51 protein-coding genes (2 of these 51 cut by a window edge) are annotated in these 57,671 nt (G+C 61.9%); 33 read left to right on the top strand and 18 right to left on the bottom strand.

Going from position 1 to position 57,671, the window contains the following annotated elements:
• Positions 1-1,485, bottom strand: the 5' portion of a protein-coding gene (locus GA0061105_RS15540; protein WP_092751278.1) for a bifunctional rhamnulose-1-phosphate aldolase/short-chain dehydrogenase. It extends 612 nt beyond the left edge of the window; only the first 1,485 of its 2,097 coding nucleotides appear in the window; the start codon lies at positions 1,483-1,485; its stop codon lies off the left edge, out of view.
• Between the two features lie 200 nt (positions 1,486-1,685).
• On the opposite strand from GA0061105_RS15540, the gene GA0061105_RS15535 reads away from it, so the two are divergent.
• The 13 genes from GA0061105_RS15535 to fhuB all read left to right on the top strand — a co-directional run bounded on the left by GA0061105_RS15535 (position 1,686) and on the right by fhuB (position 16,772).
• Positions 1,686-2,498 carry a DeoR/GlpR family DNA-binding transcription regulator gene (locus GA0061105_RS15535; protein WP_064697276.1) on the top strand — a complete coding sequence of 271 codons (813 nt, stop codon included), beginning with the start codon at positions 1,686-1,688 and terminating at the stop codon, positions 2,496-2,498.
• Between the two features lie 47 nt (positions 2,499-2,545).
• Positions 2,546-3,541, top strand: coding sequence for a rhamnose ABC transporter substrate-binding protein (gene rhaS, locus GA0061105_RS15530; protein WP_064697277.1), 996 nt, complete (start codon positions 2,546-2,548; stop codon positions 3,539-3,541).
• Between the two features lie 72 nt (positions 3,542-3,613).
• Positions 3,614-5,149: a sugar ABC transporter ATP-binding protein gene (locus GA0061105_RS15525; protein WP_092751276.1), complete on the top strand. Its 1,536-nt coding sequence runs from the start codon at positions 3,614-3,616 to the stop codon at positions 5,147-5,149.
• Positions 5,150-5,159: 10 nt separating this feature from the next.
• The gene (locus tag GA0061105_RS15520; RefSeq protein WP_092751448.1) at positions 5,160-6,161 is read left to right on the top strand and encodes an ABC transporter permease; all 1,002 of its coding nucleotides are present in this window, start codon (positions 5,160-5,162) and stop codon (positions 6,159-6,161) included.
• Positions 6,158-7,165 carry an ABC transporter permease gene (locus GA0061105_RS15515; RefSeq protein WP_092751274.1) on the top strand — a complete coding sequence of 336 codons (1,008 nt, stop codon included), beginning with the start codon at positions 6,158-6,160 and terminating at the stop codon, positions 7,163-7,165. The genes GA0061105_RS15520 and GA0061105_RS15515 overlap by 4 nt, the downstream gene beginning before the upstream one ends.
• On the top strand, positions 7,162-7,482 hold the full coding sequence (rhaM, locus tag GA0061105_RS15510) for an L-rhamnose mutarotase (protein WP_064697280.1): 321 nt from the start codon (positions 7,162-7,164) through the stop codon (positions 7,480-7,482). The genes GA0061105_RS15515 and rhaM overlap by 4 nt, the downstream gene beginning before the upstream one ends.
• On the top strand, positions 7,479-8,852 hold the full coding sequence (locus GA0061105_RS15505) for an FGGY-family carbohydrate kinase (RefSeq protein ID WP_092751272.1): 1,374 nt from the start codon (positions 7,479-7,481) through the stop codon (positions 8,850-8,852). The genes rhaM and GA0061105_RS15505 overlap by 4 nt, the downstream gene beginning before the upstream one ends.
• Positions 8,853-8,928: 76 nt before the next feature.
• A complete protein-coding gene (locus GA0061105_RS15500) occupies positions 8,929-9,687 on the top strand; it encodes a fumarylacetoacetate hydrolase family protein (protein WP_092751270.1) in 759 nt (252 codons plus the stop codon).
• Between the two features lie 117 nt (positions 9,688-9,804).
• Positions 9,805-10,689 carry a helix-turn-helix domain-containing protein gene (locus tag GA0061105_RS15495; protein WP_092751269.1) on the top strand — a complete coding sequence of 295 codons (885 nt, stop codon included), beginning with the start codon at positions 9,805-9,807 and terminating at the stop codon, positions 10,687-10,689.
• Between the two features lie 167 nt (positions 10,690-10,856).
• Positions 10,857-13,028, top strand: coding sequence for a TonB-dependent siderophore receptor (locus GA0061105_RS15490; protein ID WP_092751267.1), 2,172 nt, complete (start codon positions 10,857-10,859; stop codon positions 13,026-13,028).
• Between the two features lie 92 nt (positions 13,029-13,120).
• Complete coding sequence (locus GA0061105_RS15485) at positions 13,121-13,900, top strand: ABC transporter ATP-binding protein (RefSeq protein WP_092751265.1); 780 nt, start codon at positions 13,121-13,123, stop codon at positions 13,898-13,900.
• Between the two features lie 3 nt (positions 13,901-13,903).
• Positions 13,904-14,788, top strand: coding sequence for an ABC transporter substrate-binding protein (locus GA0061105_RS15480; protein WP_092751264.1), 885 nt, complete (start codon positions 13,904-13,906; stop codon positions 14,786-14,788).
• On the top strand, positions 14,781-16,772 hold the full coding sequence (fhuB, locus tag GA0061105_RS15475) for a Fe(3+)-hydroxamate ABC transporter permease FhuB (protein WP_064697286.1): 1,992 nt from the start codon (positions 14,781-14,783) through the stop codon (positions 16,770-16,772). The genes GA0061105_RS15480 and fhuB overlap by 8 nt, the downstream gene beginning before the upstream one ends.
• 6 nt (positions 16,773-16,778) lie before the next feature.
• On the opposite strand, the gene mmsB is transcribed toward fhuB, so the two are convergent.
• The 8 genes from mmsB to GA0061105_RS15435 form a co-directional block, all read right to left on the bottom strand.
• Positions 16,779-17,660, bottom strand: coding sequence for a 3-hydroxyisobutyrate dehydrogenase (gene mmsB / locus GA0061105_RS15470; protein WP_092751262.1), 882 nt, complete (start codon positions 17,658-17,660; stop codon positions 16,779-16,781).
• Positions 17,661-17,669: 9 nt separating this feature from the next.
• Entirely contained in the window at positions 17,670-19,265 is a 1,596-nt protein-coding gene (locus tag GA0061105_RS15465) for a GMC family oxidoreductase (protein WP_064697288.1), read from the bottom strand.
• Positions 19,266-19,367: 102 nt separating this feature from the next.
• Positions 19,368-20,357, bottom strand: a complete 990-nt coding sequence (locus tag GA0061105_RS15460; RefSeq protein WP_092751260.1) for a branched-chain amino acid ABC transporter permease — start codon at positions 20,355-20,357, stop codon at positions 19,368-19,370.
• Between the two features lies 1 nt (position 20,358).
• Positions 20,359-21,246, bottom strand: coding sequence for a branched-chain amino acid ABC transporter permease (locus GA0061105_RS15455; RefSeq protein WP_064707167.1), 888 nt, complete (start codon positions 21,244-21,246; stop codon positions 20,359-20,361).
• 4 nt (positions 21,247-21,250) lie between these two features.
• Complete coding sequence (locus GA0061105_RS15450) at positions 21,251-21,952, bottom strand: ABC transporter ATP-binding protein (protein ID WP_064697291.1); 702 nt, start codon at positions 21,950-21,952, stop codon at positions 21,251-21,253.
• Entirely contained in the window at positions 21,952-22,737 is a 786-nt protein-coding gene (locus GA0061105_RS15445; RefSeq protein WP_064697292.1) for an ABC transporter ATP-binding protein, read from the bottom strand. The genes GA0061105_RS15450 and GA0061105_RS15445 overlap by 1 nt, the downstream gene beginning before the upstream one ends.
• Before the next feature lie 5 nt (positions 22,738-22,742).
• Entirely contained in the window at positions 22,743-23,948 is a 1,206-nt protein-coding gene (locus GA0061105_RS15440) for an ABC transporter substrate-binding protein (RefSeq protein WP_092751258.1), read from the bottom strand.
• Positions 23,949-24,369: 421 nt separating this feature from the next.
• On the bottom strand, positions 24,370-24,609 hold the full coding sequence (locus tag GA0061105_RS15435; RefSeq protein WP_064697294.1) for a hypothetical protein: 240 nt from the start codon (positions 24,607-24,609) through the stop codon (positions 24,370-24,372).
• A gap of 242 nt (positions 24,610-24,851) precedes the next feature.
• Between GA0061105_RS15435 and GA0061105_RS15430 the strand changes: the two genes are divergently transcribed.
• Positions 24,852-25,802, top strand: coding sequence for a LysR family transcriptional regulator (locus GA0061105_RS15430; RefSeq protein ID WP_064697295.1), 951 nt, complete (start codon positions 24,852-24,854; stop codon positions 25,800-25,802).
• Between the two features lie 11 nt (positions 25,803-25,813).
• On the opposite strand, the gene GA0061105_RS15425 is transcribed toward GA0061105_RS15430, so the two are convergent.
• On the bottom strand, positions 25,814-26,152 hold the full coding sequence (locus GA0061105_RS15425) for a cupin domain-containing protein (RefSeq protein WP_003594586.1): 339 nt from the start codon (positions 26,150-26,152) through the stop codon (positions 25,814-25,816).
• A gap of 173 nt (positions 26,153-26,325) precedes the next feature.
• Here GA0061105_RS15425 and GA0061105_RS15420 point away from each other — a divergent pair, with 173 nt between their 5' ends.
• From GA0061105_RS15420 to GA0061105_RS15405, 4 genes are all read left to right on the top strand, one after another.
• Positions 26,326-27,513, top strand: coding sequence for an acyl-CoA dehydrogenase (locus tag GA0061105_RS15420; RefSeq protein ID WP_064697296.1), 1,188 nt, complete (start codon positions 26,326-26,328; stop codon positions 27,511-27,513).
• A gap of 90 nt (positions 27,514-27,603) precedes the next feature.
• Positions 27,604-28,065, top strand: a complete 462-nt coding sequence (locus GA0061105_RS15415; protein ID WP_092751256.1) for a DUF4126 family protein — start codon at positions 27,604-27,606, stop codon at positions 28,063-28,065.
• Positions 28,062-29,423: an FAD-containing oxidoreductase gene (locus GA0061105_RS15410; RefSeq protein WP_092751254.1), complete on the top strand. Its 1,362-nt coding sequence runs from the start codon at positions 28,062-28,064 to the stop codon at positions 29,421-29,423. Before GA0061105_RS15415 ends, GA0061105_RS15410 begins: the two co-directional genes overlap by 4 nt.
• Before the next feature lie 22 nt (positions 29,424-29,445).
• Positions 29,446-30,009, top strand: a complete 564-nt coding sequence (locus GA0061105_RS15405) for a DedA family protein (RefSeq protein WP_064697299.1) — start codon at positions 29,446-29,448, stop codon at positions 30,007-30,009.
• Between the two features lie 15 nt (positions 30,010-30,024).
• On the opposite strand, the gene GA0061105_RS15400 is transcribed toward GA0061105_RS15405, so the two are convergent.
• Complete coding sequence (locus GA0061105_RS15400; RefSeq protein ID WP_064697300.1) at positions 30,025-31,068, bottom strand: NAD(P)-dependent alcohol dehydrogenase; 1,044 nt, start codon at positions 31,066-31,068, stop codon at positions 30,025-30,027.
• Between the two features lie 495 nt (positions 31,069-31,563).
• Here GA0061105_RS15400 and GA0061105_RS15390 point away from each other — a divergent pair, with 495 nt between their 5' ends.
• From GA0061105_RS15390 to GA0061105_RS15350, 8 genes are all read left to right on the top strand, one after another.
• Positions 31,564-31,926: a copper resistance CopC family protein gene (locus tag GA0061105_RS15390; protein WP_092751250.1), complete on the top strand. Its 363-nt coding sequence runs from the start codon at positions 31,564-31,566 to the stop codon at positions 31,924-31,926.
• Positions 31,927-32,278: 352 nt separating this feature from the next.
• Entirely contained in the window at positions 32,279-32,368 is a 90-nt protein-coding gene (locus GA0061105_RS15380; protein ID WP_064697302.1) for a K(+)-transporting ATPase subunit F, read from the top strand.
• A 50-nt stretch (positions 32,369-32,418) separates the two neighbouring features.
• Positions 32,419-34,122, top strand: coding sequence for a potassium-transporting ATPase subunit KdpA (gene kdpA, locus GA0061105_RS15375; RefSeq protein WP_092751248.1), 1,704 nt, complete (start codon positions 32,419-32,421; stop codon positions 34,120-34,122).
• Between the two features lie 63 nt (positions 34,123-34,185).
• Positions 34,186-36,243, top strand: a complete 2,058-nt coding sequence (gene kdpB, locus GA0061105_RS15370; protein WP_092751246.1) for a potassium-transporting ATPase subunit KdpB — start codon at positions 34,186-34,188, stop codon at positions 36,241-36,243.
• 21 nt (positions 36,244-36,264) lie between these two features.
• A complete protein-coding gene (kdpC, locus tag GA0061105_RS15365; protein ID WP_092751244.1) occupies positions 36,265-36,834 on the top strand; it encodes a potassium-transporting ATPase subunit KdpC in 570 nt (189 codons plus the stop codon).
• Positions 36,835-37,021: 187 nt separating this feature from the next.
• A complete protein-coding gene (locus tag GA0061105_RS15360; RefSeq protein ID WP_092751242.1) occupies positions 37,022-39,730 on the top strand; it encodes a sensor histidine kinase in 2,709 nt (902 codons plus the stop codon).
• Positions 39,727-40,419 (top strand): response regulator transcription factor, encoded by a 693-nt coding sequence (locus GA0061105_RS15355; protein WP_064697307.1) that lies wholly within the window; start codon positions 39,727-39,729, stop codon positions 40,417-40,419. Before GA0061105_RS15360 ends, GA0061105_RS15355 begins: the two co-directional genes overlap by 4 nt.
• 46 nt (positions 40,420-40,465) lie before the next feature.
• On the top strand, positions 40,466-40,921 hold the full coding sequence (locus GA0061105_RS15350) for a PTS sugar transporter subunit IIA (RefSeq protein WP_092751240.1): 456 nt from the start codon (positions 40,466-40,468) through the stop codon (positions 40,919-40,921).
• Between the two features lie 49 nt (positions 40,922-40,970).
• Here GA0061105_RS15350 and GA0061105_RS15345 read toward each other — a convergent pair whose 3' ends face one another.
• Positions 40,971-41,987 (bottom strand): porin, encoded by a 1,017-nt coding sequence (locus tag GA0061105_RS15345; protein ID WP_092751238.1) that lies wholly within the window; start codon positions 41,985-41,987, stop codon positions 40,971-40,973.
• A 358-nt stretch (positions 41,988-42,345) separates the two neighbouring features.
• Here GA0061105_RS15345 and GA0061105_RS15340 point away from each other — a divergent pair, with 358 nt between their 5' ends.
• From GA0061105_RS15340 to GA0061105_RS15320, 5 genes are all read left to right on the top strand, one after another.
• On the top strand, positions 42,346-43,371 hold the full coding sequence (locus tag GA0061105_RS15340; protein ID WP_092751236.1) for a sulfate ABC transporter substrate-binding protein: 1,026 nt from the start codon (positions 42,346-42,348) through the stop codon (positions 43,369-43,371).
• 8 nt (positions 43,372-43,379) lie between these two features.
• The gene (cysT, locus tag GA0061105_RS15335) at positions 43,380-44,237 is read left to right on the top strand and encodes a sulfate ABC transporter permease subunit CysT (protein ID WP_064697311.1); all 858 of its coding nucleotides are present in this window, start codon (positions 43,380-43,382) and stop codon (positions 44,235-44,237) included.
• Positions 44,227-45,099 (top strand): sulfate ABC transporter permease subunit CysW, encoded by an 873-nt coding sequence (gene cysW, locus GA0061105_RS15330; protein ID WP_064697312.1) that lies wholly within the window; start codon positions 44,227-44,229, stop codon positions 45,097-45,099. Before cysT ends, cysW begins: the two co-directional genes overlap by 11 nt.
• A gap of 10 nt (positions 45,100-45,109) precedes the next feature.
• The gene (locus GA0061105_RS15325) at positions 45,110-46,150 is read left to right on the top strand and encodes a sulfate/molybdate ABC transporter ATP-binding protein (protein WP_064697313.1); all 1,041 of its coding nucleotides are present in this window, start codon (positions 45,110-45,112) and stop codon (positions 46,148-46,150) included.
• Positions 46,151-46,374: 224 nt separating this feature from the next.
• Positions 46,375-47,205, top strand: a complete 831-nt coding sequence (locus GA0061105_RS15320) for a cell wall hydrolase (protein ID WP_092751234.1) — start codon at positions 46,375-46,377, stop codon at positions 47,203-47,205.
• 213 nt (positions 47,206-47,418) lie between these two features.
• On the opposite strand, the gene pepT is transcribed toward GA0061105_RS15320, so the two are convergent.
• Complete coding sequence (pepT, locus tag GA0061105_RS15315; protein WP_092751232.1) at positions 47,419-48,651, bottom strand: peptidase T; 1,233 nt, start codon at positions 48,649-48,651, stop codon at positions 47,419-47,421.
• A gap of 310 nt (positions 48,652-48,961) precedes the next feature.
• Here pepT and GA0061105_RS15310 point away from each other — a divergent pair, with 310 nt between their 5' ends.
• Complete coding sequence (locus GA0061105_RS15310) at positions 48,962-49,276, top strand: DUF982 domain-containing protein (protein WP_064685770.1); 315 nt, start codon at positions 48,962-48,964, stop codon at positions 49,274-49,276.
• A gap of 82 nt (positions 49,277-49,358) precedes the next feature.
• On the opposite strand, the gene GA0061105_RS15305 is transcribed toward GA0061105_RS15310, so the two are convergent.
• On the bottom strand, positions 49,359-50,690 hold the full coding sequence (locus tag GA0061105_RS15305) for an epoxide hydrolase family protein (protein WP_092751230.1): 1,332 nt from the start codon (positions 50,688-50,690) through the stop codon (positions 49,359-49,361).
• Between the two features lie 248 nt (positions 50,691-50,938).
• Here GA0061105_RS15305 and ligD (GA0061105_RS15300) point away from each other — a divergent pair, with 248 nt between their 5' ends.
• Positions 50,939-53,581 carry a DNA ligase D gene (gene ligD / locus GA0061105_RS15300; RefSeq protein ID WP_092751228.1) on the top strand — a complete coding sequence of 881 codons (2,643 nt, stop codon included), beginning with the start codon at positions 50,939-50,941 and terminating at the stop codon, positions 53,579-53,581.
• Between the two features lie 23 nt (positions 53,582-53,604).
• On the opposite strand, the gene ligD (GA0061105_RS15295) is transcribed toward ligD (GA0061105_RS15300), so the two are convergent.
• From ligD (GA0061105_RS15295) to GA0061105_RS15280, 4 genes are all read right to left on the bottom strand, one after another.
• Positions 53,605-54,666: a non-homologous end-joining DNA ligase gene (gene ligD, locus GA0061105_RS15295; RefSeq protein WP_092751226.1), complete on the bottom strand. Its 1,062-nt coding sequence runs from the start codon at positions 54,664-54,666 to the stop codon at positions 53,605-53,607.
• 3 nt (positions 54,667-54,669) lie between these two features.
• Complete coding sequence (gene ku, locus GA0061105_RS15290) at positions 54,670-55,488, bottom strand: non-homologous end joining protein Ku (protein ID WP_092751224.1); 819 nt, start codon at positions 55,486-55,488, stop codon at positions 54,670-54,672.
• Positions 55,489-55,500: 12 nt separating this feature from the next.
• Positions 55,501-56,400 carry a non-homologous end joining protein Ku gene (gene ku, locus GA0061105_RS15285; protein ID WP_092751222.1) on the bottom strand — a complete coding sequence of 300 codons (900 nt, stop codon included), beginning with the start codon at positions 56,398-56,400 and terminating at the stop codon, positions 55,501-55,503.
• 216 nt (positions 56,401-56,616) lie between these two features.
• Positions 56,617-57,671, bottom strand: the 3' portion of a protein-coding gene (locus GA0061105_RS15280; RefSeq protein WP_092751220.1) for an ABC transporter ATP-binding protein. 4 nt of this gene lie beyond the right edge of the window; 1,055 of the gene's 1,059 nt are visible here — the last part of the coding sequence; the start codon falls outside the window, past its right edge — the gene reads right to left on this strand; its stop codon occupies positions 56,617-56,619.

Genomic DNA, 57,671 nt, shown 5'->3' with positions numbered 1-57,671 from the left:
GTCGAGCTTCACGCTGCGCACGGCATCCGCGCCGTACTTCTTCACGAAATCGGCTTCGGTCGATTCAAGCGCTGCCTGGTCGATATCGGCAAGCACCACGCAGGTCCCCTCGCCGATGAGGCGGGCAGCCGTCGCCCGGCCGATGCCGCCGGCGCCGCCGGTGACGAAGGCGACCTTGCCGGCAAGACTCTTCGGTTTCGGCATGCGCTGCAGCTTGGCCTCTTCAAGCAGCCAATATTCGATATCGAACGCTTCCTGCTCCGGCAGGCCCTGATATTCCGACACCGTGGAGGCGCCGCGCATGACGTTGATGGCGTTTACGTAGAACTCGCTGGCGATGCGGGCCGTCGCCTTGTCGCGGGCAAAGGACAGCATGCCGACGCCGGGAACGAGGAAGATGACCGGATTGGCGTCGCGCATGGCGGGCGAATTGTCATGCTTGCAGTCGTTGTAATAGCGGGCGTAATCGGCGCGGTAATCTTCCAGCGCCTTGTCGACACCGGCGACGATCGCATCGACATCCGGCCTGACGGGATCGAAATCGACGATCAGCGGGCGGATCTTGGTGCGCAGGAAATGGTCCGGGCAGCTGGTGCCGAGTGCGCCGAGCGGACGCAGGTTCTTCGAATTGACGAATTCGAGAACCGCATCCTGATCGTCGAAATGGCCGAGCTTGCGCTCCTGCTTGCCGATGCGGCCGCGAATCTCGGGCATCAGGCGGGCGGCGATGGCGCGCCGTTCAGCGACGGGCAGGCTTTGCACGAGGGCGCCGCCGAAGATCGTCTTGCCTTCGGTCTGGCCCGCGAACCATTCGATCGCCTTGTTGATGATATCGAGCGTCAGCTCATAGCAGGCCTTGGCGTCATTAGCCCAGGTGAAGAGGCCGTGGCTTTCGAGCACGACGCCCTTGGCATTCGGATTTGCCCTGACGAAAGCTTCGAGATCGAGACCGAGTTGGAAGCCCGGGCGCCGCCACGGAAGCCAGCCGATCTCGTCGCCGAAGATCTGCTTGGTCAGCTCCCTGGAATTCTTCGAAGCAGCGATCGCGATAATCGCGTCGGGATGCATGTGATCGACATGGGTGAAAGGCACGAAACCGTGCAGCGGCGTGTCGATCGAGGCGGCGCGGGCATTCAGGTTGAAGGTGCAATGTGGCAGGAAGCCCACCATGCGGTCTTCATCCTCGACACCTTTGTAGATGCCCTTCAGCGCTTCCAGCTTGTCCTGATAGAGCGTGGCGAAGCCGTCGAGCTTGATGGTGCCGACATCGCCGCCCGAGCCCTTGACCCAGAGCACCCTAACTTTGTCGCCGGTCAGCGGGTCGGTTTCGATCACTTTAGCCGAGGTGTTACCGCCGCCGTAATTGGTGATGCGCTTGTCGGCGCCGAGCAGATTGGAGCGATAGAGAAGCTTGCCGGGCTCATCGAGGCCTGCCGCGTAACCATCATCCCACCGGTTTTCCAGAAGCCGGACGTTCGCCGCCATGTCATCCTCCCATATGAAATCATCATCGGGTCGCGAGGGTCGCGCCCTTTTCGCTGACCGGTATCGCTCATCAAAACCGAGTTTGTCAATCGAAAACGATCAAATTCGATTATTGTGCAGCGCAATATGAAAATTTATGATCGTTTGTGATTGACAGCTTTTAACGGATACGAAATAAATACGACAAGAGGAGGAGCCCAATGCACGAACGCGAACGCCATCGCATCATTTTAAGCGCCGTCCAGGAAAAGTCCGTCGTTACGATCCAGGACATTTCCGAGCTGACGGAAGCCTCTGAAGCGACAATCCGGCGCGATATTGCGGCCCTTCATGTGCAGGGCAAGATCCGCCGCGTGCGTGGTGGTGCGGAAGCAGTGCACCCACCGCAGTTGGGCAACCTCGCTGGTCGACCCTTCCGCGTTTCAGAATCAGTCAACATCGATAAAAAACGCGCAATCGCCCGCGCGGCGGTCGACCTCTGCGAAGCGGGCGATGCCATCATCATCAATGGTGGCACCACCACCTTTCAAATGGTGCATTACATGGCCGGCCACCGCATGCAGGTCATGACCAACTCTTTCGCGATCGCCGAACATCTGGTGAAGCATTCCAAGAATACTGTGACGGTGCCGGGCGGCGCGATCTATCGCGAGCAGAGCCTGATCCTGTCGCCTTTCGACAATGACGCGATCCGCAATTTTTATGCGCGGCGCATGTTCATCGGCGCACAGGGCGTCGGCCCGCTCGGCATCATGGAGGCGGATGCGCTCATTATCCAGAGCGAGCAGAAGCTGATGCACCAAGCCGATGAACTCGTCGTCATGGTCGATTCAAGCAAATTCAATCGACGGTCGAGCCTCATTCTCTGCGCGCTCGACCGCGTGTCTGTGGTCATCACCGATGACGGGATCTCGGAAGAGGCAGCTCGCATGGTCGAGAATGCCGGCGTCCGGCTCGTCGTCGCGAGCCCGGTGGCCCAGCTTGTGAAGGAGGATTCCTCGTCGGTCGCATGAGGCGCCGCCGAGGTGTGGAAGTCTAATCTTAATGGGAGGAAAGTGACATGAAACTAGCAAAGACACTGGCGCTCGGCGTAGCGCTCGCCGTCGCCATGATGGCCGGCACCGCAAGCGCCGCGGACATCAAGATCGGCCTCGTCGTGAAGTCGCTCGGCAACGGCTTCTTCGACGCCGCCAACAAGGGCGCCCAGGAAGCCGCCAAGGAACTCGGCGGCGTGGAAGTGATCTACACCGGTCCGACGTCGACGACGGCCGAAGGTCAGATCGAAGTCATCAACTCGCTGATCGCTCAGGGAGTCGATGCCATCGCCGTTTCGGCCAACGATCCCGACGCGCTCGTTCCGGCGCTGAAGAAGGCGGCACAGCGCGGCATCAAGGTCATCTCCTGGGATTCCGGCGTCGCGCCGGAAGGCCGCATCCTGCAGCTCAACCCGTCGTCCAACGAGCTGATCGGCAAGATGTGCCTGACGCTCGCCAAGGATCATCTGGAAGGCGGCAAGGGGGACTTCGCCATCCTGTCGGCCACGACAACCTCGACCAACCAGAACATCTGGATCGACCAGATGAAGAAGCAGCTCAAGGATTTCCCTGGCCTCAACCTCGTCACCACGGTTTACGGCGACGACCTGTCGGACAAGTCCTATCGTGAAGCCGAGGGCCTGCTGAAGTCGAATCCGAACGTCAAGGTCATTGTCGCTCCGACGACGGTCGGCGTTCTCGCTGCCTCCAAGGTCGTCGAAGACAAGGGCCTCGTCGGCAAGGTCTACGTCACCGGTCTCGGCCTGCCGTCGGAAATGGCCGGCGCGATCAAGTCCGGCGCCACCAAGGAATTCGCCATCTGGAACCCGATCGACCTCGGTTATTCCGCCACCCAGATCGCCTATCGCCTCGTCAAGGGCGAGACCGACGGCAAGCCGGGCAGCGAGATCGAAGCCGGCCGCATGGGCAAGATCAAGGTCGGCGACAACGGCGAAGCCGCCATGGCCGATCCCTTCGTCTACAACGCTTCGAATATCGACCAGTTCTCCAAGGTCTTCTGATCCGGAGCAACCGCATAAAAACCCGGCGGCTATGCGGCCGCCGGGATTCTCATTCGACACTGGTAGAAGCTGATGAACGCCGCCTTTCAACAACCCGCCACGGACAGCCAAACCGGCGAAGCGCCCGCCATCCTCGAAATGCGCGGCATTTCCCAGATCTTCCCTGGCGTGAAGGCGCTCGACAATGTCAGCATCGCCCTTCACCCCGGCACGGTGACGGCACTGATCGGCGAAAACGGCGCCGGCAAATCGACGCTCGTCAAGATCCTCACCGGTATCTACAGGCCGAACGAAGGTGAGATCCTGGTCGACGGTCGGGCAGTGACCTTCGCTAGCGCCCAGGCCGCGATCGATGCCGGCGTCACCGCCATCCATCAGGAAACCGTGCTGTTCGACGAACTGACGGTTGCCGAAAACATTTTCCTCGGCCATGCGCCGCGCACGCGCTTTCGCACCATCGACTGGCAGGTGATGAACAGCCGTTCGAAGACGCTGCTGACCGCGCTAGAAAGCAATATCGATCCGACGATCCGACTGAAGGACCTCTCCATCGCGCAGCGCCATCTGGTGGCAATTGCCCGCGCTTTGTCGATCGAGGCCCGCATTGTCATCATGGACGAGCCGACGGCCGCCCTCTCCCGCAAGGAGATCGATGATCTTTTCCGCATCATCAAGGGCCTGAAGGAACAGGGTAAGGCGATCCTCTTCATCAGCCACAAATTCGACGAGCTTTACGAGATCGCCGACGACTTCGTCGTCTTCCGCGACGGCCGCGCCGTCGGCCAAGGTCGGCTCAAGGAAACGCCACAGGACGAGATCGTCCGCATGATGGTCGGCCGCGACGTCGAAAACGTCTTTCCGAAGATTGAGGTCGCCATCGGCGGACCGGTCCTCGAAGTCGAAAAATACAGCCACCGCACCGAGTTCCGCGATATTTCGCTGACGCTGCGCAAGGGCGAGATCCTCGGCATCTACGGCCTGATCGGCGCCGGCCGCTCGGAACTGGCGCAATCGCTCTTCGGCATCACCAGGCCGCTCTCCGGCAGGCTGACGCTCGAGGGCCGGGAAATTTCGATCAATTCGCCGCATGACGCCATCAGAGCCGGCATCGTCTACGTGCCGGAAGAGCGCGGCCGCCACGGCCTGGCGCTGCCGATGCCGATCTACCAGAACATGACGCTGCCGTCGCTGGCGCGCACCTCGCGCAAGGGGTTCCTGCAGGCGGCGGAAGAATTCGCGCTCGCCCGCAAATATGCCGAGCGGCTGGATCTGCGCGCTGCCGCCCTCTCCGTCCCGGTCGGCACGCTGTCGGGCGGCAACCAGCAGAAGGTCGTCATCGGCAAGTGGCTCGCCACCATGCCCAAGGTCATCATACTCGACGAGCCGACCAAGGGTATCGACATCGGCTCGAAGGCTGCCGTCCACGGCTTCATCAGTGAGCTTGCCGCAGAGGGCCTCTCGATCATCATGATCTCTTCCGAACTGCCCGAAATCATCGGCATGTCGGACCGCGTGCTGGTGATGAAGGAAGGTCTGTCGGTCGGGCTCTTCGAGCGTGATCAGCTTTCGCCGGAAGCGCTGGTGCGCGCGGCGACCGGAAATGCATGAGGTGACGAGCATGATGAGACTGATCAGAAAACGCGAAACGCTGCTCTTCGCCATCATCGTGGTGATGATCGTCGTCTTCTCGACGCGGGCTGCCGATTTCGCCACGCCGGACAATCTCGCCGGCATCTTCAACGACACCGCGATCCTCATCATCCTGGCGCTTGCCCAGATGACGGTCATCCTGACAAAATCGATCGATCTCTCGGTTGCCGCCAACCTTGCCTTTACCGGCATGGCCATCGCGATGATGAATGCCGCCTTTCCCGGCCTGCCGCTGATCGTGCTGATCCTTGCCGCGGTCGTGATCGGCGCAGCCCTCGGCTCGATCAACGGCTTCCTCGTCTGGCGCCTCGAAATCCCGCCGATCGTCGTCACCCTCGGCACGCTCACCATCTATCGCGGCATGGCCTTCGTGCTCTCCGGCGGAGCCTGGGTGAACGCGCACCAGATGACGCCGACCTTCCTCGCCGTCCCCCGCACGCCGATCCTCGGCCTGCCGGTGCTGAGCTGGGTCGCGATCATCATCGTCGCGCTGATGTACATGCTGCTGCGCTACAGCCAGTTCGGCCGCTCGGCTTATGCGACCGGCGGCAATCCGACCGCTGCCGTCTATGCCGGCATCGATACCGGCCGGACGAAATTCCTCGCTTTCGTGCTCTCCGGCGCGCTCGCCGGCCTTGCAAGCTATCTCTGGGTGTCACGTTATGCCGTCGCCTATGTCGATATCGCCAACGGCTTCGAGCTCGACAGCGTTGCCGCCTGCGTCATCGGCGGCATCTCGATTGCCGGCGGCGTCGGCTCGGTCGCCGGCACAGTGCTCGGCGCGCTCTTCCTCGGCGTCATCAAGAACGCCCTGCCGGTCATCGGCATTTCACCCTTCACGCAGATGGCCATCTCCGGAACCGTCATCATTCTCGCCGTTGCCTTCAACGCAAGGCGTGAGCGCAACCGGGGCCGCATCATACTGCGCGACCGCGCCGCAGCCGAAATCAGAACGGAGGCCGCAGCATGAGCACCGTATCCACGCACGAAAAGCGCGTCATCCCCGACCGCCTCGGCACGCCCTTCCGCCGCGTCGTCGCAAGCTGGGAAGTGCTGCTCTTCGGTGTCGCCGTCCTGATCTTCATCTTCAATTCCCTGGCCTCGCCCTATTTCCTCGACGCCTGGAACCTCTCGGACGCCACCTTCAACTTCACCGAAAAGGCGATGATTGCCTTTGCCATGGCGCTGCTCGTCATCTCAGGCGAGATCGACCTCTCGGTCGCCGCGATCATCGCGCTCGCCTCGACGGCGATGGGGGCGGCAGCGCAGCTTGGCATCGGCACGCCGGGCCTGGTGCTGATCGGCATCGGTACCGGCCTTGCCTGCGGCATCTTCAACGGTATGCTGGTTTCGGTGCTGAAACTACCGTCGATCGTCGTCACGATCGGCACGATGAGCCTGTTCCGCGGCATTTCCTATATCGTGCTCGGCGACCAGGCTTACGGCAAATACCCCGCTGATTTCGCCTATTTCGGTCAGGGCTACGTGCTCTGGGTGTTTTCTTTCGAATTCGTGCTCTTCATCGTCGTGGCGATCCTCTTCGCCATCCTGCTGCATGCGACGAATTTCGGCCGGCAGGTCTATGCGATCGGCAATAACGACTTCGCTGCCCGCTTCTCCGGCATCCCGGTCGAGCGCGTCAAATTCATCCTCTTCCTGCTGACCGGCATCATGAGCGGTGTCGCCGCCGTCTGCCTGACCTCGCGCCTCGGCTCGACCCGGCCGTCGATCGCTCAGGGATGGGAGCTCGAAGTCGTGACCATGGTCGTGCTCGGCGGCATCTCGATCCTCGGCGGCTCCGGCCGGATCGGCGGCGTCGTCATCGCCGCCTTCGTCATGGGCCTCGTCACCTTCGGCCTCGGGCTGTTGAACGTGCCCGGCATCGTCATGTCGATCTTCATCGGCCTGCTTCTCATCATCACCATCGCCATTCCGATCATCGCCCGCCGCATCAAGATCATGAGCTCCCGATGACCTTAGAAAAACACGCCTTCAAGATGCAGCTCAATCCCGGCATGGAAGCCGAATATCGAAAGCGGCACGACGAGATCTGGCCGGAACTGGTCGATCTCCTCCATCAATCTGGGGCCAGCGACTATTCGATCCATCTCGACCGCGAGACCAATACGCTTTTCGGCGTCCTGACGCGGCCTCTCGACCACACGATGGCGAGCCTGCCGGATCATCCGGTGATGAAGAAATGGTGGGCATATATGGCCGATATCATGGCGACCAATCCGGATAATTCGCCCGTCCACAGCGACCTCGTCACCGTCTTCCATATGCCATGACCGCCAGCTCCTATCGCCGCATCGCCGTCCTGGACATCGGCAAGACCAATGCCAAGGTCGTCGTCCTCGATAGCGGGACAGGCGCCGAGATCGCCGTCCTGAAGCGGCCGAACATCACGATCAAGACCGGCCCCTACCCGCATTACGATATCGAGGCGCTCTGGTCCTTCGCGCTCGATGCACTGAAACGCCTGGCGCGGGAACCCGGCTTCGACGCCATTTCCATCACCACCCATGGCGCCGCCGCCGCGCTCCTCGGCAAGGACGGGATGCTCGCCATGCCCGTGATCGACTACGAACATGAATATCCGCAGGAGATCCGCGACGCCTACACTGCGCTGCGACCCTCTTTCGACGAAACCTTCTCGCCGCGCCTTGCCATGGGCCTCAATGTCGGCGCCCAACTGCATTATCAGAAGAGCGCTTTTCCGGAAGACTTCGCTGAGGTGGCGACCATCCTCACCTATGCGCAGTATTGGGCGGCGCGGCTGACCGGCGTCGCCGCTAACGAACTGACTTCGCTCGGCTGCCACACCGACCTCTGGAACCCAAAAACATCAAGCTATTCCTCGCTCGTCGACAGGCTCGGCATCCGCGATCGGATGGCGCCCATCCGCTCCGCCTTCGATGCGCTCGGCCCTGTCCTGCCTTACATTGCCGATGAGATCGGCATCTCCGTGCCCGTCTATTGCGGCATCCACGATTCCAACGCCTCGCTGCTGCCGCACCTCGTCCATCGGGACGCCCCCTTCGCCGTCGTCTCGACAGGCACGTGGGTCATCAGTTTCGGCGTCGGCGGCGATCTCGACCATCTCGATCCGAATCGCGATGCGCTCGCCAACGTCGACGCTTTTGGTCGGGCCGTTCCCTCCTCCCGCTTCATGGGCGGGCGGGAATACGAGATCCTCGCGGCCGAAATAGGCCCTGTCGAGGAGAACGCGGCCGAGGCAGCAATCGGTCCTGTCATTGCAAAAAACATGATGTTGCTGCCGAACATTGCCTCTGCTTCCGGCCCCTTTCCCGATAAGGCAAGCCGTTGGATCGGCGCGGAAGAAGCAAGCCGCGACGAACGTCATGCCAGCGCCGGCCTCTATCTGGCGCTGATGACCGAGGCCTGCCTTGGACTGATCGGCGCCAAGGGTCCTGTCATCGTCGAAGGCCCTTTTGCGCTGAACGCGACCTATCTGAAACTGCTTGCCGCGCTTGCCGGTCGCGAAGTCCTCGCCCTTCCCGGCTCGACCGGCACCAGCCAGGGTGCGGCTCTTCTCACCGGCATCCGCCCTGTATCGGGCACCGAGAGACATTTTCCGGCGACCGACATCCCGGGATTGGCCGCCTATCGCGATCGCTGGTACGCGGCGATGGAATAGGAGTCTTTCCAAGATCGGTCTTGTTCGTCCGGGCCTTGCGGTTACTGTGCACCTCGAAATCATTCGAGGAGATATCATGACAGAGACATTCGATCCGCGCGGCCTCGCATCCACGCTTCACCGCCTGCGGCAAGCCGGCAGGCAGGAGGAAACGAGCACCTTTACTTTGCCTGCCGACCTGCATCAGGCGATGGCGGCGCAGAATCTCCTCGCCGCTGCTGACGGAATTTCCAGCAATGCCTGGAAGGTGACGGTCCCGCCGCAGGGCCAAGCCGTTACCGCTCCCCTGCATCCTTATGTCGAAGCCGTCGCGGGCGCTGATATTCCCTGGTATTCGGGCCTGAAATTCGAAACCGAGATCGCCGTTCGCCTCGGCAAGGATCTGCCGATCCGCGCAGGCGTCCCATACAGCCGCGCCGAAGTGGTCGAGGCGATTTCCGCTGCCTATCTCGGCGCCGAACTGCTGGTCAGCGCCATCAGGGAAAGTGGCAGCGTTTCCTTTCTGCTATTCGTCGCCGACCGGCTCGGCAATAGCGGCTATGTGCTCGGCCCGCAGGTCGACAAGAGCGTTGTCGACACTGCCGGCGGCACGCCTCTCAAGGTCACCCATGCGGGCCGCACGATCTATGAAGGCCCGGCACAGCATCCGAAGGGTGACGTTCTCACCTGGCTGCTCGACTATGCCAATGACGGGCTTCGGCCCGAAACATCACTGAAGGCGGGTGCACTCGTCACCACGGGCACGTTGAGCGGCGCGATCGAACTGAACGAACCCGGCGAGATCGACATCCTTCTCGGCGACAGCAGGCTGAGCTTCTCGGTGTCGAGAGCCTGATCCGGCAGTATTTTTTATCGCCGGATTGATGATTGTCATCCGCTTCCGTCTACTGTAATAAACTTGACTATAAATTGAAGGTTTGCTTCCGGCGCATGGCCGGAGGCGGAAATGCAAATGACTTTTCAACCGCGGATGCAGAACAAGATCCAGGGCTTCTCGGTCATAGGCGGCGTGCATCGCCGCCTGTGGAACGGCATAGTCGCCGACGTCTGGGACGTCGAATGCGCCTCTTATGCCGGCGGCTATTATGTCTCGCGGGATCCGCGGCTCTTCATCATGCTCGACAAGCGGGGGGCGGGCAATTCGCGCATCAAGCTCTCACCGAGGGCGCAAGGCACCGTTCAAGATACGGAAAAACGCCCGATCTCCTATGTGCCGGCCGGTATGGAAGTCTGGGCCGATCTGACCGACGTGCATTCGATCCGCCATCTCGATCTGCATTTCGATGCCGATACCATTGGCCGCAGGCTTGCGGAAGACATCGATCCGCGCCGCTTGGAAAGCCCGAAGCTTCTCTTTTCCGATGAGCGGGTGCTGGCGCTGGCGCAGCTGGTCGCTGCCGAGTGCCTCAGTCCGGAGCCGCTGCACGATCTCTATGGCGACGGCCTGGCCTTGGCATTGATCATCGACGTGCTGAAGCTTTCCAAGGCCACGCCGCGCAAGCGCAGCAAGCTCGCCTCCTGGCAGCTTCGCCGCGCCACCGATTTCATTGAGGAAAATTGCCTTCGCAATATCCGTCTCGAGGAGCTCGCCGGTCTGACCGGGCTATCGCAATCGCATTTCAGCCATGCGTTCAAAGCCTCGACCGGCATCGCGCCGCATCAATGGCAGACCAATGCCCGGCTCGACAAGGCCAAGCGCCTGCTTGTCGAGAGCGAATATGCGTTGACCGCGATTGCAGCCGAAACCGGCTTTGCCGATCAGGCGCATTTCACCCGCGTCTTCCGCAAACATGTTGGCGCCACGCCGGCGAGCTGGAAGAAGGCTCAACTTGCCTAACGGCAACGCTGTCTGAGCAATCCTTTACAATGCGGAGAATTGCCCAAAAACGTTCAATTTTCCCCGATCGAGACAAGCCGTTCCGTTAAAACTGAGTTAAGCACTCATCTTATTCAAAGGTTCTTCGCCGCGTGTCAGTGCCGCGGCGCGAGTGGGGTATAGAAGACATGCGTGGGCAGACCAGGGGTCCCATTTTCAAGGCAAATCGATTGGCAGGCGTGGCGATCGCCGGCCTGATGGCGGGCTCCGCCTCGGCGCAGGATGCGACGTCGACCGAGCTTGCGCCGATCGTCATCCAGGGCGGCAGCGATACAGCGACCAGCCCGGTCAAAGGTTATGTCGCCAAGAACTCCTCCACCGGCTCGAAGAGCGACACGCCGCTCAACGAAATCCCGCAGTCCGTCTCCGTCATCGGCACGCAGGAAATGGACGATCGTGGCATCACTAATAAGATCGACGAGGTGCTGCTTTATACGCCTGGGGTCACCGCGCAGCCCTATGGCGGCGACGGCGATACGGATTGGTTCTACATTCGTGGCTTCAACGCGACACAGACCGGCGTCTTCTTCGACAATCTGACGCTCTTCAGCTACGGCTTCGGCGGCTTCCAGCTCGATCCCTTCATGCTGGAGCGCGTCGAGGTGCTGAAGGGTCCGGCCTCCGTACTCTACGGCGGAGCCAACCCCGGCGGCATCGTCAATCTCGTCCGCAAGCGCCCGCTCGATGAGCCGCTCTTCTATACAGAGATCGGCATCAACAACAACGGCAATGCCTTCACCGGCTTCGACGTCTCTGACAAGGTCGGTTCCACCGGAACGATGAGCTATCGCATCACCGGCAAGGTCGCAGGCGGCGACAACTATTCGGACTTTTCCGAGGACTTCCGCGGCTTCATCATGCCGCAGCTCACCATTTCGCCGGATGACAGCACGAGCTTCACCGCCTGGGGTTATCTCGGCGGCCTCGATCAGGTCCATACCGGCAACGGCTTTTTCCCCTATGTCGGCACCGTCGAGGATGCACCCTTCGGCAAGATCGACCGCGACGCCTTCTATGGCGAGCCCGGCATCGATGACGGCAGCTATGTGCAGAAGATGATCGGCTACGAGTTCGAGCATGAATTCGACAATGGCATCAAGTTCTCGCAGAACCTGCGCTACGGCCACCTCGACAAGCATGAGATCGGCCCCTACCTGAACGGCTGGGCCGGCGGCGCTCCGACAGGCCCCGACTACCAGTTGGCGCGCATCGGCTTCGAAGGTCGCTCCGCAGTCGATTCCTTCGGCATCGACAACCGGCTCGAAGGCGAAGCGGAACTCGGCGGCGCCACGCACAACATGCTGGTCGGCCTCGATTACAAATATTATCGGCTCGACCATGTTCAGAAATGGCCGACGTGGCCGACAACGGCGACGCCGATCAGCGCCACCGATCCGATTTACGGCGCCATTCAGCCGACAAATGACGTCGCCATCGATCAGGTCGTCACGCACAAGCAGCTCGGCATCTATGCGCAGGATCAGATCCACTTCGGTGACGGCTGGCTGCTGACGCTCAACGGCCGATACGACTATGTCGACACCGATGCCGACGCAATCGTCGGCACGAGCTATACATCGAACGACAGCGCCGTCAGCGGCCGTATCGGCCTTGCCTACGAGTTCGATAACGGCCTGACGCCCTATGTCAGCGCCGCGACTTTCTTCAATCCGCTGATCGGCACCGGTGTATCGGGCGCGCTGGAGCCGGAGGACGGAGAGCAGTTCGAAGGCGGCATCAAATATGAGCCCACCTTCATCGACGGTTCGGTGACCGCGTCGGTATTCCACATCACCAAGCGCAACAACACGGTCACCAATCCGGCCACCTTCGCCCAGAGCCAGCTCGGCGAGGTCGTATCGCGCGGCGCCGAACTCGAAGGCAAGGTCAATATCAACGAGAACTGGAAGGTCCTCGCCTCGCTTGCCTATACGGACATGGAAGTAACGGAAAACGAGGCCAACCCGGCACTCGTCGGCAACTCGCCTTATCTGATCCCGAAGGTGACCGCCTCTCTCTGGGTGGACTATACGCTGACGACAGGCGCTTTCGAGGGCATGAGCTTCGGGGCCGGCGTGCGCCATCAGGGCTGGTCCTGGGCCGATGAGGCGAATACCGAGAAGGTTCCCGCCGCGACCCTCTTCGACGCCGCAATCCGCTACGACAGGGAAAACTGGGGCGCCGCGCTCAATGTCACCAACCTCTTCGACATGGAATATGTCAAGGGCTGCGGCGGCCTGACCGTCTGCGGTTACGGCGATGCCCGCACCGTCACCTTCAAGCTCAGCAGGAAGTGGTAAGTTGACAATCAGAGTTTAGTTTTGCAGGAACCTGCTGGAAGAGGAGGGCTTGCCCTCCTGCCTCCATTGCAGCGCCGAACCCGGAGCAGACTATGACTTCGCCTTTCCTTGCCCTTTCGGGAATAGACTATGCCATCGGGCCGAAATCCATCCTGTCCGGTATCGACCTGACACTCGAGCACGGCCGAATTTATGGACTGGTTGGCCCGAATGGTTCCGGCAAGAGCACGCTTCTGAAGATCATCGCCCGCCAGATCGCGCCGAAATCCGGCGCCATCACCTTCGGCGGCAAGCCGGCAAGCGACTGGGGCGCCCGGGAGTTTGCCCGCCACGTCGCCTATATGCCGCAATTCACCCCGACGACCGACGGCATGAGCGTTCGGGAACTGATTGCCCTCGGCCGTTTCCCCTGGCACGGCACGCTCGGCCGCTTCACCGCCACCGATCGCCGAATGGTCGAGGAGGCGATCGTCCGCACCGAGCTCGAAGATTTTGCCGATCGCCTCGTCGCCGCAATGTCCGGCGGCGAGCGCCAGCGCGCCTGGATCGCCATGATGCTCGCCCAGGACGCCCGTTGCCTCCTGCTCGACGAGCCGACCTCGGCGCTCGATCTCGCCCATCAGGCGAGCGTTCTTTCGCTGGTGCAGGAACTCAGCCACGAACGCGGGTTGACCGTCATTATCGTGCTGCACGACATCAACCTCGCCGCACGCTACTGCGATGCGATCATTGCGCTCAATCGCGGCCGGATCACTGCCGAGGGCACGCCCGCCGAGATCATGCAGGCCGACAAGCTGCGGTCGATTTTCGGCGTCGGCATGGGCGTCTTCCCGCATCCGGTTCGAAACGAGCCGGTCAGCTATCTGTTGTAGGTCATGGCTTTTTTGGCTTACTTCTCCCGCAGACGGTTTCTCGCCGGTGCGGCGGTCTCGCTCTCCGCCCCAGCGTACATGCGGGCGGCGGAGCGCATACGCGTCGCGGCGCTCGACTGGGCGCTGCTCGAAACCCTGCTGGCAGTCGGCGCCAACGTCGTTGCGGCAACGGAGCTGCGGCAATTCCGGCAGGCGGCCGTAACGCCTGAAGTGCCGGCGACGGTGGCCGATCTCGGCTTGCGCGGCACGCCGAATTTCGAGGTGCTGCGGCTTGCGCGGCCGGATTTGATCTTCAATTCGAACTTCTATGCCTGGGCGGACGAGCGCATGCGCCGGATCGCGCCTGTGGAAAGCCATGCGATTTACAAACCCGGCAAAAGCCCCTTCGCGCTGGCCGAACAGGTCACGCTTGCGATCGGCGAGCGGCTGCAGCTTCGCGCAGCCCGGGAGCTGACCGAAGAGCTTGCAGCCAGGCTCGACCGCTACAGGGCTGTCTTTGCCGCCGGCGACGGGCGGCCGGTCATTCCGATCAATCTCGGTGATGCCAGGCATTTCCGCGTCTTCGGTTCCGACAGCATGTTCGGCGAGGTGCTGAAACGCGTCGGCCTTACCAATGCATGGCAGGGTGCGACCAGCTACTCGGCCGCTGCTCCGGTCGGCATCGAGACATTGGCATCGATGCCCGACGCCTGGATCGTCATGATCCCGCCGCATCCGGCCGATGCGATCGCCACACTTTCCGCCAGCAGTTTCTGGAACGCGTTGCCGGCTGTACGTGAGAAGCGCGTGCTGATGCTCGGCGCCGTCAATCCCTATGGTGCGTTGCCGGCCGCCGGCCGCTTTGCCGACCTTCTGGCGCAAGGGCTTGAGCATGCATGGAATGGTTAGCCGCGCCAGCCCGGCGCGAAGCGGAAGACTGCCCGCTCCCGGCCTGATACTGGCCGGGCTTTGCATCGCTGCCTTCGCGCTCCTCGTCGTGACGCGCCCGCAGCTAGCCCACGACAATGCCGAAGCAACGCTGCTGAACAGCGTGCTGCTCTGGGACGGCATCATGCCCCGCGCCATGCTTGCCGTGATCGCCGGCGCCGCGCTCGGCCTTTCCGGCGCATTGCTGCAGCGTGTGCTGCGCAACCCGATCGCCGATGCTTCCACGCTCGGCATCGCCTCCGGGGCGGAACTGGCGATGACGGCAGCCATGAGCGTCTCGCCCCTGCTGATCGGATTGTCGCGCGAAATGACCGCCTTTGCCGGCGGCGTCGCGGCAGTCGCCGTCGTTCTGGCTTTGAGCTGGCGGCGCGGGCTCGATCCGGTGACCGTGGCGCTTTCAGGCATGATTGTCAGCCTCATCGCCTCTGCCCTCAGCGTCACGCTGATTCTTGCGCGCGGCGAATATGCCATGTCGATCTACATCTGGGGCGCCGGTTCGCTCAGCCAGCTGGATTGGAACAGCGTCTCCTCGCTCGGCCCCCGGCTTATCCTCGGCTTCATGGCCGCGTCGCTGCTGGTGCGGCCGCTCCGCATTCTCGCGCTCGATGACAGCGGCGCCCGAAGCCTCGGTCTTGCCCTGCATTCCACGCGCCTCGCGATCGTCGGTCTTGCCGTCTGGCTCGCAGCCTCGGTGACATCGGAGGTTGGCATCATCGGCTTCCTCGGGCTCGCAGCCCCAGCAATCGCAAGGCTTGCCGGTGCGCGCGGCTCGGACAGGCTGATGATGGCAGCACCGCTGACGGGCGCCGGGCTTCTCTTCCTGACCGATTGCCTCACCCAAATCCTCGGCCCCGGCTTCACCGATCTCGCGCCGACGGGAGCGGCGACCGCTTTGCTCGGCGGCCCGCTGCTGCTCTTCCTGCTGCCGCGCGTGCATTCCGTTTCAGCCGTTGGCGCCCAGTCGGCGGCGGCGCTGAGGAGGCTGGCCAGGCCGCTCCAAACCCTCGCTATTTTCCTGATTGCGCTCTCCCTGCTCTTTGCGCTCGTCCTCACTCTCGGCCCTGCCGATGACGGCTGGCACGTCGCTACTGGCACTCTCCTGGCCGACCTCCTGCCCTTCCGTCTGCCGCGGACGATCGTGGCCGCCGCCGCCGGCGCCATGCTGGCGGCATCAGGCTTCATCATGCAGCGCATCACGGGCAATCCGATTGCGAGCCCGGAGGTTCTCGGCGTCAGCGGCGGGGCCGGGGCGGGCCTGACGGTGGCGCTCTTCCTCTTCGGCTTCCCCTCGCCAGCCATCATGCTCGCCGCCATGGCGATCGGCGCACTGGCAGCCTTCGTCGCGATGATCGCCATTTCGGCGCGCGCGCAATTCTCGCCGGAACGCATGCTGCTGGCCGGCGTCGGCATCGGCGCCTTCGCCATGGCGATCGTGACCATGGTGCTCGCCCAGGGCGATATGCGCGGCTACATCCTGCTGACCTGGCTTTCCGGCTCGACCAACCGCGCCGGCGCCTTCGAAGCCTGGACGGCCGCCACTTCGCTCGTCCTGTTGACTGCGCCGCTACCCTTCCTCAGCCGCTGGCTGACGATCCTGCCGCTCGGGGCCGGTTTGAGCCGCGCCGTCGGCCTTCCCGTCGGAGCAAGCCGTCTGGTGCTCGCCATCCTCGCCGCGCTGATGACGGCGATCGCCTCGTTCCTTGTCGGGCCACTCAGCCTCACCGGCCTGATTGCGCCGCATCTGGCGCGGCTCGCCGGCTTCCGCACGCCAAGCCACCAGCTTGCGGCGAGCCTCATCTTCGGCGCCGGCGTGCTGACGGCGGCGGACTGGCTGTCGCGCGTTGTCATCTATCCCTATCAGGTGCCGGTCGGCCTCTTCGCCGCCCTGATCGGCGGGCCCTATCTGATCTGGCTGCTCTCTCGGCGGAGCACGCCGGGACAGTGAACGAGCTTACGCCTTCTCGCGGAACATCTCGATGATGGCGGAAAAGTCCCTTCCGCCATTGCCCTGCTTTTCGAAGAGTGCATAAAGCTGGGCCGCTTCCGCACCCATGGGCGTGGACGCACCGCTTGCCAGCGCCGCCTCCTGCGACAGCCTGAGATCCTTCAGCATCAGGGCTGCGGCAAAGCCTGGCTTGTAACCGTTGTTGGCGGGAGATGTGGGCACCGGCCCAGGCACCGGGCAATAGGTATTGATCGACCAGCACTGGCCTGATGACGTCGAGGCGACGTCGAACAGCGCCTGATGGGAAAGGCCAAGTTTCTCAGCCAGCACGAAGGCCTCGCAGACGCCGACCATCGAGATGCCGAGGATCATATTGTTGCAGATCTTCGCCGCCTGGCCGGCGCCGGCCTCGCCGCAATGGACGATCTTCTTTCCCATCGCCTCAAGGATCGGTTTCGCCCGGGTGAAGGCCTCGTCCGAGCCGCCGGCCATGAAGGTGAGCGTTCCGGCAGTCGCCCCGCCGGTGCCGCCGGAAACGGGGGCGTCGAGCGACAGGCAGCCTGCGGCTTTGGCCATCTCATGCGCCTTGCGGCTGCTCTCGACATCGATTGTGGAGCAATCGATGACAAGCGTGTCCTGCGTCGCCGTCTGCAGGATGTCGGTCCAGGCCGTCAGCACGTGTTTGCCCTGCGGCAGCATTGATATGACGATCTCCGCATCCTTGACCGCCTGGCTGGCATGGCTTGCCGGCTTTACGCCGCTCGCCTCGGCCGCCTTCAGCACCGAAGCCGCGAGATCGAAGCCGAGCACCTCGTGACCTGCCTTGACGAGATTGGCCGCCATCGGCCCGCCCATATTGCCGAGCCCGATAAATGCGATCCTAGCCATGGTCTTCTCCTACCGGTTGTCTTCGAGGATCATTGCCGCCGCCTTTTCGGCGATCATGATCGTCGGCGAATTGGTGTTCCCCGAGGTGATCGACGGCATCACCGAGGCGTCGGCGATCCTGAGCTTGCCGAGCGCCCTGAGTTTCAGCCGGGGGTCGACGACGCTGTCCCGGTCGACGCCCATGCGGCAGGTGCCGACAGGATGAAAGATCGTCGTGCCGATATCGCCCGCTGCCCGCTCCAGATCCGCCTCCGTCTGATAGCTGGGACCTGGCTTGAACTCCTCCGGCTTGAAACGGGCAAAGGAAGGTTGGGCGACGATCTTGCGCGTCAACCGTATTGAACGGACAGCTATGTCACGATCGCGTTGCGTCGAGAGATATTTCGGGCTGATCATCGGCTGGGCGGCGAAATCCGGGCTCGACAGGTGCACCGAACCGCGGCTTTCCGGCCTCAGATTGCAGACGCTCGCCGTAATCGCCGGGAAAGGATGGACCGGATCGCCGAACTTCTCCAGCGACACCGGCTGCACGTGATATTGCAGATCAGGCGTTTCGCGATCGGGGCCCGAGCGGGTGAAGATGCCGAGCTGGCTCGGCGCCATTGCCATCGGGCCGGAACGGCGGACGAGATATTCGAGCCCGATCGCCGCTTTGCCGATCAGCCTCGTCGCCTTCTCGTTCAGCGTCGGGACGCCCGTCACCTTATAGGCCAGCCGAAGTTGCAGATGGTCCTGGAGATTCTCGCCGACCCCCTTCACCTCGGCGAGAACATCGACACCCGCCCGCCGGAGAACTTCGCCCCTGCCGATGCCGGATAGCTCCAGAATATGCGGCGAACCGATCGAACCGGCCGAAAGGACAGTCTCTTTGGCCGCATAGGCGCGTTTCGCCACGCCCTGGTGCTGAAATTCGACACCGGAGACCGCCCCCTCCTCGACCAGAAGCCGCCGGACCTGCGCCTTGGTAAGGACGGTCAGGTTCGAGCGCCGCATTGCCGGGCGCAGAAAGGCCTTTGACGTGTTCCAGCGAATGCCGGAGCGTTGATTGACGTCGAAATAGCCGGAGCCTTCATTGCTGCCGCGGTTGAAATCCTCCGTCTCCGGGATGCCGGCTTCCCTGGCCGCCTGCTGGAAGGCATCGAGCACGGCCCAGCGCACGCGGGCCTTCTCGATGCGCCATTCGCCACCCGCCCCGTGCATCTCATCGGCGCCGCGATAAAAATCCTCGGACTTGCGGAAGAAGGGCAGAATGTCATCCCAGCCCCAGCCGGTGCAGCCCATCTGCCGCCAGAGATCGTAGTCGCGCGCCTGGCCGCGCATGTAGATCATGCCGTTGATCGATGAGCAGCCGCCGAGCACCTTGCCGCGGGGATAACTCAGCGCCCGGCCGTTCAGTCCGGCTTCCGGCGCCGTGGTGAAGCACCAGTCGGTGCGCGGATTGTTGATGCAATAGAGATAACCGACGGGGATATGAATCCAGTGGTAGTTGTCGCTGCCGCCGGCTTCGAGCAGCAGCACGCGGCTCCTGCCGTCGGCCGACAGGCGATTGGCGAGCACGCAACCGGCGCTTCCTGCCCCGATGATAATGTAGTCGTAACGCTCCATTCCCCGCCCGAAACTCCAGATGCTCAACGCTTCCCTCTCCCCGCAGCGCCGCTCGCCTCTTTGCCGGAAAGAAAAGGTCTTTCCAGAAAATGAGGTCCGCCGTTAGCGGCGATAGACGAAGCCTAGCTTGCGCCCCAGTCGCGAGGCGTAGAATTCGCCGATGATGCCGCGGCGGAAGATCAGCACGCAGATCATGAAGACGACGCCAGTGATGATCGTCACCGGAAATTCCGACGTGGCGAGATAATTCTGCAGCGCCACCACCAGCCCGGCCCCGAAGAGCGGCCCGACCAGCGTGCCGATGCCGCCGAGCAGCGTCATCAGGATCACCTCGCCCGACATCTGCCAGGCGACGTCGGTCAGGGTCGCGAACTGAAAGACGAGCGATTTCACCGCGCCCGCCAACCCCGCTAGCGCCGCCGACATCACGAAGGCCCCGAGCTTGTAACGCGCGACGGAATAGCCGAGCGAAGTGGCGCGATTCTCGTTCTCGCGGATCGATCTCAAGATCATGCCGAAGGGCGAGTTGATGAATCGCCAGATGATCAGGATGCCGACGAGGAAAACACCAAGCACGAAATAATACATGTTGGTCGAGTTGTTGAGGTCGATGAAACCGAAGAGATGACCGCGCGGCACCGACTGGATGCCGTCCTCGCCCTCGGTGAACTCGGCCTGCAGGCAGAAGAAGAAGAACATCTGCGACAAGGCGAGCGTGATCATCGCGAAATAAATGCCCTGGCGGCGGATGGCGAAGAACCCCATGACCAGCCCGAGAAAGGCCGCGCCCGCCACACCGACGAGGATGCCGAGTTCCGGCGGCAGGCCCCATGATTTCACCGTATAGGCGGTGAAATAGGCAGCACCCCCGAAGAAGGTGGCATGGCCGAATGAAAGCAGGCCGGTATAGCCGAGCAGCAGATTGAAGGCGCAGGCAAAGAGCGCGAAGCAGAGCAGCTTCATCAGGAAGATCGGATAGAAGAAGAAGGGCGCCAAGAGCAGGAACAGCAGTCCCGCAAGCAGGAAACCCGCCTGCACCGACAGGGCGGTTCGGCTCTTTTCCGTTCGGATGGTTTCGGTGATGTCAGCCATGTCAAGCATCCCGGCCGAAGAGGCCCGCGGGCCTGATGAGAAGCACGATCGCCATGATGACGAAGATCACGGTGTTGGAGGCCTCGGGATAGAAGACCTTGGTCAGGCCCTCGGCGATGCCGAGCACGTAACCGGTCACGATCGCGCCCATGATCGACCCCATGCCGCCGACCACGACCACGGCGAAGACGACGATGATCATGTTCGAGCCCATCAGCGGCGAGACCTGGTAGATCGGCGCTGCCAGCACGCCGGCAAAGGCGGCGAGACCGGCGCCGAGCGCGTAGGTGAACGTCAGGAGCATCGGCACGTTGACGCCGAAGACCTGCACCAGCACGGCGTTTTCGGTCGCGGCCCTGAGATAGGCGCCGAGCTTGGTCTTCTCGATCAGCAGCCATGTGCCGAGGCAGACGACGAGCGAGACGACGACGACCCAGCCGCGATAGATCGGCAGGAACATGAAGCCGAGATTGGCCCCGCCGGCAAGAGCCGCCGGTGTCGCATAGGGCTGGCCGGACGAGCCGTAGAGATAGCGGAAGGTGCCCTCGACCGAGAGCGCCAGCCCGAAGGTGAAGAGCAGGCCGTAGAGCGGATCAAGGTCATAGAGCCGGCGCAGAAACAGCCGCTCGATGACGGCCCCGGCAAGGCCGACGATGACGGGCGCCAGGATCAGCGACGGCCAGTAGCCGATGCCGGCATAGGTCAAGAGCAGATAGGCGACGAAGGCGCCGAGCATATATTGCGCGCCATGGGCGAAATTGATCACCCGGAGCAGGCCGAAAATGATGGCGAGGCCGAGGCTGAGCAGCGCATAAAACGAGCCGTTGATCAGGCCGATCAAGAGCTGGCCGAGCAGCGCCTGCAGGGGAATACCGAAGATCATCGTCATCTGGTCACACTCCCAGAACCTTGTGCAGCGTATCCATGCGCTGCGGCAGTTCGCCGACCGGGAATTCCGACACCATCTGCCCATGATCCATCAGATAGAAGCGATCGGCAATACGGCTTGCAAATCGGAAGTTCTGCTCGACGAGCAGGATCGTCATGCCGCGCTCCTTGAGTTTCTTCAGCACCTCGCCGATGCGCTGGACGATCACCGGGGCGAGCCCTTCGGTCGGTTCGTCGAGAATGAGCAGCCGAACGCCGGTGCGCAGGACGCGCGCGATCGCCAGCATCTGCTGCTCGCCGCCGGAAAGCTTTGTGCCCGGGCTGCCGCGGCGCTCGTAGAGATTGGGAAAGAGTTCGTAGATCTCGTCGACCGTCATGCCGCCCTCTGCGACGACAGGTGGCAGCAGCAGGTTTTCCGAAACGGTGAGCGTGGAAAAAATGCCGCGCTCCTCCGGCACGAAGCCGATGCCGCGATGCGCCGTCTTGTGCAGCGGCACATGCATCATATCGCTGCCGGCAAAGCTGATCCTGCCCTTGCGGGCGCGCACGATGCCGGTGATGGTGCGAAGCGTCGTCGTCTTGCCGACGCCGTTGCGGCCGAGGATGGTGATCGTCTCGCCCTCGCCGACATGCATGTCGACGCCGTGCAATATGTGGCTTTCACCGTACCAGGCGTTAAGGCCATGAACCTCCAGGAGAGCGGCCATCAGTGCTGCTCCTCCGTGCCCATATAGGCCTCGCGCACGCGCTCGTCCTGGCTGACGGTGGCATAGTCGCCCTCGGCGAGGATCTCGCCGCGCTGCAAGACGGTGACGTGCTGGCAGATATTGGCGACGACGGAGAGATTGTGCTCGACCATCAGCACCGCCCGGTCGCGGGCCACGTCACGGATGATCGCGGAAACGACGGCGACATCCTCGTGCCCCATGCCGGCCATGGGCTCGTCGAGAAGCAGTACCTTCGGATCGAGCGCCAGCGTCGTGGCGATCTCAAGCACACGCTTGCGGCCATAGGAAAGATCGGCGGCGAAATGGTCGCGCTCCTTGGAAAGGCCGACGCTCGCAAGCAGCTGCTCGGCACGCTCGTTCAGCCGATCGAGTGCGGAAAGCGGCCGCCAGAACTGCGTTGACAGATGGTTCGGCCGCTGCAGAGCCACGCGGACATTGTCGAGGACGGAGAGATGCGGGAAGACCGCCGAGATCTGAAAGGAGCGCACCAGTCCCATCCGCGCCACCCTGTCGGGCGGGGTTCCGGTAATGTCGGTGCCCATCAGGGTGATCGTGCCCGCCGTCGGCTGCAGGAACTTCGTCAGCAGGTTGAAGACCGTCGTCTTGCCGGCGCCGTTCGGACCGATCAGCGCATGCACGCTTGCGTCATGCACGTCGAGATCGACGTTCTTGACGGCCGTGAAGCCGCCGAAATCGCGGCGCAGGCCGCGGGCGGACAATACCACCCGCGGCTTCGCCTGAGTTTCAATCGCGGAAACCGCCATCGTGATTACTTCACCAGATCGCAGCCGCTCTTGGCGGGATCGATATAGGCTTCCTTGCCGGGAATGGTGGCGAGAACGTTGAAGTAATCCCACGGCTCCTTGCTGTCGGCCGGCTTCTTGACCTGCAGCAGATACATGTCGTGGATCATGCGGCCATTGGCGCCGACCGTGCCGCCGCGGCCGAAGACGTCGTCGACGGGCATTTCATGCAGCACTTTGGCGACGGCTTCCGTCTCGTCGGTGCCGGCCTTCTGGATCGCCTTCAGATATTGGGTCACTGCCGAATAGGTGCCGGCATGGACCATGTTCGGCATCTTGCCGGTGCGATCGAAGAACTTCTTGGCGAAGGCGCGGCTTTCGTCGTCGCGATTCCAGTAATAACCTTCCGTCAGCGTCAGACCCTGCGCCGCCTCGAGGCCGAGGCCATGGACTTCGGCAAGCGTGAAGAGGAGCGCCGCCAGATGCTGGCCTCCCTGGGTGATGCCGAATTCGGCCGCCTGCTTGATGGCGTTCGAAGTATCGAGACCGGCATTGGCAAGGCCGATCACCTTGGCGCCGGATGATTGCGCCTGCAGCAGGAAGGAGGAGAAGTCCTGGGTCGATAGCGGATGGCGGACGGCGCCGACGACCGTGCCGCCGCTCGCCTTGACGTACTCGCTGGTCTGCTGCTCCAGCGAATAGCCGAAGGCATAGTCGGCGGTCAGGAAGAACCAGCTGTCGCCGCCCTGCTTGACGAGCGCGCCGCCGGTCCCGACGGCGAGCGCATGGGTGTCGTAGGCCCAGTGGAAGCCATAGGGCGAACAAGCCTTGCCGGTGAGATCGGTCGTCGCCGCACCGGTGACAATGTCAATCTTCTTCTTCTCCTTGGCGATCGCCTGCACCGCGAGCGCTACCGAGGAGGTGGTCAGTTCCATGATCGCATCGACCTGCTCGGTGTCATACCATTGGCGGGCGATGTTGGAGGCAATATCCGGCTTGTTCTGGTGGTCGGCATCGACGATCTCGACCGGCACATCAAGTACCTTGCCACCGAAATCCTCGACCGCCATCTTGGCGGCCTCGACGGACGACTTGCCGCCGAAGTCGGCATAGACGCCTGACTGGTCGTTCAGGATGCCGATCTTGACCTTGCCATCGGTCGCGCTCTGCGCGAGCACTGCAGTGCTGCTCGCAAGCAGAAATGCAACTGATGCAATGAGATTCTTACGCATATTCTCTCCTCCCAGAGATGAGCCAGATTGCGGATCTGTTCAGAATTGGCCGGTCGCACTCCTCAGAACAACCGCCCCTCGTCTTACGATCATGGAAATTCTCCCCTGAGGCAACGGGTGTTTTGCAACTAATTCCAAACAGTATCTGTTCATATTTGCACAGAAAGAAAGCTGCACAATTCGATCCCGACCTTAGGAAGCGCCAGGAGTCAGCGCCCAGCGCTAAATAGGGCAGTTTCCGCGGTTGTGCAGGTATGCGTCATTAGAGCGTCGTGCATCCTTTCGGACGCACAAAGGATACTCTGAACTACGCATCGTGCTTTTCGACAATCGAATTCGATTTTCGGCCGATGCGCCAGACGAACGAAATCCTCTTCAGTTCGTTCGTTCCCAGGGGCATTTCGGCACGTTCCGGCTGCTGTTACTTCCACTGCGTCCCATTGTCGGCAGCGCAGCCATAGGGAGGCAAGGCGCCGCTAAAGGTTTCCTTCAATTTGGCACAGCCCCAGGCATTGACCGGCCCTGGCATGGCCGTGTTGAGCGTGATGCCGACTTCGTCATAGGGACTGTCGGTGTTGGTGACGTAGCGATACCAGCGAAAACCGAGAACCACGACGAATGCGAGAGCGACCGTCAGCAGCAGGCGAAGCAATTTCTTCATGAATATTCCCTCAAAATTCAAACGCAGCCGTGTAGCATTCACGCAGGGAGGCCGAAAGCGCTGTCGCAGAGGCTTCAATGGATTTGTCGCTGGCGCGGCCTCGGGGTCATCGAGATCCCGGCTTCAGCCAGCTCAGCGAGCCGCCCAAGATCTGGGCAACAAAACTTAAATAAAACAATGAATTCCTATAAATCACTCAAGATCATGCTATGCGTTGCTGGTTGTTGAACGGAGGGATGGCGATGAACAATTCACCGCAGTTTACCTGGGACGATCTGCAGTTCTTTCTCGCTGTCGCCCGCACCGGACAGCTGTCGACGGCCGCCCGCCAGCTGCGCTCCAGCCATGCCACCGTCTCGCGGCGCATCGACCGGCTGGAATTCACCCTCAAGGTCAAGCTGTTCGAGCGCAATCCGCGCGGCTATGTGTTGACCGCCATGGGCACGCGTTTCGTCGAGACGGCCGAGCGGATGGAGCAGGAGACCGAGCGGCTGCGCGCCGACCTCGCCGACGGCTCGATGGCACAGCGCGGTCTTGTGCGCCTGAGCGCCCCGGAAGGTTTTGCCAATTTCTTTTTCGCGCCCATGCTGCCGCGCTTCGCCGCAAAACACCCGCATCTCTCGCTCGAGCTGGTGACGATCCAGCAGATCATGTCGCTGTCGCGTAAGGAAGCCGATCTCTCCGTCGTGCTCGACGAGCCTAAAGGCGGGCCTTATTTCGCGGAGAAGCTGACCGACTATCACCTGCAGATTTACGGCTCTCGCGACTATCTGGCCAAGGCGCCTGCCATCACCTGCCGTGACGATCTGCTTGAGCATCCGTTCGTCAGTTATATCGAGGAAATGGTCTTCGCGCCGGGGCTGGATTATCTCAGTGATGTGCATCCGCGCATCAAGCCGCAGTTCCAGAGCTCCAGCATCTTCGCGCAGCTCACCGCCACCCGAAACGGTCTTGGTCTCTGCATCCTGCCCTATTTCTTCGCCAGCCGTTATCCGGAGCTCGTGCGCGTGCTGCCGGAGGAGATCGAGCTCAAGCGCCAATACTGGATCACCTGCCATCGCGATCTGAAACAGGTGCCGCGCATGCGCGCCGTCATCGACTTCCTGCGCGAGGCGGTGGGCAGCGAAGATGCGCTTTTCGTGCCGCCCTATGTCACAGCCGGCGCCACGCGCCGGTCAGGACCCGTGAGCTGATTAACAGCCGATTACTTAAGGAACTCGGCCCGGTGCGGGGTGAAGGTATCGATCAGCCGACCCTTTTCCAACGCCTTGACACCATGGACGAGGTTGGGGGGCACGATGAAGCTGCCGCCTTGGCGCAGCACTTCGGTCCGCCCGTCGATCGTCACTTCGAAGCTGCCCTCGGCAACATAACTTGCCTGGATGTGCGGGTGCGAATGGGCAGCACCCACGGCGCCGCTTTCGAACGCCACTTCCACCATCATCATCTCGGGCAGATAGGTCATGATGCGTCTGGTGACCCCGGGCTCCGGATTGACCCATTCGGCGCCTTCGGCCGATACGAACAGATCGCTTGACGACATTTCCGCCTCCTCATTCCAGAATCGAACGCGGGCAAAGTGGATCATGCGGCGGCGTTTGAAAAGAGGTCACCGCCCGTCTTTTCGCCAGATCGCCATCGGTTGACGCGACCCGCCGTCGGGTCTAAGGCGACCTTGACGAGGAAAACCCGAACTCGAGGTGAGGAGACGCCGCCATGCCACATACGCGCGAGGTTTTCGACTGGGCCGACCCATTGCGCCTGGTGGAGCAGCTGACCAACGAGGAGCGCATGGTGCAGGATACCGCCCATGCCTATGCGCAGCAAAAACTCGCCCCCCGCGTTCTCGACGCCTTTCGCAATGAAAGGACCGACCCGGCCATCTTCCGCGAAATGGGCGAACTCGGCCTGCTCGGCCCGACGATTTCCCCCGATTATGGCGGCGCCGGTCTCGGTTATGTCGCCTACGGCCTGATCGCCCGCGAGGTCGAACGGGTGGACAGCGGCTACCGTTCGATGATGAGCGTACAGTCCTCTTTGGTCATGGTGCCGATCGAGACGTTCGGCTCCGAGGCACAGAAGCTGAAATATCTGCCGAAGCTGGCCGCCGGCGAATGGATCGGCTGCTTCGGCCTGACCGAGCCCGATCATGGTTCCGACCCCGGCTCGATGGCGACGCGCGCCAAAAAGGTCGACGGCGGCTACAGCCTCACCGGCGCGAAAACCTGGATCTCGAATGCGCCGATCGCCGATGTCTTCGTCGTCTGGGCAAAGACCGAGGATGGTCTCATCCGCGGTTTCATTCTCGAAAAGGGCTGGAAAGGACTTTCGGCTCCCGCTATCCACGGCAAGGTCGGGTTGCGGGCTTCGATAACGGGCGAAGTGGTGATGGACGGCGTCTTCGTGCCGGAGGAAAACCTGCTGCCCGGCGTGACCGGCCTCAAGGGGCCGTTCACCTGCCTCAACTCGGCCCGTTTCGGCATCGCCTGGGGCGCACTTGGTGCCGCCGAGGATTGTTATGCCAGAGCCCGGCAATATACGCTGGAACGCAAGCAGTTCGGCCGGCCGCTCGCCGCCAACCAGCTGATCCAGAAGAAGCTCGCCGATATGGCGGCGGAAATTTCGCTCGGCCTTCAGGGCTGCCTGCGGCTCGGGCGCATGAAGGAGGAAGGCCATCCGCCGGTGGAGCTGACCTCGATTCTCAAGCGCAACAGCTGCGGCAAGGCGCTCGACATGGCCCGCGCCGCCCGCGACATGCTCGGCGGCAACGGCATCTCCGACGAATTCGGCATCGCCCGCCATCTCGTCAACCTCGAAGTGGTCAACACCTATGAGGGCACGCACGACATCCACGCGCTGATCATTGGCCGGGCGATCACCGGCATAGCCGCCTTTGCGAACTGAAAATCGGCGCTTACCGGCGAATTGCCACGCGTCTGACAATATGCAACCTTCCCTGCTGCGGCTCAAAGGCCGGCAAAGAGGGGATCGCGCATGTTTCTGCTTCTTGCATTGCTGATCGGCATTATTGCTGGCCTTCGCGCCATGACGGCGCCGGCCGCCGTCGCCTGGGGCGCGGCGCTCGGCTGGTTCGACGTCTCGCAGACGCCGCTTGCCTTCATGGGTTACCGCTGGACGCCGTGGATCTTCACGGTACTCGCCGTCATCGAACTGATCACCGACCAGCTGCCGTCGACGCCGTCGCGCAAGGTGCCGATGCAGTTCGCCGCCCGCATTGTCACGGGAGCACTGGCCGGCGCAACGGTCGGCGCCGCCAGCAGCCTGCTCTTCGGCGGGCTGATCGCCGGCGTGATCGGCGCCGTGATCGGCACCTATGGCGGCGCCGCGCTGCGCGCCAGGCTTGCCGCCGCCTTCGGCAGGGATCTGCCGGCCGCGCTCATCGAGGATGCCGTCGCCGTCATCGGTGCGGTGCTGATCGTGGGGGTCGTTGCATGAAGAGCTTTGACGCCATCGTTATCGGCGCCGGCCAGTCCGGCCCGTTCCTCGCCGCCCGCATGGTCGAAAAGGGCATGAAGGTGGCGCTGGTCGAGCGTAAGTTCCTTGGCGGCACCTGCGTCAATGCCGGCTGCATGCCGACTAAGACATTGGTCGCCAGCGCCCGCGCCGCCCATGTCGCAAGAAGCGGCGCCATCTATGGCGTCAACATCCCCGGCGAAATCGCCATCGACATGAAGGTTGTGAGAGCCCGGGCCGAAACGGTGACGATGAACGCCCGCAACGGCCTGATCGGGTGGTTTGACAGCATGGACGGCATGAGCGTGATCTACGGCCATGCCCGATTCGAGGATGCGAAGACCATCCGCGTCAATGGCGAGACACTGACGGCGCCGCGCATTTTCCTCAATGTCGGCGCCCGGCCCGTCATCCCCGAACTGCCTGGTATCAACGAGGTCGATTACCTCACCAGCACTTCGATCATCCAGCTCGACACGCTGCCGAGGCATCTGGCGGTGATCGGCGGCAGCTATATCGGGTTGGAATTTGCGCAGATGTATCGCCGCTTCGGCGCCGAAGTCAGCGTTATCGAGCACGGCCCGAAGCTCGCATCGCGCGAGGACGAGGATATATCGGACGCGATTGCCGACATACTGCGCTCCGAAGGCATCGATGTTCACACCGACGCCGGCGACATCGCATTCGCGCGAAATGGCAGCGGAATAAACGTCACCGTCGGCGCGGCGGAAATCGAAGCAAGTCACGTGCTGATCGCCACCGGCCGCAAGCCGAATACCGACGATCTCGGCCTCGATGCCGCCGGGGTTGCCACCGACAAGCGCGGCTATATCACCGTCGACGACAAGCTTGCCACCAATGTCGAGGGCATCTTCGCGCTCGGCGATTGCAACGGCCGCGGCGCCTTCACGCATAGCTCCTACAATGATTTCGAGATTGCCGCCGCCAATCTGCTCGACGGCGAGGACCGCAAGGTCTCGAGCCGCATCCCGGCCTATGCGCTCTACATCGACCCGCCGCTCGGCCGCGTCGGCATGACGGAGAAACAGGCGCGCGCCTCCGGCCGCAGGATCATGGTCTCGACCCGGCCGATGAGCCGCGTCGGCCGCGCCAATGAACGCGGCGAGACCAAGGGCTTCATGAAGGTGATTGCCGATGCCGAGACCAAAGAGATTCTCGGTGCGGCGATCCTCGGCATCGAGGGCGACGAGGTGATCCACGGCCTGATCGATGCGATGAACGCGCGAACCACCTATCCCGCGCTGAAATGGTCGGTGCCGATCCATCCGACGGTGTCGGAGCTGATCCCGACGCTGCTTGGCGATTTGAAGCCGGTTTAGCTCCGGACATTGGGGCGAGCGCGTGTCCGTCGAACTGCTGATCGAGAATTACGGCCTGTTGGCGATCTTTCTGGGCGCCGCCTTCGAGGGTGAAACCGCCGCATTCCTCGGCGGCGTAATTTCCCACCGCGGGCTGCTGTCCTATTGGTCGGCGTCGCTCGCGGCCGTGGCGGGCTCCTTCGCCGGCGATCAGTTCTGGTTCTTCGCCGGCCGTTATGCTGTGCAATGGGCTCCCGTTCGCCGGCTGATGGAGAGGCCCGCGCTCGCACGGGCAACCCGGCTGCTGGAAAAATATCAGACCGGCTTCATCCTGGCGTTCCGTTTTCTGGTCGGCTTGCGGACGATCAGCCCAATCGTCATCGGCACGACGCGCATACCGACCGCAAAATTCGTCGTCCTGAATGCGGTCGCCGCGCTAGTGTGGGGGCAGCTTTTCACTGCACTCGGTTATGTGTTCGGCCATGGTATCCAGCAGGCATTGGGACACCTTCCCCTCCACCGGCATCTGCTGGTCGCGGTTGGAGCCGCGGCTGTCGTCGCGGGCGCGGCTCTTGTCTTTCGCAGAATGAAATCCAGTGGCACATAACAGCGCTGCGGCGCCCTATTCCATCACGATCTGCAGCTTCACATCGCTCGGCCGCGCTTCGACCGCGCGGTCGAAGGCCTTGATCGAATCTTCGAATTTGAATGTCTCTGATATCAGCGGCTTCAGATCGACGCGACCCGAGGCGAGCAGGGCGATGGACCGCTCATACTGGTGGGCGTAGCGGAACACGGTTTCGATCCGGATTTCCCTGGTCGATGCCGTCGAGACGTCGAAGCCGATCGGGTTGACAGGCAGGCCGACGGCGACGATGACGCCGCCCGGGCGCGGCAGCGCCATGATCGTCTCCCACGCCTTCGGCGATCCGGAGCATTCGAAGATGACATCCGCGCCCCAGCCGTCGGTCAGCCGGCCGACTTCTTCGACCAGATCTTTCTCGCGGATGTTGACCGGAATGACGCCCTGATATTGCGCAGCGATATCGAGCTTCGGCTGGGCGAGGTCGGCAACGATCGCGCGGGCGCAGCCGCCGGCAAGGGCGGCGATTGCCACCATCGTGCCGATCGGCCCGGCGCCGAGCACGACGGCGGTATCGCCCGGCGCAATCTGCGCCTTGGCCGCCGCCTGCATGCCGACGGCGAAGGGTTCGACCATGGCGCCTTCGGCGAAGCTGACATTGTCGGGCAGCTTGAAAGTATAGTTGGCCGGGTGGACCACTTCGGACGTCAGCACGCCATGGATCGGCGGCGTCGCCCAGAAGCTGACGGCCGGATCGATATTGTAGAGGCCGAGCCGACTTGCCTTGGAATTGGGATCGGGAATGCCGGGCTCCATGCAAACGCGGTCGCCGATTTTCAAATGCGTCACGCCGACCCCAACCTCGACCACCGTGCCCGCCGCCTCGTGGCCGAGTACCATCGGCGCGTTTACGACGAAGGGGCCGATCTTGCCATGGGTGTAATAATGGACGTCCGAGCCACAGACGCCGACGGTGTGAATCCTGATCTTCACCTGGCCTGGTCCCGTTTCCAGCGGCAGATCGATATCGCGTAGCGCAAGCTCATGCTGGCGCTCCAGCACCAGCGCACGGACTTTGGTCATGATCGGTTTCCTTCCTATGGCGCCTGCGATTCATCAAGTGCCGTTCAGCGACTATAAGATCGTAAACCGCTTCAATTCAACCGCCAACGCAAGCATTTGCCCATCGTGTGACGAAATGCTCATATGCGTAGCCCGAAAGATAGCCGCTGATAAACCTCTGTATGATTCCGGAAGAGCACCCCGCGGAGTACAGTCTCGATGATGAGCCACGGCAAGGCGGGAAGGCGATCAAGCGATGAAGCATGATAACGACAATGTCGACGGAAACTGGCTTTCCTCAAGGATCTTTAGACCACTCCGAAAATTCTGGCGCAGATTGGCGGCCGATTGGAACGCCGCCCTTCACAGGGACAACCCGGGGCAGCCGATGCGCGTCATTCTGCGGACGCGGGATCGAAATCGTCCCCGGCAGCGTTATTAGACTGCGGCCCGCATGGCGCAACGGAAGTATCACGGTTCCCGGCACCAGGCGGATCGGCAACATAGGAAACCATCATGAAGTCGGTCGTGTCATTCTGCCTGTTAGCAACCCTTCTCTTCGCCGCCAACCAGGCGACCGCGGCCCTGGAACAAGCATCGCTGCCGCCCCAACAGCAGGAAGAAGAGCTCGTGCCGGCAAATGTCGAGCTCACCTTCACCGGCCCCGTTGATCTTGCCCGCTCGACCGCCACTTTGCTCGATGCCCAAGGCAGAACGCTTCCCCTGGGCAAGCCGTTCCTCTCCGGCCCCGAAGGATCCATATTCAAGATCCCGCTCGATCCCTCCATGGCGCCCGGCCTCTATACCCTCGACTGGCGCGTCCTCTCGGTGGACGGCCGCAGCGCCGAAGGCCGCTACCAGTTCCGGGTCGATCCTTGAGTTTTCAAGAGCGCGCCATATCCTCGGGATTGGGCGCTTCCGCACCATCTTCCTGCTGTCGCGCCAAAAACATTTATAAGATTTTTATATTGATAGGCGCTCGCCCGTCTCGAACCTTTATGTGCCTCGGCTCCATATTGATGTCCGAGAGATCGAAAGGATCATCTCCAAGCCAGAAAGCATGAAAGGTGACCTCCTCCGGGACGGCGCCCTTTGTCTTGTCTGACTCCAGGAAAAACAACCGGATTCACGATCATGATGGATGTCATTCTACTCGGCACCGCGCTCATATTCTTCGCGCTGTGCTTTGCATATACCCACGCCTGCGACAAGCTATGACGGGAGAGCGACGATGACCTTCGACTATATTTTGAGCGGTGCAGTGACCGTGTTTCTCACCATTTACCTCACCTACGCTCTCCTACGCCCAGAACGCTTTTGAGGTCGCGCCTGCGCGACCGAGAACCAGCCGGGTATTGAAAGTTTAATTCCATGACCCTCAACGGATGGCTTCAGATCCTGCTTTTCTGCGGGATCGTCCTCGTGCTCGTCAAACCGCTCGGCGCCTATATGACGCGCGTCTTCGGCGGCGAGCGCAGTCTTCTTTCACCCCTCCTCACTCCCATCGAACGAGGGCTTTACCGTCTTGCCGGCACCAGCGAACGGGAGGAGCAGCATTGGACCTCCTATGCTTTCGCCATGCTGCTTTTCAACATGCTCGGCGTTTTCGTGCTTTACGCGCTGCAGCGCCTGCAGGCCGGCCTTCCCTATAATCCGGCCGGCATGGCGGCCGTCCCGCCCGAGCTTTCCTTCAACACCGCCGTCAGCTTCGTCAGCAATACCAACTGGCAGAACTACGGCGGCGAAAGCACCATGTCGTACCTCACGCAGATGGCCGGCTTCACCGTCCAGAACTTCGTCTCCGCGGCGACCGGCATCGCCATCGCGCTCGCCTTCATCCGCGCCTTCGCGCGCGCTTCCGGCAAGGCCATCGGCAACTTCTGGGTCGATATGACCAGAGCGACCTTGTACGTGCTGCTGCCGATCTCAATCGTGCTGACGCTCGTCTATGTCTATCTCGGCGTACCGCAAACGCTTGGCCCTTATGTCAATGGGACGACGCTCGAAGGCGCGCATCAGACGATCGCCGTCGGCCCCGTCGCCTCGCAGCTTGCGATAAAGATGCTCGGCACCAATGGCGGCGGCTTCTTCAACGCCAACTCCGCCCATCCGTTCGAAAATCCCGATGCGATCTCCAACCTCATCCAGATGGTCTCGATCTTCGCGATCGGCGCGGCTCTGACCAACGTGTTCGGCCGCATGGTCGGCAACCAGCGCCAGGGCTGGGCGATCCTCGCTACGATGGGCGTGCTGTTCATCGTCGGCGTCGGCATCACCTATTGGGCGGAAGCGGCCGGCAACCCGCTGATGCATGCCTTCGGCTTGGCCGGCGGCAATATGGAGGGCAAGGAAGTCCGCTTCGGCGTCGCGCTGTCCTCGCTGTTTGCGGTTATCACCACAGCCGCCTCCTGCGGCGCCGTCAACGCCATGCATGGCAGCTTCACCGCTCTCGGCGGCCTCATTCCGCTGGTCAACATGCAGCTTGGCGAAATCATCGTCGGCGGTGTCGGCGCCGGCTTCTACGGCATCCTGCTCTTCATCATCGTCGCAGTCTTTGTTGCCGGCCTGATGGTCGGCCGCACGCCGGAATATCTCGGCAAGAAGATCGAGGCGAAGGAGATGAAGATGGCCGTTCTCGCCATCCTCTGCCTGCCGCTCGTCATGCTGGTTTTCACCGCGATCGCCACGGTCTTGCCGAGCGCCGTTGCCCCGATCGGCACCGCCGGTCCGCACGGCTTCTCCGAGATCCTCTATGCCTATACCTCGGCTGCGGCCAATAACGGCTCTGCTTTCGGCGGCCTGACCGGCAATACGCTCTGGTACAACGTGACACTCGGCATCAGCATGCTCGCCGGTCGCTTCCTGGTCATCATCCCGGCCCTTGCCATCGCCGGTTCGCTCATCGCCAAGAAAGCGGTTCCGGCATCGGCGGGCACCTTCCCGACCGACGGGCCGCTCTTCGTCGGCCTGCTCCTCGGCACGATTCTGATCGTTGGCGGCCTGACCTTCTTCCCGGCGCTGGCCCTCGGTCCGATCGTCGAACACCTGGTCGCGATCGCCGGACAGACCTTCTGAGGCGGCCGTAACCCGCATTCCCAGGGTTCCTTCGCCATCCTCGTTTCCAAGCTGGAGTCTCTTATGAGCCAGGCAAAATCTGCGAGCATCATCGATTCTCGCATCCTCGTTCCCGCCGTCGGCGCCGCCTTCCGGAAGCTCGACCCACGCGCCCTTGCGAGAAATCCCGTCATGTTCGTCGTGGCCACGGTTTCGGTGCTGACCACCGTCCTCTTCCTGCGCGACCTCGTGGCGGGCAGCGGCAATCTCGGCTTCTCGTTCCAGATCAATCTCTGGCTCTGGTTCACCGTGCTCTTTGCCAATTTCGCCGAAGCGGTCGCCGAAGGCCGCGGCAAGGCGCAAGCGGATTCGCTGCGCAAGGCGCGCACCGAAACACAGGCCAAGCTCATCACCGCCAACAATGGTAGCGGCTATCGGATGGTGCCGGGCACCAGCCTCAAGGTCGGCGACATCGTGCTCGTCGAGGCAGGCGATATCATCCCTTCGGACGGCGAAGTCATCGAAGGCGTCGCCTCCGTCAACGAAGCGGCGATCACAGGCGAATCCGCTCCTGTCATCCGCGAATCCGGCGGCGACCGCTCGGCGGTGACAGGCGGCACGCAGGTGCTCTCCGACTGGATCCGGGTGCGCATCACCGCCGCCGCGGGCTCCACATTCCTTGACCGGATGATCTCGCTTGTCGAAGGGGCGGAACGCCAGAAGACGCCGAACGAGATCGCGCTCAACATCCTGCTTGCCGGCATGACGCTGATCTTCGTGCTTGCGACGGCAACGATCCCGAGCTTTGCCATCTATGCCGGCGGCTCGATCCCGATCATCGTGCTCGTCGCCCTCTTCGTCACCCTGATTCCGACGACGATCGGCGCGCTCCTGTCAGCGATTGGTATCGCCGGCATGGACCGTCTCGTCCGCTTCAACGTGCTCGCCATGTCCGGCCGAGCGGTCGAGGCCGCCGGCGACGTCGATACGCTGCTGCTCGACAAAACCGGCACGATCACCCTCGGCAACCGCCAGGCGACGGCCTTCCACCCGGTGCGCGGCGTTTCCGAACAGGAGCTTGCCGATGCCGCCCAGCTCGCCTCGCTCGCCGACGAAACGCCGGAAGGCCGCTCCATCGTCGTCCTCGCCAAGGAAAAATATGCGATCCGCGGCCGCGACATGGCAAGCCTCAAGGCGAGCTTCGTTCCCTTCACCGCCCAGACCCGTATGAGCGGGGTCGATCTCGAAGGCACCTCGATCCGCAAAGGCGCGGTCGATACCGTGCTCGCCTATGTCAGCGACGCCGCATCTAAGAACGGCCGGGAGGTCATGCGCGAACTGCAATCGATATCAGACGAGGTCGCCAAATCGGGCGGCACGCCGCTGGCCGTTGCCCGCGACAGCAGACTCCTCGGCATCATCCAGCTGAAGGATATCGTCAAGGGCGGCATCCGCGAACGCTTCACCGAGTTGCGCCGCATGGGCATCCGCACCGTGATGATCACGGGTGATAACCCGCTGACGGCAGCCGCCATCGCCGCCGAAGCCGGCGTCGACGACTTCCTCGCCCACGCTACGCCGGAGATGAAGTTGGCGCTGATGCGCGAGGAACAGGCCAAGGGCAAGCTCGTCGCCATGTGCGGCGACGGCACCAACGATGCCCCGGCGCTTGCCCAGGCCGATGTCGGCGTCGCCATGAACACCGGCACGGTCGCCGCCCGCGAGGCCGGCAACATGGTCGATCTCGACTCGGACCCGACGAAGCTGATCGAGATCGTCGAGATCGGCAAGCAGCTCCTGATGACGCGCGGCGCCCTGACGACCTTTTCGATCGCCAACGATATCGCTAAATATTTCGCCATCATCCCGGCGATGTTCCTGACCTTCTACCCGCAGCTCGGCATCCTCAACATCATGGGGCTTTCGACGCCGCAAAGCGCCATCCTCTCGGCGATCATCTTCAATGCGCTGATCATCATCGCGCTGATCCCGCTGTCGCTGAAGGGTGTGCGCTACCGGCCGATCGGCGCCGGCGCGCTTCTGTCGCGCAACCTGCTGATCTACGGTCTCGGCGGGATCGTCGTCCCCTTCATCGGTATCAAGGCGATCGACATGGCCGTCGCGGCCTTCGGTCTCGCCTGACCTCTCTAGGAGCTAAGAACAATGTTGAAAGAACTTCGCCCGGCCGTCGTTATGATCGTTGCCACCACGGCCATCACGGGCCTGCTTTATCCGCTTGCCATGACGGGTGCGGCCCAGGCGCTCTTCCCGACCCAGGCGAATGGCAGCCTGATCGAGAAGAACGGTCAGGTGATTGGCTCAAGGCTGATCGGCCAAGCCTTCACCAGCGACAAGTATTTCCACGGCCGCCCCTCGGCCGCCGGCGATGGCTACAATGCCGCCGCCTCCGGCGGCTCGAACCTCGGCCCGACCAGCCAGAAACTGATCGACCGCGTGAAAAGCGACTACGAAACAGCCAAGGCGGCAAACCCGAACACCGAGGTGCCGGCCGACCTCGTCACCGCCTCGGGTAGCGGCCTCGATCCCGATATTTCGCCCGAGGCCGCCTACTTCCAAGTGCCGCGCGTTGCCAAGGCGCGCAACATCGCCGAGGCCAAGGTCAAGGCACTGGTCGACGGCGCTGTCCACGACCGCGAGCTCGGCATTCTCGGCGAACCCACGGTCAATGTTCTGGCGTTGAACCAGAGCCTTGATACTTCTATGACTGAGTGAAGGTTGGCGGGTTCAATGGGGTTTGGCGACAAGGCCAATCCCACTCGCCGCCATCCTCGGGCTTGACCCGAGGATCCATGCCACAGCTACCGGTGGGTGCTGTGTGGATGCTCGGCTCAAGGCCGAGCATGACGGAGGGTGAGGCGGACGTAACGCATTCTCAGTACCATTCGCAGAAAGACCACGCATGCCAGACGACAATCGCGACCAGGCCGGCAGGCCCTCGCCCGATGCGCTTCTCGAAAAAGCCCGGGCGGAGACGCGCGGCCGTCTGAAAATCTTCCTCGGCGCCGCCCCCGGCGTCGGCAAGACCTACGAAATGCTGATCTCCGGCCGGGCCAAAATCGCCGAGGGTCTCGATGTCGTCATCGGCGTCGTCGAGACCCACGGCCGCAAGGAGACCGAAGCGCTCCTTGCCGGCTTCGAGATCATTCCGCGGGTGAAGGTCGCCTATCGTGGCCGGACGCTCGAGGAAATGGATCTCGACGGCATCCTCGCCCGCAGACCCGGACTCGTGCTGGTAGACGAACTCGCCCATACCAATGCCGAGGGCAGCCGCCATCCGAAACGCTATCTCGACGTCAAGGAGCTGCTCGACCGCGGCATCGACGTCTATACGACGCTGAATATCCAGCATGTCGAGAGCCTGAACGACGTCGTTTCGCAGATCACCCGCATCCGCGTGCGCGAGACGGTACCGGACTCGATCATCGACCTTGCCGATGATGTCGAGATCATCGACCTGACGCCGGACGATCTAATCAAGCGGCTGCATGACGGCAAGGTCTATATACCGCGCACCGCCGAGCGAGCGCTGACCAACTATTTCACGCCCGGCAACCTGACGGCGCTGAGAGAACTGGCGCTGCGTAAGACCGCCCAACGCGTGGACGACCAGCTGCTCACCCACATGCAGGCCCATGCCATCTCCGGCCCCTGGGCGGCCGGCGAACGCGTGCTCGTCTCAGTCGACCATCGCCCGCGCTCGGCCTCGCTGGTGCGCTACGCCTCGCGCATGGCCTCACGCCTGCGCGCGCCCTGGGCCGCCGTCTACATCGAGACCAACCGTTCGATCAATCTGACGGAGGCGGAGCGCGATAGCGTCGCGGCGACGCTGCGGCTTGCCGAGCAGCTCGGCGGCGAGGCGATCACCATTCCCGGCCGCGAAGTCGCCGAAGAGCTTGTGCGCCACGCCACCGCCAACAACGTCACCCATATCGTGATCGGCGCACCGAAAAAACCGACATGGCGCGACTGGTGGAGCCGTTCGGTCACCGACGAGCTGATCCGCAAGACCGGCGAGATCAGCGTCCATGTCATTTCAGGCAATGAGAAGGACGGCACCACCGCGCGCGGGGTCAGGGCAGCAGCCACGCCCCCCCAACTCGATTTCAAAGCCTATCTGCTGGCGACAGTCTATGTCGCCATCGCGCTCGCGGTCGGTATCGTGCTCGACCAGGTGCTCGACGTGCGCAACCTCGCCCTCGTCTTCCTGATGGCGGTGCTGACCTCCGCCGTCCTGCATGGGCTTCGGCCGGCGCTCTACAGCTGTATTCTCGGCGCCTTGTCCTTCAACTTCTTCTTCCTGCCGCCGCGCTACACGCTGACGATCAGCGATCCGGAAAGCGTGCTTGCGCTGTTCTTTTTCCTGGGCGTCGCCATCATCGCCAGCAATCTGACCGCGACCGTGCAGCGCCAGGCGGCCGCCGCCAGGCAGCGGGCGCGCACGACGGAAGATCTCTATCTCTTCTCGAAGAAGCTCGCCGGCACCGGCACGCTCGACGACGTGCTCTGGGCGACCGCCTTTCAGCTCGCCTCGATGCTGAAGGTCCGTGTCGTGCTGCTTCTGCCGGAAGAGGGAAGCATTGCCGTCAAGGCTGGTTATCCGCCCGACGACACGCTCGACGACGCCGATATCGCCGCCGCCCGCTGGGCCTGGGAGCACAATCACGCCGCCGGGCGCGGCGCCGATACATTGCCGGGCGCCAAACGGCTCTACGTGCCGCTCAGAACCGGGCGCACCGCCGTCGGGGTCATCGGCCTCGACAGCGATCGACGCGACGGACCGTTGCTGACGCCCGAGCAGCAGCGCCTGCTCGATGCGCTAGCCGACCAGGCGGCCCTTGCGATCGAACGCGTCCAGCTCGTCGCCGATGTCGACCGGGCAAGGCTCGCGGCCGAAGCCGACCGACTGCGTTCGGCGCTGCTCACCTCGATTTCACATGACCTGAAAACGCCGCTTGCCGCCATCCTCGGCGCCGCCGGCACGCTGCGCGACTATTTCGCCTCGATGCCGGCGGAGGACCGCAGCGACCTGCTTTCCACCGTCGTCGACGAGTCCGAGCGCCTTAACCGTTTCATCGCAAACCTGCTCGACATGACCAAGATCGAATCCGGTGCGATGGAACCGAACTCGGCGCTGCATTATGCCGGCGATATCGTCGGCGGCGCCTTGCGCCGCGCCGCAAAGATCCTCGAGCGCCACAAGATGCAAATGGGCATTCCGGCAGACCTGCCGATGGTGCGCGTCGATCCCGTCCTGTTCGAGCAGGTGATCTTTAACCTGCTCGACAATGCCGCCAAATACGCTCCCGAGGGATCCGTCATCCACATCGATGGCTGGGCCGATGCCCACAACGTCGTCCTGCAGGTCTCGGACGAAGGGCCGGGCATTCCGCCGGCCGACCTCGCCCGTGTCTTCGACACCTTCTACCGTGTGCGCAAGGGCGATCAGGTGCGCGCCGGCACCGGCCTCGGCCTTTCCATCTGCCGCGGCTTCATCGAGGCGATGGGCGGCACGATTACCGCCGGCAACCGAAGGGGGCGGCCGGGCGCCGTCTTCACCATCCACCTGCCGAAACCCAACGATATTCCGAAACTGGATGAACTCAAATGACCGGTTCAGCCGTCAAAATCCTCGTCGTCGACGACGAGCCGCCGATCCGCAAGCTGCTTCGCGTCGGCCTGACCGCGCAGGGCTATGAAGTGCAGGAGGCCCCGAATGTCGCGAGCGCCCGTCAGGCAGTCGCCGGCGACATGCCCGACCTCGTCTTGCTCGATCTCGGCCTGCCCGACATGTCGGGCCATGACCTGCTTCAGGCATGGCGCCAGGAGGGGCTTTCGATGCCGGTCGTCATCCTGTCCAGCCGCACCGACGAGGCCGGCATCGTCAGGGCGCTGGAAAGCGGCGCCGACGATTACGTCACCAAGCCGTTCGGTATCAACGAACTTGGCGCCCGCATCCGCGTGGCGCTGCGCCACCGCCTGCAGCAGCAGGGCGAAAAGGCAATCTTCCAGACCGGCGGGCTGTCGGTCGATCTCGTCAAGCGCATCGTCAAGGTCGACGGCGAAGAAATCAAATTGTCGCCGAAGGAATACGACATCCTGCGCGTGCTCGCCCAGCACGCCGGCAAGGTGCTGACACACCAGCTTCTTTTGAAGCAGGTATGGGGGCCGGCAGCCGATGTGCAATATCTGCGTGTCTACATCAGGCAGCTCAGGCAAAAGATTGAGCAGAGCCCTGACCAGCCGCACTATATCACCACCGAAACCGGCGTCGGCTATCGGCTCAGGGAACCGGACTGACCTCTCCCGTTGTCCGACCTATCGAGTCCACTATATCGAGAATGCCATGAACCTTCCCAACATCATCCGGCCGGAGCACACTTTCATCGGCGTCTCCGCACCGACGAAATGGCGCGCGCTGCAGATCATCGCCGACAAGACCGCCAAGGCCTTCTCCGTCGACAGCCATATTATACTGAAGGCGCTCGAAGCGCGTGAGAGGCTCGGCTCCACGGGGATCGGCAACGGCATAGCCATCCCGCATGCCGCCATCGATGGCATGACGAGCCCGCGCGGCATCCTACTCCGTTTCGCGCAGCCCCTGGCTTTCGAGGCGATCGACGATATCCCAACCGACATCGCCTTCGTGCTGCTTTTCGGGGAGAACAACCGCGGCGAATATCTGAATGTCCTGTCTGCCATCGCCCGGCGGCTGCAATCGGACGGCGTGCTCGCGGCCATGCGCAAGGCACGGACGGCGGACGAATTCTATTCCGACTTCATCGCCGATTCGCGGGTATGAAAAAGGCGCGGCCCGAAGGCCGCGCCCGCTCGTCTGCAATCAGACCAACTTAGAAGTCGCGCTGGAAGCGCAGGAAGCCGAAGACTTCGTCGTCGCCTTCGTCCTCATCGTGATATTGCACGCTGAGCTTCGAACGCAGGTCTTCGACGATGCGGTAGTCGATCGTCACACCAGTCGTGTAGGCGCTGCCGCCGGTAAAGCCGTTGCCGTCAGCCTCGAGCGCAATGTTCTCGAAGTACTGGAAGCCGGGGGTGACCGACCACTTCTCGTTGATCTTCAAGGCGTATTCCGCTGCGATCGTCCATTCGGACTCTTCGTAGTAGTAGTTGGCGCCGCTTGCCCAGACGCCGGCGATGCCGAGCGTGCCGGGACCGATGTCGGCGTATACGATACCGCGGACCGCGACTTCGCTGGTGTCGGTGTCATAGCCGGCAAGCAGGTAGGCACTGATGGCGCCGGCCTTGTAGGAGACCTGGCCTGCGACGCCGAAGTTGTTCGGGCCTTCGCCCGGCTTGGTGGCGTAGTCTTCTTCCAGCTCGTCGATCGAGAGGCCGGCCGCGAAGGCACCATTCTCGTACTGATAACGGATCGAGTTGTGGGTCGTCTCGTTGCTGGCGAGCGTATCGGTCTCGCCGCTCATGTCATCGTCCCACCAGCTGTAGAGCTTACCAACGCGGAAGCCGGCGATGTCGAGGTAACCCTCATCCAGCAGCGCTTCCTGATCGGAAGCATTGTCGACGTTGTAGCGCAGCGTCATGACGCCGGTGAGCGTGCCGAACTCGGTGTCGTTCTTGGCCTGGAAGGTGACCTGACCGCGAGTCCAGAAGTTTACGTCGGAATCACCGGCGATATTGTCGCCGAAGCGCACTTCGGTACGGATGTAACCGCCGATCGAAAGGCATGTTTCCGTTCCCGGAATATAAAAATAACCGGTCCCGTAGGCGTCGCAAACGCGAACATATTCCACGGGCTCGGGTTCTGCCGCCACAATGGCGTCGGCAGCGCGGGCTCCGGATGCCGCGGCAAGGGCGGCAACGGAGGCAAAAAGGATAGCTCTGATATTCATTTTGAATGGCCCTAACAGGTTTGGAATGTGAGGCGCATTTCAAGGATGCCCCCACGTAACGGTCGGCGAATAAGACCGCACCGCCGCCATATAGGAATCCACAAGTGTCACCGCGGCAAAATCCGGGCGAAAATCTGCCTCGCCCTTGCCTGATGTGGAGGAACTGTGGCCAAAAAAACACGGTTTTGCGGCAGCCAGAGAGCGGCAGCGGGATTGGCCGCGGCCAACTCCGGCACGGCCATTTCAAATTCGCCCTTCAAATGGAATGACATTCTATCAGACCCGCCAGAACAGGAAGACGTTTCGTTTCATTATACGACTGACTTGATAGAGTTAAGACAGAAACAGGAGGGTTCTCATGCAGACACAACGGCTCACCCGGCTCCTCACGGCTGCGGTCATGGCAGGCAGCTTCGCGATCGGCAGCGTTGCTCCGGCATTCGCGGATCAGACGCTGCTTAACGTGTCCTATGATCCGACGCGCGAATTATATAAGGATTTCAATGCTGCTTTCGCCGCGAAGTGGCAGAAGGACAATGGTGAGGCTGTGACGATCAAGGCCTCGCATGGCGGCTCCGGTGCCCAGGCGCGCTCTGTCATCGACGGCCTCGACGCCGACGTCGTGACGCTTGCCCTCGAAGGCGATATCGACGCCATCGCCAAGGCGACCGGCAAGATCCCAGTCGACTGGAAAGCCAAGCTCCCGAACAATTCGACGCCCTACACCTCGACCATCGTCTTCCTGGTCCGCAAGGGTAACCCGAAGGGCATCAAGGATTGGGGCGACCTGATCAAGGACGACGTGCAGGTGATCACGCCGAACCCGAAGACATCGGGCGGCGCCCGCTGGAACTTCCTGGCCGCCTGGGCATGGGCCAAGCAGGCGAATGGCGGCGACGATGCCAAGGCACAGGACTATGTCGCCAAACTGCTGCAGCATGTTCCCGTTCTCGACACCGGTGCGCGCGGCGCCACCACCACCTTCGTCCAGCGCGGCCTCGGCGACGTGCTGCTCGCCTGGGAAAACGAAGCCTATCTTTCGCTCGAAGAGCTCGGGCCCGACCAGTTCGAGATCGTGACGCCGACCTTCTCCATCCGCGCCGACCCACCGGTCGCCATCGTCGACGGCAATGTCGACAAGAAGGGCACGCGCAAGGTCGCCGAAGCCTATCTCAACTACCTCTATTCCGATGAGGGCCAGAAGATCGCCGCCAAGCACTATTACCGGCCGATCAAGCCGGAATCTGCCGATCCGGCCGATATCGCCCGCTTCCCGAAGCTGACGCTGGCCACGATCGACGATTTCGGCGGCTGGAAAGAAGCGCAGCCGAAATTCTTCGGCGATGGCGGGGTATTTGACCAAATCTACAAGCCGGCCCAATAATAGATTTCATGAAAGCACATAGCCCCACACGGTGGCGGTTCAGGCGGCCGAGCGTCATTCCGGGTTTCGGAATGGCGCTCGGCCTTACCTTGACCTGGCTCACCCTTCTGATCCTCATTCCGCTCTCGGGCCTTGCCGTCCGGTCGAGCGCGCTCGGCTGGGAGAAATTCTGGTCGATCGCGCTCGATCCGCGCACGCTGAACGCGCTTCGCATCAGCTTCGGCAGCGCCTTCCTCGCCGCAGTCGTCAATGCCGTCTTCGGCATCATCCTCGCCTGGGTGCTGGTGCGGTACCGTTTCCCCGGCAAGCGCGTCATCGACGCCATGGTCGATCTGCCTTTCGCCCTGCCGACCGCCGTTGCCGGCATTGCGCTGACGACGCTTTATGCGCCGAACGGCTGGATCGGCCAGTTTCTGACGCCGCTCGGCATCAAGATCGCCTTCACCCCGGCCGGCATCGTCGTGGCGCTGATCTTCGTCGGCCTGCCCTTCGTGGTGCGCACTGTGCAGCCGGTCATGGAGGAAATCGACAAGGAGGTGGAGGAGGCTGCGGCAACGCTCGGCGCCAACCGCCTGCAGACGATTTTCCGCGTGCTGCTGCCGGGGCTGGCGCCGGCCGTGCTCACCGGCTTTGCGCTCGCCTTTGCCCGCGGCGTCGGCGAATACGGCTCGGTCATCTTCATCGCCGGCAACCTGCCGTTCAAATCGGAGATCGCGCCGCTGCTGATCATCATCAAACTCGAAGAGTATAATTATGCGGCGGCGACCGGCATTGCAGCGATCATGCTGATCATCTCCTTCGCCATGCTGCTGGTCATCAATCTCATCCAGAGCTGGAGCAGGCGGAGGTATGGCTATGGCGCTTGATGCAACCGTTCAACCGCAAAAGCTGCGTTCGGTGACGACCGAACACCGGATCGCGCGCTACAGCCTGATCATACTTTCGCTGGTCTTCCTGCTGCTGATCCTGCTTCTGCCGCTCGCCGCCGTCTTCGTCGAAGCCTTCCGCAAGGGCGCCGGCCCCTTTCTCGAGGCGCTCGGCGACGCCGAAACCTTCTCGGCGATCCGCCTGACACTGATCGTCGCCGGAATCAGCGTGCCGCTCAACCTCGCGTTCGGGGTCGCCGCCGCATGGGCGATTGCCAAGTTCGAGTTCAAGGGCAAGGCATTTCTGACGACGCTGATCGACCTGCCTTTTTCGGTTTCGCCAGTCATATCGGGCCTGGTCTTCGTACTTCTGTTCGGCGCCAATACATGGCTCGGCCAATGGCTCAGCGCCTATGAGATCAAGATCCTGTTCGCCGTGCCCGGACTGGTGCTGGCGACGATGTTCGTCACTTTCCCCTTCGTCGCCCGCGAACTGATCCCGCTGATGCAGGAACAGGGTACGGCCGACGAGGAGGCAGCCCTTTCGCTCGGCGCCAGCGGCTGGCAAACCTTCTGGTACGTGACGCTGCCGAACATCAAGTGGGGCCTGCTCTACGGCGTGCTGCTTTGCAACGCCCGCGCCATGGGCGAATTCGGCGCCGTGTCGGTGGTCTCAGGTCACATTCGCGGCCAGACGAACACCATGCCGCTGCAGGTGGAGATTCTCTATAACGAGTATAATTTCACCGGCGCTTTCGCCGTCGCCACGCTTTTGGCCTTGCTGGCGCTTGTCACTCTTGTTTTGAAGACGCTGCTGGAAATGCGCTACAGCGCTGAAATCTCCGCCAGCCGGCGGCACTGAAGGATTTGGAATGGAAGTACGTGTTCAAAACATCCGCAAGGAATTCGAGCGTTTTCCGGCGCTGCACGATGTCTCGCTCGGCATCCGCTCCGGCGAGCTGATCGCACTGCTCGGCCCTTCAGGCTCCGGCAAGACGACATTGCTGCGGCTGATCGCCGGCCTGGAAAGCCCGACCGAAGGGCAGATCTTCTTCGGCGAGGAGGATGCCTCGAAGAAATCGGTGCAGCAGCGCAATATCGGCTTCGTCTTCCAGCATTATGCACTCTTCCGCTACATGACGGTGCTCGACAACGTCTCCTTCGGCCTGAGGGTCAGAAAAGGTGCGCGGCGTCCGGCGAAAGCCGACATCCGCCGGCGGGCGCTGGAACTGCTCGAACTCGTGCAGCTTTCCGGTCTCGAAAAACGCTATCCCGCCCAGCTTTCCGGCGGTCAGCGCCAGCGCGTGGCGCTCGCCCGCGCCATGGCGGTCGAGCCGAACGTGCTTCTGCTCGACGAACCCTTCGGGGCGCTCGATGCCCAGGTGCGCAAGGACTTGCGCAAATGGCTGCGCGAGATCCACGACCGCACCGGCCACACCACAGTTTTTGTCACCCACGACCAGGACGAGGCTCTGGAACTCGCCGACCGGGTCGTCGTCATGAGCCAGGGCGCGATCGAGCAGGTCGGCACACCCGACGAAGTCTACGACAATCCGAACTCGCCCTTCGTCTTCGGCTTCATCGGCCAATCGAACTGCCTGCAGGTCGAGATATCCGAGGGCGATATCCGCTTTGAAGGCCGCTCGCTCGGCCTCAATGCCGAAGGCGAGCCGGACGGACCCGCGCAGCTCTATTTCCGTCCGCATGATGTCAGGCTCTGCGAATCAGCCGAAAACTGCATTGCCGGCCAGCCCGTCTCCAGCCGCCGCGTCGCCGGCACCCGTCACATCGAACTGGATATCGGCAACGATCGGCCAAATATCGAAATCGAGCTGCCGCCGAGCGAGGCTGACCGGCTCGACCGCAACCGCGTGGCGTTCAAGCCGACTCGCTGGAAGCTGTTCCGCAGCTGATGGAGCGCAAAGTGCGCTGTAACACGTTGAGTTGCTGCATGATTCCTTAATTTTTGGGAATTATGCAGCGGCGATCTCAGGGATGATTGCAGGAATCGCATTTGGCGCGAGTCCCTCAGGCTATTTGTTATCTCAGGTTGTTTGTATTTCGGTCATATGACGAGTAAAAGATTTTGCGCATTAATCATAAAGGGCTGGACTAATCCCATAGGAGGCACCTGGCGTTGAGGGCGGAGATTTCCTTTGGAAAATCCCTGATCGGGGTTTTATTCGTAGGACTGGCGGCTGCAGGCTGCACCACAACACCGAAGCCGGCGACGACGCCGGCAAAGACAAAACAGGCTCAAGCGGCGAAAGTCACTTTCAATTATACCGCCAAAGATCGCGACTGCCTGAAACGCGCGATGTATTTCGAGTCGCAGCATTCCGACGAGAACGGTTATCTCGCTGTCGGTACCGTCGTTATGAACAGGCTGACGTCAGGCGCCTATCCTCCGTCGATCTGTGGCGTCGTCGCCCAGGAAAGGCAGTTTGCGCCCGGCGTCATGACGCGGGAAGTCAAGCCGCAGGCCGAACCGCAGCTTGCCACCGCGGCCGATGCGATCCTCCTCAAGGGTGCGCGCCATCCCGCCGTGAAGGATGCGATGTTCTTCCACACCGACGGGCTGAAATTCCCCTACAACAACATGCATTATGTAACGGTCGCCGGCGGCAACGCCTTCTACGAGAAGCGCGATTCCAACGGCATGCTTCAAACGCCGCCGCCGCTGCCTTCCTATGAGGTAGCGATGAATTATGTGCCGGGCGAAAGCATGCTGCCGCCGCAGTTCGAGACGCTTATACCCTCGGCCGTTCCCGTTCCTCTGCCGGCGCCCGATCCGATGTCGACGGCGAGCACGGCGCCGATGCACATTACTGCGCCGGTGACCGCGCCGGAACCCTCGCCGGTCACCTCAACCCAACCCGAGCCGGGAATGCCGATCGCGATCCCCACACCGCGCCCCGCCTATGACAGCGTTATGCTGCGCGGGAGCGTCGCGGCCAATGGCGGCTGATGCCGTTTCTGTTTGCGTGAGATCAAAGCGCGCTCAGTTTTTGAGAAGGTCTCTTCCGTCATGCTCGGCCTTGTGCCGAGCATCTGACTACTGCATTGCTTGACAGGAAGTCATTTATTTTCGGATCCTTAATTGACCAGCGCAGATCCTCGGCACAAGGCCGAGGATAGCGTCGCCGGTTTTGCAGTGGTTTGTCAGTAGCCTGAGAGCCCCTTAGGCGCGCTCCTCCCAAATCTTCGCAAGCTCCACGATCGTTGCGACTGCCTTTTCCATATCCTGGCGGCTCACCCATTCGAGCGGCGAGTGGAAGGCATGGCCGCCGGCAAAGATGTTCGGGCACGGCAGCCCCATGAAGGAGAGCCGCGAGCCGTCCGTGCCGCCGCGAATGCTGCCGCGCACCGGTGTCATGCCGGCACGGCGCACGGCCTCAAGCGCGTTTTCGACAATCTCGGGATGACGGTCGAGCACCGCCTTCATGTTGCGATACTGCTCCGTCACCTGGAAATGATAGGTCGAGCCGGGATAGGCTGACATCACCTGCTTGACGATGGTCTCCAGCATCGCCTCCTTTTCCACGAGCCCCTCATCGGTGAAATCGCGAATGATGAAGCTCAGCGACGCCTTCTCCATCGAGCCGGTCACGCCGACCGGATGGATGAAGCCCTGCTTGCCTTCAGTCGTCTCCGGTGACAAATTCTTCGGTAGCCGGTCGATGATGGCGCCGGCGATCTTGATGGCGTTTTCCATGCGGTCCTTGGCAAAACCGGGATGGATCGCCACGCCTGATATGCTGATCTCGACTCCGTCGGCCGAGAAGGTTTCATCCTCGATATGACCCGCCGTCTCGCCGTCCATCGTATAGGCGAAGTCCGCACCGAGCTTGCCGAGGTCGACCTTGTTTACGCCGCGCCCGACTTCTTCATCGGGCGTGAACAGGATCTTGATCGTCCCGTGCCGGATATCCGGATTGTCGACCAGAATCTGGGCCGCGGTCATGATTTCCGCCAGTCCCGCCTTGTCGTCGGCGCCGAGCAATGTCGTTCCATCGGTCGTGACGATGTCGTTGCCGCTCTGGTTCTTCAGCTCGGGATGTTCGGCGACACGGATCACCCGACTTGAATCGCCGATAAGCCGGATATCGCCGCCGGCATAATTGCTGACGACCTGCGGCTTGACATCCATGCCGCTGAAATCGGGCGCCGTATCCATGTGCGAGCAGAAACAGATGACCGGCACCGTCTTGTCGCTATTGGCCGGAATGGTGGCATAGACATAGCCATGTTCATCGAGATGGGCGTCCGAAAGCCCGATCTTCAGCAGTTCGTCGACCAGAACCCGCCCGAGGTCCTTCTGTTTTTCTGTGGTCGGTTGCGCCGATGAGGAGGGATCGGATTGAGTGTCGATCACGACATAACGGAGAAAGCGGTCGAGAACGGTGTCGGTCATTTCAATCCTGTCCAGTGAGATCACCCGAGGATATAGCCCCCCTGGGCGAAGCGGCAAAAGATTTTTCGGCTCGGCGAATGATTCCATTATGACAGCCGTCTTATTCGGCGGGCCGGGTTGGTCGGGCTACGCCCGGGCGAGTCCAGCCGAGGAGCTGTTGCGCTCCTTTCACGCATCCAACAGCGGCAGGCAGAATTGCTCCTGTAGGCAGCGTAGGCCATTTACGGAATATCGCTGCGGTCTTGAACATCCGGCAGCCATTTCCAATATTTTTCGCCGGATCAAAGCTGGCATCGAAAGGAGGAAGAAAATGCCGCTGAACGATGTGCTCTGGACTCGTCCAGTGACGGTGAGGTTGCAGTGCGGCCTGGTGCGAACTTTTACGGGCGTCTATGAGGCCTTGGATTTCCTTGAGAATGAATGGCCGTTGGGCCATGGGGAGCGGCACAAGCGCGCCGTCAAGACCTGTCGCGGCGCCCTCAACCGGGTGATTGCGCCGTTGATTGCACGGGAGGCTTTCATGGCCGCGTGCGTCGAAGCCGGGATGCCGGCAGTCGTGGCTCCCTGGCAGGTGCAGGCCACCAGCCGCCCGCAGCGACCCACGCGTGTCGCTGCGCTTCGCTAAAGGCGGAGCCCCGATGTCAATCGGACGTCGAGATACCTGTCGCGCGGCCCCGTGAGGAGCCGCGCCGGCACAAAAGGCCGAGTTAACGAACGGATTTGAACGCAGCCCGCAATTCTTCCGCAAAGAGTTGAGGCTGCTCCCACGCAGCAAAATGTCCGCCGCGCTCCACCTGATGATAGTAAACGAGGGAAGGATAAGCCTGTCGGCTCCAGCTCTCCGGCGCCTGGTAGATTTCCTTTGGAAAAACGGTGATGCCGACAGGGATCTTGATGTCCCTCGTCTTCTGCGTCTCCGAACTGAAGTTGTTGTTGTTGTTTTCCCAGTAGAAGCGCGAAGACGACGCGCCGGTATTGGTCAACCAGTAGAGCGTGATGTCGTTCAGCATTTCGTCTCTGGTCAGAACGCGTTCGGGAACACCGTCACTGTCACTCCATTGGACGAATTTTTCATAGATCCACGACGCCAAACCCGACGGCGAATCCGAGAGCGAGTAACCGATCGTCTGCGGCCGAGTTACCATCATGGCGCCGTAGGCGGCATTCCGGCCGAAAAAGGCGCTGAGAGAGTCGTAAGCGCCTTTTTCCGCCGGGGACAGTCCGGCAGGGGCCGCGTCGCCACTGTTGATCCCCCGCATCAGATCGCCCGGGACAGTCGCCGGCATATTCAAATGGATGGCCAGCAAGCCTTGCGGGGCTTGCCGTGCCAAGGCATCTGAGATCACCGAGCCGTGGTCGCCACCCTGCGAAACATAGCGTGTGTAACCCAGGCGCTTCACCAGCACATCCCAGGCGCGGGCAACACGGTCGGGTCCCCACCCCTGATCTGTCGGCCGGCCGGAAAAGCCGTAACCCGGAATCGAAGGAATAATCACGTCGAAGGCATCTTCCGGCTTGCCACCATACGCCGTCGGATCGGTCAGTGGCCCGATGGTCTTGATGAACTCGAAGATCGAGCCCGGCCACCCATGCGTCAGGATGACCGGGAGAGCATTCGGATGGCGAGAGCGCACGTGAATGAACTGAATGTCGACGCCGTCGATCGTCGTGACGAACTGCGGCAGAGAGTTCAGCTGTTCTTCGGCTTTGCGCCAGTCGTAATCGGTCCCCCAATAGCGCACAAGGTCCTGGACGCGCGCCAGCTGGATGCCTTGCGAGATGTCTCCGACAGTCTCCTTATCCGGCCAACGGGTCTCTGCAATCCGTCGCTTGAGATCATCAAGCTGGCTCTGGTCGACGTGGATGCGGAATGGGCGGATACTCTCATCCGACGCTGGTCTTGTCTCAGCAGTCGTTACACGGGCTTCTTCTGCGCGTGCGGACTGCACGTAAGACACCGTTATCAGCGATCCGACCGCGATGGCGATCGCACGCCCGAGCAGCGGGCGGGATTTGGAAAAATTGGCACTAGCGGTCATGGGATAGCCTCCTTCGCTTGGCGTTCTGCGACTTTCTCGCGATCGGAGTGCTAGGCGGTCGATGTATCACATCTGTTTCCGGCCAATGCCTGTTCTGTTACAGAATGTAGCTTCGCGCTCATCAGGTACGCGATCATACAATTGGTGGGGACAGTTGCTGTCGTGCCAACTCAAACGGGAACGCTGCCCGCGGCTGGAACAACGATAACCGCTATTTCGTTTGACGACCGAACGCTCCGGGAACAGCCATGGCCAGCGACAAGCTAACGAGCTACCGATCAAAACGCGATTTTGAGAAGACCGCTGAGCCCAGCGGTGAGCGGCGCATCAAAAAGAGCAACCGCCGCCGCTTTGTCATTCAGAAGCACGATGCGACGCGTCTGCACTACGACCTGCGGCTCGAGCTCGACGGCGTGTTCAAGAGCTGGGCTGTCACCAAAGGTCCATCGCTCGATCCACAGGACAAGCGCCTTGCGGTTGAGGTCGAAGATCATCCCCTCGATTATGGCGACTTCGAAGGCACTATTCCGAAAGGCCAGTATGGCGGCGGCACGGTCATGCTGTGGGATCGCGGCTATTGGGAGCCGGAGGGGAGGAAGAGCCCCGAAGAGGCGCTTCGCAAGGGCGATTTCAAGTTCACCCTCGAGGGCGAGCGTTTGCACGGGAGCTTCGTGCTTGTGCGCATGCGCAACGATCGCGAGCGCAGCAAGCGTACCAACTGGCTGTTGATCAAGCATCATGACGAGTTCTCCGTCGAGGAGAACGGTGCTGCTATCCTGGAAGAAAACATCACCTCTGTAGCGTCGGGCCGCAGCATGGAAATGATCGCAGCCGGCAAGGGGCGAAAGCCAAAACCCTTCATGGTGGAAGGCGGCGAGGTCCAGGCCGACGCCGTTTGGGACAGCAATCACGGACTGGCTGCCGAGGAACGGCAGGAGGCGAGAGGCGGAAAGCCCGCCACTGCTACGGCGGTTGATCTTCCCGATTTTATCGCGCCGCAGCTTTGCGAGAAGCTGGAGCGGCCACCCGGCGGGGACGGCTGGATCCACGAGATCAAGTTCGATGGATACCGCATTCAGATGCGCGTGCTCGAGGGCGAAGCGACGCTGAAAACCAGGAAAGGTCTCGACTGGACGGCCAAGTACCCGGAAATCGCCGGGGCGGCGTCAGCGCTTCCTGATTGTATCCTTGATGGTGAGATTTGCGCTCTCGACGAGCACGGTGCGCCGGATTTTGCCGCGCTGCAGGCCGCGCTGTCGGAGGGCAAGACCGGCGGCCTCGTCTACTTCGCCTTCGACCTGCTTTACGACGGCGGTGAGGATTTCCGCCTCAAACCCCTCATCGAGCGAAAGACGCGATTGCAGGAACTCCTCACGGACGCCGGCAACGATCCGCTTATCCGCTACGTCGAGCATTTTACCGGCGGCGGTGACGCCGTCCTCAGGTCGGCATGCAAGCTATCACTGGAAGGCATTGTGTCGAAACAGGCAGATGCCGCTTATCAGTCCGGTCGCACGGAAACCTGGGCAAAGTCGAAATGCCGGGCGGGGCATGAGGTGGTGATCGGCGCCTATGCCAAGACCAACGGCAGGTTTCGTTCCCTTCTCGTTGGCGTTTTTAGCAACGGTCATTTTGTCTATGTCGGTCGTGTCGGAACCGGCTACGGCGCCAAGAAGGTCGAGGCCCTGCTGCCGAAACTGAAAGCCCTGGAGATGGCGACATCGCCTTTCACAGGTATCGGCGCTCCGAAGAAGCAGGCTGAGGTGGTTTGGGTGAAGCCGGAGCTTGTCGCGGAGATCGAATTCGAGGGCTGGACCGCGGATGGTCTTGTCCGGCAGGCAGCCTTCAAAGGATTGCGCGAAGATAAGCCGGCCAAGGAAGTCGAGGCGGAGCGACCGCTGAGACCCTCTACAACCGAGGTTGCGGAGCCGGCTCCGAGGCCCACATCAAAAACAGCGCGCCGTAAGGGTCAGAAGGCCGATGTCATGGGTGTGCTCATTTCCAACCCGGACAAACCATTGTGGCCGGATGCTAACGGTCGGGATCCGGTAACAAAGGAAGAATTGGCCCGCTATTACGAGGCGGTCGGCGACTGGATGATCGACCACCTCAAGGGCAGGCCCTGCTCTATCATCCGTGCCCCGGATGGAATTGGTGGCGAGCAGTTCTTCCAACGTCATGCCATGCCGGGGCAATCAAAACTGCTCGAATTGGTCAAGGTATTCGGCGACAAGAAGCCTTACCTGCAGATCGATCGCATCGAAGGGCTTGCCGCGGTCGCCCAGATCGCGGCGGTCGAGCTCCATCCATGGAACTGCGAACCCGGCCAACCGGAAGTGCCTGGTCGCCTGGTATTCGATCTCGATCCCGGTCCAGACGTTCCCTTTTCCACGGTTGTTGCCGCTGCCCGCGAAATGCGCGAGCGGCTGGAAGACCTCGGATTGATCAGTTTCTGCAAGACGACCGGCGGCAAGGGCTTGCATGTCGTAACCCCGCTCGCGGTCAACAAACGAAAACCGTTGTCTTGGACCGAAGCAAAGGCCTTCGCTCACGACGTCTGTCAGCAGATGGCCCGGAACAACCCCGATCTCTACCTTATCAAAATGACCAAGAGCCTGCGGGGCGGTCGCATTTTCCTCGATTACCTGCGCAACGATCGCATGGCGACGGCTGTGGCCCCGCTTTCTCCTCGAGGCCGCCCAGGAGCGACGGTTTCGATGCCTCTGACGTGGACGCAGGTGAAATCAGACCTGGACCCGAAACGGTTCACCATCCGAACCGTGCCTGCCTTGTTATCGAAGTCGTCCGCCTGGAAGGATTATTGCGAGGGGCAGCGGCCCTTGGAGCAGGCCATCAAGAAGCTCGGCCGTACCGGCAAGCATGCCGCCTGATCGGCTGATCGCCCTACGCGACTTCAAGTGATCGCAGCGGCATCAGTCATATCGAAGACGGCAGCATTATCCTGAATTTCGCGAAGGCCCTTGTATGAGGGGTGGCGGAGGCTGCCGTCACGCGTCCAGCCGCGAAACTCGATTTCGGCGATGAGGGTCGGCTGGGAAAAGACAAGGCGCTTTCCTTTCAGTGGCACAACAGGTTTTTTCGTTTGGAGGCGGATCAACGTCTTGCGCAAATATTCCGCCTCCGTTCGGTTGAACCCGGTGCCGACGGATCCGACGTAGATCCAGCCGTTGCCCTTTCGGCCCGCAAGCAAAAGACTACCGAGCCCGCCGCGGGTGCTGGCGGATTCCTCGTAACCGACGATCATGAAACTGTCGCTCTGAACGCACTTGATCTTCTGCCAATCGCCGAGGCGACCACTGCGGTAAGGGCTGTCCCTGCGCTTTGCGATGATGCCTTCCAAGCCAAGCTGGCATGCGTGCTCAAGCAGGTCCTCGCTATCGAGATCCAGTTCTTGGGAGAACCGAATGGCAGCATCGCTGGTCTCAGGAATCAAATCCTCGAGGAGATGACGGCGCACCGATAGTTCCGTGCGCGTCAGGTCGTGACCATCGAGGTACAATAGATCGAAGGCGCAGAAGATGGATTCGATTGATATCCGCTTGCCGCCCCTGCCGCCGAGTGAGCGCTGCAAAGCTCCGAAGTCCGAGCGATCCTCCTCATCGAGGACGACGGCTTCCCCGTCGAGAATGCAGCTCGATACACCGAGCTCTTTTGCCCCTGCGGTAATAGTTGGAAATCGGTGGGTCCAGTCATGGCCGCCACGGGTGAGAATGCGGATACCCTTAGGCTCGATGTGGAGCGCCAATCGGTAGCCGTCCCACTTCACCTCGTAAAGCCAATCCGGCCCTTGCGGCACCGTCTGCTTCAGCAGGGCCAGGCATGGCTCCACCCTCGACGGCATTGCATCGAACGGCAGGTTTGGCTGGTCGGGATCACGCCGACGGACAGGTCGCGACTGTATCGCGGAACCAGAATCGCGAAGCAAGGGGGCGGAGGGGCGCCGTGGTCTGGTCATCGCTCAATGCCTGCCGGATCGGTTCTCGGCATCGACGGATTTGCGCAGCGCCTCCATGATGTTGATGACGTTGCTGGGAGCCGGTTCTGCCTTCTCCTTGCCCTTGACCTTGGCTTTGACGGGTTTTTTCATCTGTTTCTTCTTGGCTTCGATAAGCTCGAGCAACCTGTCCTGCACCGGGTCGGAGGCCATCTTCGGGTTCCAATGCTGCGTCTGCTTCTTGATGAGCTGCTGGACCAGCGGCATCATCTGGCTGTCCGCCGGTTGATCGTCCACCCGTTCGAAATAGCTCTCCGCATCGCGCACTTCGTCACCATAACGCAATGTCCAAAGGACGATGCCTTTGCCGCGTGGCTCCAGCATGACGGCGCGCTCGCGGCGCGCAATCACCAGCCGCGAGATGCCGACCATGTCCTCGGCCGCCATCGCATCGCGGATCACCGAGAATGCCTCTTGGCCGACCGGATCGTCGGGTGAGAGATAGTAGGGCGTGTCGAGCCAGATCCATTCGACGCTGTTGCGCGGCGTAAAGACCTCGATGTCGATCGTCTTGGTGCTTTCAAGCGCTACGTTTTCCAGCTCCTCGTCTTCGAGCATGACATATTCGTTCTCGCCACGTTGATAGGCTTTCACTTCGTCTTCATCTTTGACGTCCTTGCCGGTTACGGCATCGACATAGTGGCTGATGACGCGGTTTTGGGTTGCGCGATTGAGCGTATGGAAGCGCACCTTCTCGTTTTCGGACGTGGCCGGCATCATCTGCACCGGGCAGGTGACGAGCGATAGCTTCAGGTAACCTTTCCAATATGGCCGGATCGCCATGGCAACCTCCGATCACCCGGCGCGGCGCTGCCGGGCGCCGCCTGGGCTGCTTGATTTCGGCGCCGATGCACGCGCGGCCTTCTGCCTGCTTTTGCCGGCATTGACATTTGCGGCGGTGCGCTTCGTCTTTGCTGGCGTCGCCATGCCGGCGCTTTCGCGCAATGCCTGTAACAGGTCGTTCGGTTTCGCAGCCGGCGCGGCCTTTTTCTTCGGAAGGCTGCGGCCTTCGATCTTGGCCTTCACCAGTTCGGCCACGGCCGCTTCGTAACGGTCGTCGAACTGCTTCGGCTCAAACTCGCCCTTCTTGGTGTTGATGATGTGCTTGGCAAGCTCCAGCATCTCGCCTTCGATCTTGAGATCCGGCATCTCTTCGAAAGCCTTCTCGGAGGAGCGGACTTCATAGTCGAAGTTCAAGGTGGAGCCGACCAGCCCTTTGCCATGGGGGCGGATGAGGAGCGTTCGCAGGCGGCGGAACAGCACCGTCCGGGCGATGGCCGCGACCTTGGCCTTCTTCATGCCATCTCTCAGGAGTTTGAAAGCGTCGCTGCCCATGGTGTCGGGGGCCAGATAATAAGGCTTGTCGAAATAGACGTCATCGACCTCGTCACAAGGAATAAACGCCTCCACCTTCAGCGTTTTGTCGCTTTCGGGAATTGCGGCCGCAACTTCTTCGGCCTCGAGGACAACGTAGCGACCATCTTCGATCTCGAAACCTTTGACCTGGTCGTCGCGTTCGACCGGATCGCCGGTCTCGCCGTCCACGAATTCCCGGCGCACGCGGTTGCCGGTCTTCCTGTTCAGGGTGTGAAACGCGATCCGCTCGGATGTGGAGGCGGCGGTGTAGAGGGCCACCGGGAAGGCCACCTCCCCGAACTTGATGAAGCCTTTCCAATTCGCTCTCGGGGCAACCATTTCGTATGCGCTCCTGCCGCAACCAGTGCGAGTCAACCGAATCACTCTACGATTGGTTCCGAATCAAAACGAATCAAATTTCAACAGCTTAACCAGAATGATTCACACGTTTTTCGAGTCTCGTTCATCCCCTTGAATCTGTTTGATCTTTTTTCTCCGGGTGCTTTTTGCGATGGCAGCAACCAGCAAACAGGGGCGCCTGAGGAGCTCGACTGCTCAATCGACGCGTTGGCCCTCGCCATCGAACACATGCAGATATTGGTGCGGAAAGGCGACATTGACCTTCGGCCCCGCCTTCAGCGCTTCGCGGTCCAGAGTGAAGATCTTGAACGGCAGGCCATGTAGCGCAAGGTGGAGGATAATGCCGAATCCGGTGGGTTCGACGAGTTCCACATCGGTGGCGAGCCCCGTCCCGTCATTCGTCATCAGCACATGCTCCGGCCGGATGCCGAGCGTCACCTTCGCGCCGTCTGCAAGCGGCAGCTGCTTTGCCAGCGGCACGACCGTCCCATCCTCCAACCTGACACCGCCCGCGGTATAGCTGGCTTCCAGGAAGTTCATGCCCGGCGAGCCGATGAAACCGGCAACGAACAGATTGGCAGGCCGGTCGTAAAGTTCCAGCGGGCTGCCGACCTGCTGTACCACGCCGCCATGCATGGCGACGATCCGGTCCGCCAGCGTCATTGCCTCGATCTGATCGTGGGTCACGTAGATCGAAGTCGCCTTCAACTCACCGTGCAGCTTCTTGATTTCCGCGCGCATCTGTTCGCGCAGCCGTGCATCGAGATTGGAGAGCGGTTCGTCGAACAGGAAAGCCTTCGGCTGGCGCACGATGGCGCGGCCCATGGCGACACGCTGGCGCTGGCCACCGGACAGCGCCTTCGGCCTCCGTTCGAGCAGCGGGTCAAGGCCGAGCTTGGCTGCGGCGACAGCCACCGCGCTGGTGATCGTCTCCTTGGCGGTCTTCCGCAGCCTGAGGCTGTAGCTCATATTTCCGGCGACGTTCATGTGCGGATAAAGCGCATAGGACTGGAACACCATGGCGATGTCGCGGTCCTTGGGATGCAGCTCGTTCACCCGGCTGCCGGCAATGCGGATCTCGCCTGATGTGACTTCCTCCAACCCCGCAATCATCCGCAACAGCGTGGACTTGCCGCAGCCGGAGGGGCCGACGAGCACGACGAATTCGCCATCCCTGATGTCGAGATCGACGCCGTGCAGCACCTGCACATGGCCATAGGCTTTACGGATATTCTGGATGTCGATCGATG

The sequence above is a fragment of the Rhizobium aethiopicum genome (assembly GCF_900094625.1).
GTDB lineage: Bacteria > Pseudomonadota > Alphaproteobacteria > Rhizobiales > Rhizobiaceae > Rhizobium > Rhizobium aethiopicum.
This window is presented reverse-complemented; position numbering and strand designations above follow the sequence as displayed.

Coding starts and splice junctions, on each gene's coding strand:
- kdpC (WP_092751244.1), top strand. CDS start 36,265: ATGTTGAAAGAACTTCGCCCGGCCGTCGTTATGATCGTTGCCACCACG.
- GA0061105_RS15515 (WP_092751274.1), top strand. CDS start 6,158: ATGAGCACCGTATCCACGCACGAAAAGCGCGTCATCCCCGACCGCCTC.
- GA0061105_RS15525 (WP_092751276.1), top strand. CDS start 3,614: ATGAACGCCGCCTTTCAACAACCCGCCACGGACAGCCAAACCGGCGAA.
- mmsB (WP_092751262.1), bottom strand. CDS start 17,660: ATGGCTAGGATCGCATTTATCGGGCTCGGCAATATGGGCGGGCCGATG.
- GA0061105_RS15340 (WP_092751236.1), top strand. CDS start 42,346: ATGCAGACACAACGGCTCACCCGGCTCCTCACGGCTGCGGTCATGGCA.
- kdpB (WP_092751246.1), top strand. CDS start 34,186: ATGAGCCAGGCAAAATCTGCGAGCATCATCGATTCTCGCATCCTCGTT.
- GA0061105_RS15455 (WP_064707167.1), bottom strand. CDS start 21,246: ATGACGATGATCTTCGGTATTCCCCTGCAGGCGCTGCTCGGCCAGCTC.
- GA0061105_RS15445 (WP_064697292.1), bottom strand. CDS start 22,737: ATGGCGGTTTCCGCGATTGAAACTCAGGCGAAGCCGCGGGTGGTATTG.
- GA0061105_RS15535 (WP_064697276.1), top strand. CDS start 1,686: ATGCACGAACGCGAACGCCATCGCATCATTTTAAGCGCCGTCCAGGAA.
- GA0061105_RS15495 (WP_092751269.1), top strand. CDS start 9,805: ATGACTTTTCAACCGCGGATGCAGAACAAGATCCAGGGCTTCTCGGTC.
- GA0061105_RS15485 (WP_092751265.1), top strand. CDS start 13,121: ATGACTTCGCCTTTCCTTGCCCTTTCGGGAATAGACTATGCCATCGGG.
- GA0061105_RS15480 (WP_092751264.1), top strand. CDS start 13,904: ATGGCTTTTTTGGCTTACTTCTCCCGCAGACGGTTTCTCGCCGGTGCG.
- GA0061105_RS15360 (WP_092751242.1), top strand. CDS start 37,022: ATGCCAGACGACAATCGCGACCAGGCCGGCAGGCCCTCGCCCGATGCG.
- GA0061105_RS15350 (WP_092751240.1), top strand. CDS start 40,466: ATGAACCTTCCCAACATCATCCGGCCGGAGCACACTTTCATCGGCGTC.
- GA0061105_RS15400 (WP_064697300.1), bottom strand. CDS start 31,068: ATGACCAAAGTCCGTGCGCTGGTGCTGGAGCGCCAGCATGAGCTTGCG.
- rhaS (WP_064697277.1), top strand. CDS start 2,546: ATGAAACTAGCAAAGACACTGGCGCTCGGCGTAGCGCTCGCCGTCGCC.
- ligD (WP_092751228.1), top strand. CDS start 50,939: ATGGCCAGCGACAAGCTAACGAGCTACCGATCAAAACGCGATTTTGAG.
- GA0061105_RS15490 (WP_092751267.1), top strand. CDS start 10,857: ATGCGTGGGCAGACCAGGGGTCCCATTTTCAAGGCAAATCGATTGGCA.
- pepT (WP_092751232.1), bottom strand. CDS start 48,651: ATGACCGACACCGTTCTCGACCGCTTTCTCCGTTATGTCGTGATCGAC.
- GA0061105_RS15505 (WP_092751272.1), top strand. CDS start 7,479: ATGACCGCCAGCTCCTATCGCCGCATCGCCGTCCTGGACATCGGCAAG.
- GA0061105_RS15425 (WP_003594586.1), bottom strand. CDS start 26,152: ATGTCGTCAAGCGATCTGTTCGTATCGGCCGAAGGCGCCGAATGGGTC.
- GA0061105_RS15410 (WP_092751254.1), top strand. CDS start 28,062: ATGAAGAGCTTTGACGCCATCGTTATCGGCGCCGGCCAGTCCGGCCCG.
- GA0061105_RS15460 (WP_092751260.1), bottom strand. CDS start 20,357: ATGGCTGACATCACCGAAACCATCCGAACGGAAAAGAGCCGAACCGCC.
- kdpA (WP_092751248.1), top strand. CDS start 32,419: ATGACCCTCAACGGATGGCTTCAGATCCTGCTTTTCTGCGGGATCGTC.
- ku (WP_092751224.1), bottom strand. CDS start 55,488: ATGGCGATCCGGCCATATTGGAAAGGTTACCTGAAGCTATCGCTCGTC.
- fhuB (WP_064697286.1), top strand. CDS start 14,781: ATGGTTAGCCGCGCCAGCCCGGCGCGAAGCGGAAGACTGCCCGCTCCC.
- GA0061105_RS15310 (WP_064685770.1), top strand. CDS start 48,962: ATGCCGCTGAACGATGTGCTCTGGACTCGTCCAGTGACGGTGAGGTTG.
- GA0061105_RS15440 (WP_092751258.1), bottom strand. CDS start 23,948: ATGCGTAAGAATCTCATTGCATCAGTTGCATTTCTGCTTGCGAGCAGC.
- cysT (WP_064697311.1), top strand. CDS start 43,380: ATGAAAGCACATAGCCCCACACGGTGGCGGTTCAGGCGGCCGAGCGTC.
- GA0061105_RS15420 (WP_064697296.1), top strand. CDS start 26,326: ATGCCACATACGCGCGAGGTTTTCGACTGGGCCGACCCATTGCGCCTG.
- GA0061105_RS15380 (WP_064697302.1), top strand. CDS start 32,279: ATGACCTTCGACTATATTTTGAGCGGTGCAGTGACCGTGTTTCTCACC.
- GA0061105_RS15520 (WP_092751448.1), top strand. CDS start 5,160: ATGATGAGACTGATCAGAAAACGCGAAACGCTGCTCTTCGCCATCATC.
- ligD (WP_092751226.1), bottom strand. CDS start 54,666: ATGACCAGACCACGGCGCCCCTCCGCCCCCTTGCTTCGCGATTCTGGT.
- GA0061105_RS15390 (WP_092751250.1), top strand. CDS start 31,564: ATGAAGTCGGTCGTGTCATTCTGCCTGTTAGCAACCCTTCTCTTCGCC.
- GA0061105_RS15450 (WP_064697291.1), bottom strand. CDS start 21,952: ATGGCCGCTCTCCTGGAGGTTCATGGCCTTAACGCCTGGTACGGTGAA.
- GA0061105_RS15355 (WP_064697307.1), top strand. CDS start 39,727: ATGACCGGTTCAGCCGTCAAAATCCTCGTCGTCGACGACGAGCCGCCG.
- rhaM (WP_064697280.1), top strand. CDS start 7,162: ATGACCTTAGAAAAACACGCCTTCAAGATGCAGCTCAATCCCGGCATG.
- GA0061105_RS15305 (WP_092751230.1), bottom strand. CDS start 50,690: ATGACCGCTAGTGCCAATTTTTCCAAATCCCGCCCGCTGCTCGGGCGT.
- GA0061105_RS15435 (WP_064697294.1), bottom strand. CDS start 24,609: ATGAAGAAATTGCTTCGCCTGCTGCTGACGGTCGCTCTCGCATTCGTC.
- cysW (WP_064697312.1), top strand. CDS start 44,227: ATGGCGCTTGATGCAACCGTTCAACCGCAAAAGCTGCGTTCGGTGACG.
- GA0061105_RS15325 (WP_064697313.1), top strand. CDS start 45,110: ATGGAAGTACGTGTTCAAAACATCCGCAAGGAATTCGAGCGTTTTCCG.
- GA0061105_RS15345 (WP_092751238.1), bottom strand. CDS start 41,987: ATGAATATCAGAGCTATCCTTTTTGCCTCCGTTGCCGCCCTTGCCGCG.
- GA0061105_RS15415 (WP_092751256.1), top strand. CDS start 27,604: ATGTTTCTGCTTCTTGCATTGCTGATCGGCATTATTGCTGGCCTTCGC.
- GA0061105_RS15465 (WP_064697288.1), bottom strand. CDS start 19,265: ATGGAGCGTTACGACTACATTATCATCGGGGCAGGAAGCGCCGGTTGC.
- GA0061105_RS15500 (WP_092751270.1), top strand. CDS start 8,929: ATGACAGAGACATTCGATCCGCGCGGCCTCGCATCCACGCTTCACCGC.
- GA0061105_RS15430 (WP_064697295.1), top strand. CDS start 24,852: ATGAACAATTCACCGCAGTTTACCTGGGACGATCTGCAGTTCTTTCTC.
- ku (WP_092751222.1), bottom strand. CDS start 56,400: ATGGTTGCCCCGAGAGCGAATTGGAAAGGCTTCATCAAGTTCGGGGAG.